Genomic DNA, 47,800 nt, shown 5'->3' on the forward strand with positions numbered 1-47,800 from the left:
CCGGTGTAGCTCAGTTGGTAGAGCAACTGACTTGTAATCAGTAGGTCGAGGGTTCGACTCCTTTCGCCGGCACCATTGTTATTCCGAAGTAGCTCAGTTGGTAGTAGCATCTGACTGTTAATCAGAGGGTCGTAGGTTCGAGTCCTACCTTCGGAGCCATATGGAGAAGTACTCAAGTGGCTGAAGAGGCGCCCCTGCTAAGGGTGTAGATCGGGTAACCGGTGCGAGGGTTCAAATCCCTCCTTCTCCGCCATTATATTGGCCCCTTGGTCAAGTGGTTAAGACACCTCCCTTTCACGGAGGTAACATGGGTTCGAATCCCGTAGGGGTCATAAATATTTACTCGTAGAAAAAGTCAAGGAAGCAAATGCTTTCTTGGCTTTTTTTCATTATTCGGTCCTATACTAATGGGGGGAAAATCAATAATTTTCTTTATGGACAATTGCCTTACTACTTTAAAATGAAATACAAGAAATGTTTTATTGATTAAATTATCATTCCTCCTTCTTGAGGTCCTCCTGTTTTATCCTATATTAATTCATGCTAAGCAAAAGATGAAAATATAATAATATCAAGATAGATAGCGAGAATTGAATAGAAGGAGGGAAAATACTGAAGTACGATGTAATCATAATAGGTTCGGGTCTTGCAGGTTTAACAGCAGCTAGTGAATTAGTGGATGCTGGAAAGAAGGTGTTATTGGTTGATCAGGAAGGAGAACAATCACTAGGTGGTCAAGCTTTTTGGTCATTTGGGGGATTATTTTTTGTTGATACACCGGAGCAACGCCGATTAGGTGTGAAGGATAGTTTTGAACTTGCTTGGCAAGATTGGCAAGGTACAGCAGGATTTGATCGCTTAGAAGACGAAGATGCTTTTGCATATCGATGGGCAAAAGCATATGTCGAATTTGCAGCAGGTGAAAAGTATAGTTGGCTTAAAGAAAAAGGTATCAAGCTATTTCCAGTCGTTGGTTGGGCAGAAAGAGGAGGTTCCTTTGCAGATGGACATGGAAATTCAGTGCCAAGATTTCATATTACTTGGGGGACAGGTCCAGGATTATTAGAACCTTTTTTAAAGCGAGTACAAAGTGCAAGAGTTGCAGGATTACTCGATTTTAAACCGCGCCATCAAGTAACTGAACTCATTGCAAAGAATGGCACCGTTGTAGGAATAGCAGGTACAATACTAGCTGAAGATAATACCCCACGTGGTCAAGAAACGTCACGAGAGATAGTAGGGGAATTTTATCATTACGCTGATGCTGTGATTGTGGCAAGTGGAGGTATCGGAGCGAACCTAGAACTCGTACGTCAAAATTGGCCCTCACGTCTTAGCTCCCCACCTCAAAATATGATTGCTGGAGTTCCTGCGTTTGTGGATGGGAAAATGTTGGCCGTATCAGAGAAGGTAGGAGGGCGCATCGTTAATCGTGATCGCATGTGGCATTATACGGAAGGGTTGAAGAATTGGAATCCAATTTGGAAAAACCATGGTATACGTATATTGCCAGGACCGTCTTCTCTTTGGATTGATGCAAAAGGAAATCGCTTCCATGCTCCTAATTTCCCAGGATTTGATACGTTGAGTACACTAGAAGCAATTCAAAAGACAGGCTATGATTATTCCTGGTTTATCCTAACAGAAAAAATTATTGAAAAGGAATTTGCGTTATCTGGATCTGAACAGAATCCAGACTTAACAAATAAAAGTATTAAGCAGGTATTAAAACGAATATTACCAGGACCACCAGCACCAGTACAAGCGTTTAAAGAACGAGGAGAAGATTTTGTCGTTGCCAATAATGTTAAAGAACTAGTTGAAGGTATGAATAAACTAGTAGGTAATAATCTTCTAGATTTTATCAATATTAAAGAACAGATTATAGCACGTGATAGAGAACTAGATAATCCATTTACAAAAGATGCACAAATCAATGCCATCTTCTGTGCACGTAAATATATAGGAGACAAATTAATACGTGTTTCGAAACCGCACAAACTATTAGATCCTTCTTGTGGACCGTTAATAGCCGTACGACTGAATATTTTAACCCGTAAAACTCTAGGTGGATTGCAAACAGATTTAAATGGGGCAGTACTTAATCATGCAGGAGAACCCATTCCTGGACTATTTGCTGCAGGAGAAGTTGCTGGCTTTGGTGGTGGAGGGGTACATGGATATCGTTCGTTAGAGGGTACTTTCTTAGGTGGATGTCTTTTTACAGGATTGAGAGTAGGAAGGTATTTAGCAAAGTAGATATTTTATAAATAGCTTTGCTATAATAATAAATATATGAAAATAGGTAAGAAAATATAATAAAAGTTATTGGTAAAATACTAGAAAGTAGATGAATATTTTGGAAAATAAATTTCGTGTTAGCCAAATTCTTATTGCAAGAGATACTCAAAAAGTAGAAAAAATTTATGCAGTAAATGAAAAAGGAGAACCATTCGACTTGCTTGAAATTGGGGTTCTAGAGCATTTCCATATCCTTACGAAAGAGCAGCTACAAGAAAAATTAGATCAGTATAATATTGGAGCAACACTTAAGGTGGATGGGTATCGTACACTTTTAACCTTAAATTCAAAACAGGACGCAAATCTCTATATCGAACATATAGGACCTTATTTTAATGAAATATTATTATAACTTTCATATTTAAATCAAATCACTCTATTAAAATATATTGCTGCAAGGAGAGAAAATAGAATTAATGAACCAGCCTCAAGAAAAGCGAACAGATTATAAGATTCAGCCCTTTTTCTCAATTTGGCTTCATCCTAAAAAAACTGCCCAATTCATACTAGAACATAAAAATTGGACCTATACAATTGGATTTATTTTATTGGGTGGAATTGCTACGGGAATTTCAGAATTAGAAGATACAAAGCTCTATCCCTCTTTTCAAACATGGTTATTGCTTTTGGCATGTATTATTACAGGACCTTTTATAGGTGCAGTTAGTGTTGCCATTGGTACAGCTGTTACTTGGATCGTAGGTAAAATCTTCGGTGGTAAGGGTAGTTTTGAGGATATTTGGAAAGTAACAAGTGTTTCCTCTATTCCATCAATAGCGATAACTCCATTTCTGATTGTTTGGATGGCAAATTCGCCTCAAACCTTTTTTGATACAAACTATGAATCATCAACGATTATATTAAATATTGCCGCTTTTGCTTCACTTCTAATCAGCACAATTGTTTCAGTCTGGTCATTAGTGATTAATATAGCTGGTATTGCTGTTGCACATCGATTTTCGAATTGGAAAGCATTTTTTACAATTTTTATCCCGACTTTCTTGCTAATAGTAGTAATAGGTATTTTGGGTTTATTGTTGTATAGTGCATTTTCAGGAATATCTATTTAAAGGACCAAAAGAGATATCTCACTATTTATTGAGATATCTTTTTTATTAAAGTTATCAATAACAGTATAACTAGAAATAAATATGAAAATATGAATTTTCAAAAGACATAAAAAATTTACAAATTAACGTCTTTTCAGTATGATTAAATTTGTCTCTAGTAAATTTTTGATACGCTTTTTGTTAAGATGGAGGTATTTTTTTATACATGGAACATATTGAAAAGGGCAATAAATGGGCGTTACTTCCTTTTGTTGTATTTGTACTTTTATTTATAGGAACAGGTATAGTAACAAAAGATTTTACGGCTATGCCATTAAATGTTGCCGTAGGAGTTAGTTGTATACTATCATTTATGATGAATCGTCAAGAGAAGATGACGAAAAAAATTGAAATTTTCACAAAAGGAGCAGGCAATGCAAATGTAATGCTAATGGTCGTTATATTTGTATTAGCAGGAGCCTTTTCAAGCGTAGCTAAAGAAATGGGAGCAGTAGAGTCAACTGTAAATTTAGGGTTGTCATATTTGCCAGAGAACTTCTTATTAGTTGGCTTATTTATCATTGGATGTTTTATCTCACTTTCAATGGGGACATCAATGGGAACAGTAGTTGCATTAGCGCCAATTGGTGTTGGAATTGCTGATGCTACTGGTATATCAATGGGACTAGCTATGGCAACTGTTGTTGGAGGAGCGATGTTTGGCGATAATTTATCCATTATTTCAGACACCACCATTGCTGCAGTTCGTACACAGGGAACAGATATGAAGGATAAATTTAAAGTGAATTTACGTATCGTCCTACCGGCAGCCATGGTTACTGCAATCATAATAGCTTTAATGACTATGGGAAAGAGTCAATCCTTACAAGGAAATTATGATTATTCCATTATTTCTGTCATACCTTACCTGTTTGTATTGATCGTTGCATTAATCGGTGTTGATGTATTAAAAGTTTTAATCGGAGGTATTATCGCTTCAGCTATTGTTGGTTTTATCAATGGTAAGTTAACGTTCCTTTCATTCATCAAAGCAGTAAGTGAGGGAATGATAGGAATGGAGGATATTGCAATTATTGCTATTCTAATTAGTGGTTTAGTTGCATTAATACAACATAATGGTGGTATTCAATATTTACTTTATACGATTTCAACACGTATTCGTTCGAAAAAGGGAGCAGAGTTTGGAATTGCCTCACTGGTTAGTGTGACAGATATTTCAACAGTAAATAATACAATTTCAATCTTAATGACTGGTCCAATTGCCAAAAATATTGCTGATCAATATCAAGTTGATCATCGAAAATCAGCCAGCTTATTAGATATTTTTGCGAGTGTTTGGCAAGGATTTTTACCTTATTCGCCACAATTATTAGCAGCTGCAAGTGTAGCAGGGATTTCAACTATTGATATGTTGCAATATTCATATTATCCAATTTTAATGGGGATTTGCGCAATTGTAGCGATACTAATTGGTTATCCTAAATTCAAAAAATAGTAAAAAGGTCAAGTTACTACTGTATAGTCGTAGTACTTGACCTTTTACTTCCATCATCGGTGTTAATGAAGATATTATGCTCCGAAAATATTGTCTTCAGTGACAACTTCTCTTGAGATAGCTATGGCACCTTTTTTTCTTAAATGCAAGATGCACTCTTCGTTTGATTTTAGAATTTTTTCAAGGTAATATTCCTGCTTTTCAGGAGGAATGTGCATACCATTAAATTCATCTCGAAGTGCAAATTCATATACTGCTAATTCATCTTCAGTTAATTTTCCTGGATTTTTTGCTTCCATATATACAAACTTCCTTTACTTTAAAAACTAATAAGAACTTCTTTTAATTATACACTACAATTTAGTGTATTGAAGATATCAAACTCCTCTTGATAAATCCTACACTTATTTTAAAAGCATTTGAAGCTCAGGCACCACATTTTGCATTTTTCCGTTAATTAAGACCTCTATCGTATTTTCTATAGCTAGTTTTGTCATGGCGTTTCTAGTTTCTTGCGTAGCGGAACCTATATGTGGGGTTGCTGTAAAGTTATCTAATTCAAGCAATGGGTTATCATTGTTTATAGGTTCATGAACAAATACGTCCGAAGCAGCTGCGTAAATATCATGATTTTTTAACGCATTATACAGTGCTTTTTCGTCTACCGTCGCACCTCTTGACATATTAATGAATATCGCTGTTTTTTTCATCTTTTCAAACTTAGAAGCATTCATTAAATTCCTTGTTTCTTCAGTAAGTGGTGTTAGTAGAACAACAAAATCAGATTCTTCTAGAAGTTGATCTAGTGGTTTCCATAAAATATTTTCATTCTCTAATTCACTCTTTTTACGACGATTATAATAACTAACATCCATTGAAAACCCAAGTTTAGCACGTCTAGCTAGTTCTTCACCAATACGTCCCAGTCCAATAATGCCTAATTTTTTGTGGTGTACATCAAGTCCATAATAATTTACATCATCTTTTATAGTCCACTTTTTCCTTTTAATAGTAGAGGCAAGTTCACTGATTCTTCTAGAGGTATTTAACATAAGACCAAATGTTAAATCTACCACACAGTCATTTAATACATTAGGTGTATGTGTACCAATTATTCCAGCTTTCTTCATTGCAGCAATATCAAAATTATCATATCCAACACTTATGTTACTAACTAGTTTTAATCGAGGAGCATGTTGAATGAGTTCTTCATCAATTTTAATACCATAATTTAAGATAGCTTGTGCACTTTCTAGTGAAGTTAGAAATTGTTCTCTAGAAAAAGATGGTTGGTAGTCTGTTTCAAAATAATTAGATAAATAATCTAGAAAATGATGGTCTATCTCTTTCATAACTAAAAGTCTTGGTTTCACTCTAAACACTCCTTCAACGCATAATATAAATACATAATTAATAATATATGAAAAATGAGTGAAAAATCCAAAGATTCTTATTCCTTATAGTAGTTTATATACAAGGTAAAACTAAATACAAGTAAGATACATTGGATAACTATTATACTTACATATCACGTTGTTGAAAATAATGGCCACAGTTTATAAAATATTGTTAAGTAATCATCGTAAATATTTGAGATTTTTAACAAATAACAAGGCGAATATCGTAAAGGAAAGAATAAAATTGATAGCTCAATCGTAAACTGTTTTAGAGTAAGAAAGTATAAATATGTTCCAAAAAACAATAGATTTTCCTTTTCATTTCTGTTGAAAAGAGTAGAATAGTACAAGATAGGATTTTAGAAAGTGGGAGAATAAATGGAAGCAGCATTCCTAGCAAAAATAGCTTCAATTATTTTGTTAGATATCGTTTTGAGTGGGGATAATGCAGTCGTAATTGCACTCGCTTGCCGAAATTTAGCAAAAGAACAACGTAAAAAGGCAATTTTACTTGGTACAGGTGGCGCCATTGGTTTACGGATTGTCTTAACATTTGTAGCCGTTTGGCTTTTACAAATACCGTTAGTAAAAGTAGTCGGTGGCTTATTGCTACTTTACATTGCATTTGACTTATTAAGATCTGGAGATGAAGATCCAGATGTTAAAAGTGGTAATAACTTATTTGCAGCAGTTCGAACAATTATTGTTGCGGACTTTGTGATGAGTTTAGATAATGTACTTGCCATCGCTGGAGTTGCGAATGGTCACATTGGCCTTGTCGCATTAGGATTACTTGTTAGTATTCCTTTAATCGTCTTTGGTAGCCAAATTATTATTAAGTTAATGGAGAAATTTCCAATTCTTATTTGGATTGGTGCATTATTAATTGCTTACACTGCAGGCACAATGGTTGTAGATGATAAGTATGGTCATCAACTTGTTGAAGCTACTTTCCCTATGATGGAACATCTTATACCAATTATTAGTATGGTATTATTAATCATCATCGGTGTATGGACAAAAAATCGTCAAGTTAGAAATATAAGAAGATAAATGTTTGAAAATAGAAAGAGATGGCACCAGTAATTTGGTAGCCATCTCTTTCTGTTTTAATAATTTATAGTAGTGAGTATAATCCTTATTTAGCTTGATGGATTTCCTCTGTCAACGCTTCTAATTGATCAATTAATGAGCCGATAAAGGCAATTGTATCTTGTAGAGGTTTATCGGTTGTAATGTCCACACCAGCCATTTGTGCTAATTCAACAGGTGACTTAGTACCACCAGCTTGTAAGACTTTCAACCAATCATCTACCGCTGGTTGACCTTCATGTAAAATACGTTGTGATACTTGTGTAGAAATTGTTAACCCTGCGCTGTAAGTGTAAGGATATAACCCCATATAATAATGTGGTTGGCGCATCCAAGTTAGTTCAGCCCCCTTATTAAGTTCTACATCGTCTCCCCAGAACTCTTCTAAAACGGAGCGTTTTAAATCGTTTAAAATGGTTGCATTAACACTTTCACCAGCATCCACTAATTCATAAACTTTTCGTTGATATGCAGCTTCTAAAAGGTGAGTAACAAAGTTATGATAGTAAGTACGAGCGACTATGGTTGAAATTACCCAACGTTTAAAACGTGGATCATTCGAATTTTTAAGTAAATAATTGGCCATTAACATTTCATTCATAGTTGATGGTGATTCTACGAAATAAGTAGAAGATTCACTGTTGAAATAAGATTGATGTTTATGCGCATTTTTAAAATGTCCAGCATGGCCTAGTTCATGGGCTAATACAAAAACCTCATTCATACGTTGAGTCCAAGAAATTAAAATATATGAGTGGGATCCATATGGACTAGAACAAAATGCACCAGTAGATTTTCCTTCGTTGTTCGCAAAATCTATCCAGCGATCCTCAAATGCACTATCAATCATTTTTACATAATCTTCTCCCATAACTCCAAGTGCTTTTTTCATATAATCACGTGACTCTGGGATAGTGATAGATGGCTCATAATCAGGATCTAGGGAGATTTTTAAATCAGCAAAAGTCATCTTATCTAAGCCATGTTCTTTTTGTAGAAGTTTTGCATAACGGCGCATATGTGGTGCTAATTCCTTCATAATTACATCAATTTGACGATTGTATAAATCACGATCTACCTCTTGGTCAAATAGGAGATAATCGATTACCGATTCGTAGCCACGTAAATTAGCAATTGTTTTTTCAGTTTGTACATGTGTGTTGTATGCTTTAGCTGTTGTATGTTGATAGTCAGCTAGTTTTTCAGAAAATGCTTTGAATGCTTCACGACGGATATTCTTATCAGACTCTAGTTCCCAATCTCCTTCGAAAAGGTTATAGCTCAGTGGATAACTTTTATCACCAACAGTGAAGTTTTTGAATTTCATATCAACTAGTTTAGTAGTATTGTATATACCATATGCAGCATCAAAAGTAGAACCAAGTGCAGCTAAAGCTTTTTCCGCTTCAGGATGTAATTGATGTTCTTTTTTTGCAATAAGGCGTTTAATATAGTGTGTATAATTTGGTGCTAGTTGAATAGCTTCTTCTAGTAATTCCGTCGGTAAGGCAAGTATTTCACTATCTACAAATGATACTAAACTAGCAATTTGAGATGAAATATTTCCAAAGTTGTTAGCACGCATTTGAGCAAAGTCATTTGTTTGATCTGTTTCAAGATCTAATGACATAAATGCACCATAAGGAATTATAGCTTCTACTAAAGCTTCATAATCGGTAATAACATTAGCTACTTGCTTTGCATCCGTAATATGCCCTTGATATTGAAGATTGAATTTTTTTGCATCTTCAAATACTTTTTTTACACCTTCATTGTATGCTTCTTCATTTGTTACAAGATCCGTTAAATCCCAAGTTTCAGAAACGGGAACATCCTTGCGTTTAAGAATATTATCAATCATTTATAGCACTCCCTTTTATTACGTAATACGAATTATTTTCATTATAAAACGTATATTTAGTAAAGTAAAATATTTCAGAAAAAACAAGAAATTAAAAAACCTAACACAAAGGTTAGGCTACATGTATTATTTGTTTAATAATATCTTGTCTAGTAACAGCGGGTTAATATATTTGGCATCCTGGTAAGCGATGATATTCTGACCAGAAATTTCATCGATTAAAAGCAAATCACCATTTTGAGTATCACGGCCAAACTTTAACTTTATCTCATGAAGTTTTAGACCTTTTTTGGCCAATTCAGTTCTTACAAAATTCGAAATATCAATAGAAAGTAATTCTAATGATCGTTCTTCATCTTTGGATAAAATTCCTTTTTCAAATAAAATCGATTTAGCAATAGAATCATTTTGATGTTCATCTTCAAAATATGAAATAGATACAACATCTTCAAGTTCATGACCATTTTGGTCATAATGCCAAAGCGTATTAGCACTTGGAAACTGACATAATACTATAAGGCCATTGCCTATAAGAGTAGTTGGCTTTACAGTAATTGTTGCCTCTTCCATATTTGAAGATAGATAATATGTCGGAATATCGATTGCTTTTAATCTTTTATAAAAGTATGTTGTTAAACTATGACTTGCGTTCATGATTTCAGTAGTTGTTCCAACATTATTGTGACTTGTCACCCCTTGGTCACTTAAAACATGTTTAAATTGTAAAACAAAATGATTTTCATCAATTTTATAAACATCTTTGGTTGTACCTTTATAAATCAGTTCCATTTTCCATACCCCCTTTCATGTTATTGTAAGTTATTGTAATTCATAATAGTAAAAAATAGCCTAAAGAGAGGAGAAAAGTGTTGAAATGGACAAATATGGCGAAAAAAGCAGTAAACCCATTAGGATTTACCGCTTTACTATACTAAAGAGAAAAACATTATTAATGATTAGATAACACCTTGTGCAATCATTGCATCTGCAACTTTTAAGAATCCTGCGATGTTGGCACCGATTAATAAGTTACCTTCATGACCAAATTCTTTTGCAGCTTGGACACTATTTTTGTATATAGATGTCATGATGTCATGCAATTTTTGATCTACTTCTTCAAATGTCCAGAATAGACGCATACTGTTTTGTGCCATTTCAAGAGCAGAAACAGCTACACCACCAGCGTTTGCAGCTTTAGCAGGTGCGAACAATACATTATTTTCAAAGTAAACATCGATGGCTTTAAGAGTAGAAGGCATATTCGCACCTTCACCAACAGCTTTTACGCCATTTTTAACAAGTGTCTTAGCAGATTCCTCATCTATTTCATTTTGTGTTGCACATGGAAGGGCAATATCACATGGAATAGACCAAATACCATGACAATCTTCTGTATAAGTTGCATTTGGGTGAGTTTCAACATATTCTTTAATACGACCATGTCGCACTTCTTTAATTTCTTTAACTGTATCTAAATCGATGCCATTTGAATCAAATATATAACCGTTTGAATCAGAACATGCAACAACTTTTGCACCTAATTGTTGTGCTTTTTCAATCGCATATGTTGAAACATTTCCTGAACCTGAAACGACAACAGTTGCACCATCAAATGTCATGTTTATTTCTTTTAGCATTTCTTGTACGAAGTAAACACATCCATAACCAGTTGCTTCTTTTCGAGCTAAAGAACCTCCAAAACGTGGTAACTTACCAGTAATAACACCTGGTTCATATGCTCCACGGATACGGTTATACTGACCAAATAAGAAACCAATTTCACGAGCTCCTACACCAATATCACCAGCTGGCACGTCAACGTCAGGTCCAATATATTTATGTAATTCGGTCATAAATGCTTGACAAAAACGCATGATTTCAGCATCTGATTTACCTTTTGGATCGAAGTCTGAACCGCCTTTTGCACCACCAATTGGTTGACCTGTTAATGAGTTTTTGAAAATTTGCTCAAAACCTAAGAATTTGATAATACTTTCGTTAACAGATGGATGGAAGCGTAGGCCACCTTTGTAAGGTCCGATTGCTGAGCTATATTGAACTCGATAGCCACGGTTAACTTGAATTTTACCATGATCATCTTCCCAAGATACACGGAATTTTACTACACGTTCTGGTTCAACGATTCTTTCTAAAAGACTTGCTTTCATATACTCAGGACGTTGTGCAAATACGGGTGTTAAAGAATATAGAATTTCTTTAACTGCTTGTAAAAATTCTGGTTCATGCCCGTGTTTTTCTTTAAGGTTGTTATACACTGAATCAATATATTCAGTTGCTACTTTTTGTGAATCTGACATTGTTGTGACCATTTTGAAAACCCCCATGAAGTATTAGTAAAGTATATTTGTATTTTAGACTTAATCATATGAATTTTCAATCACTTAATATTATAAAAATACGAAATTAACTGAATTTTTAACCAGAAAGCGCTAACAATTGTGGCAATTAAGCATTATTATGTACGATTAAATAAGGTAAACTATATATAGGAGGTACGACAAATGTCAAAAATATGTATAGATGCCGATGGGTGTCCTGTCGTTAAAGAGGCCATTCAAATTGCAAAAGAGTTCCAATTAGAAGTAATTATTTTTTGTGATACCTCACATCGATTTGAAATAGAAGGTATTAAAACGGTAATAGTTTCTAAAGGTGCAGATGCAGTTGACTTTGCACTAGTTAATCAACTACAAAAAGGGGATATTTCAATAACACAGGATTATGGTCTTGCCGCTATGGTGTTAGCAAAAGGTGGCTATGTTATGAATCAAAATGGTCTACAATATACGTCTGAAAATATAGATCAACTTCTATATTCGCGTCATATCAACCAAAAAATTCGTCAGGCTGGTGGAAGAACAAAAGGGCCGAAAAAAAGGTCAAAAGAGTCAAATGAAAGATTTATCACTAACTTCCGTAAATTATGTGATTATGTAGTAACCAATATCAAATAGTAAATTTAAAAGACAAAAGAAAACAGACCGGTTAGAGTCAGTTTTCTTTTGTCTTAAAATCTAAGTTATTCAGCGGTTAGTTCCTCAACAGTTTGTTCGACTTCCTTACGCGTCATTTTTTTATTTCCTTTTCGCATTGTGTCGAGTGTTTTATGTGCTAATGCAAGAGGAATTTTACAAAACATTAAAATACTGCGTTTTGAAATACTTTTATTGTATTCATCCGCTTTAGCTAAATTTTCTTCTGCATAATTGAACAAATCTTCTCTTGTCCATCCTTCTGGGACAAAGCTTACTCCACGTTCTTGATCTTCAGATTGATTGCGTAAAATATTGACAGCTTGTAATCCTCGGCCATAGCCTATCGCAAGTTCTCGATTTGTTTCGATACCAGCACCCCAGCACCAAATATCTGATAGCATAACACCAACAAGACCAGCAACATAATAGGTGTATTCATCTAAATCTTCTTTCGTTTTGACAATCCATTCTTTAGACGCCCATTTCGCCATTCCTTCTGCCATTTCACTAGTTGAAGCTGCAACAGTTTCACGAATTTCCTCAGGGCATAGAGTTAACCAATCACTCAGCCGTAATGTTACTTCCGGTAATTGATCTTTGTAAGGTTCTAATAATTTCATGTAAGCATCATTGTCAAAAGGCTTTAACAATAATTTACTTGTTTCGTTTAATAGCTCTGTTTTAATATGGTTAGGCAATTCCTCATGATCTTCTATTTCATCGATGGCTCTCATGCATAAATAAGCTGTTCCTACAGTAGTTTTTAGGTCTTTTTCTAAAAATGTAATGGGGATGAAGAAAGTTCGACTAGTCTTTTTTAAAACTGCCATTGCTTCTTTATAAAGTTCTTTTTGTTGTGTCACTTGCAATTTCCTCCGTTTAATAAATAAAACATTATCTATATCGTATATCAAAATTTCTAAAATAGAAAATCAAATCATTATAAAAACTAATTTCTTTTGATAAAAAGACTCAAATGCTCGAATATTTTATGTAATAAAATATGAATTGTTGTCAACAAGTCAGTACAATTTTACATTAATAAAAGCCCGCTCTTATAATGAGGGGCTTTTAATAGGAATAAGAGTGGAAATCAACTATATCATAGGAAATTCGATTAAAATTTCTATTCCTAAATGTTTAATGGTCTTTTCTTGTCCATTTTCTATAATAGTAGATGTTTGAAAATCAGTACCATCTCTACCGAGAATACTTAAGATAATAGCATTGTAACTACGTCTTTCTGACATTAATTGATTAATTTCTTTTGCTGCATTTTCTGGAATGCTGCCGACAATATGAAAACCAGATTTCACTTCAATTTCATCGTGGTGTTTGTTTAACTCTAACTTAGCACCTCTTTGCAGTGTACGAATAATACGTTCATACTTAAAAGTATGTTCTAAGTTAAGACAAAAAACAGTGGATAAATTTTTATTTGCTTTAGAAAGAATTAGTTCCCTTTCTTGAGCAATCCTTTTATACTTTTCTTCGTTTTTTAAGCTATTCTGTAGTTGCATTGAAAAAGTTCACCCCAAAAAGAAAATAATTACACATATCTTATTATTCTGCAAAAATAATTAGATGTCTATTATTTTATCATTTACATCTATGAAAGCATTTTCAAAACAAAGCCAATGTGCTATAATAGGTAAATAATTTTGTCTAAAATGTGAATTTTTTATTTGAGAAATAAATTAAACGATAACAGTTTAATGGATGTGTAATGATAGATTTGTTCATTGTTTATAGTTTGATTAGAACAAGAATATTAATTAGAATTTAGAAATTCAAACTATTATTTATAAATGTGTAGATAGAAACTTCTCTTTTAAATAGTAAAAACTATAAATGTAAAATTGACTCAATTAGCATTTTCAATATATAGAATGGTGCATTGCTTAAAAAGTAATAACCGAGTAAAGTATTAATGGGCGATTAAGAAGGGGCAGATTTTGATGACAAATACAATAGGCATTGACGCTGGGGGAACACTTACTAAACTAGCATATATGAACGATCAGCACGAGATTCAATTGCAACATTTCCCATCGAATGATTTACCAAATGTATTAGATTGGATTAACCAACATGATATTGATGAAATTGGTTTAACAGGTGGACGTACAGAACAAGTTAAAGTTCTACTTGATAAGGTCAATTCTATCCATTATATAGTGGAGTTTGAGGCAACATTAAAAGGAGTTCGATATCAATTAGAAAAAGAAGGCTATTCTTTTGATAAAAGTATTATTACGAATATCGGTACAGGAACCTCAATCCATTATATGGATGCTGAAAAACATATGCGAATTGGTGGTACTGGCGTTGGTGGTGGGACACTAATTGGACTTGCATCGCTAACAACAGGCGTTCACAATTATGAGGAAGTTTTGCATCTTGCTAAAAAAGGCAATCGACAAGGGATTGATTTATTAGTTCAAGATATTTACCAGGGGATGGATTCACCAACTGAGCTTCAACCTACTTTAACTGCAAGTAATTTTGGAAAAGTCGGCATTAATGATGAAACAAATTACGAAACAGAAGATGTGTTAGCAACAGTTCAAGGTTTAGTAGGCGAAGTTATTACGACATTAAGTATTCAATTAGCAGAACAAATGGATACAGAACATATAATATATATTGGTACTACACTAGATAACAATGAAAAACTTCGAGATATCATTGCAAATTATACTATTCTAAAAAAGAAAACACCTATTTTCTTACAGGATCATGGATTTAGCGGAGCGATAGGTGCATTAATGAATATTATTGAATAAGTAAAAGGCTTAATAGCTAATGGGCGCTATTAAGTCTTTTTATATCTTATTGCTTTTTCGTTTTTTGAATGCCTTGTCGAGCAAGGGCATCTGCTGCTTTGTTTTGGGAATCAGGTATCCATTTTATAAAGAATAACTCGAATCGCTCTATAAGTGTTAATGCTTGTTGTAAATAGGGCTTATATTCGTCATTCTTTACAAATTCTTTTTCGATTGATGATACAACAATTTTGGAGTCAGAACGCACTGAAATAATGCCTTTAGATAATTTAGCTGCTTCTTGCAATCCTCGGATAAGAGCCATAAATTCAGCTATGTGGTTATTCGTAATACCAACAGACTCACTAATTTTCACTTGGTGACCTTCGCCTTTTATATAAATGCCAATAGCACTAGGTCCGGGATTTCCTGCACTAGCTGCGTCGATATATACTTCTAACATTTTATCACCACTTCCAAGTTCTATACTTGAATATTAACACATAGAAAGTAAAATTGATGTAAATTTGAAAACGGTGCATAGTAATGGCTTACTTGCTTATATTATTTACTATATCACTTGACTTTCAAAATTTCGGTAGTAGAATAGAAAAATACTGCAAAATGAGGTGATTCCATTTGATCGAGCAGAGCACCATAGTAAAAGAAATCGATGAATTATTAGAAAACTATTGCGAAGGCTGTTTGGCAAAAAAACAAATGCGAAAAGAGCGGGGAAAATCCGGTGCTCATAAATTTTGTATTGAATCATGTACTGTTGGCGAACAGTTACAATTTTTAGGTGAAGAATTACTAAAAGTATATACTAAAGCATAATTAATATAAAAATATATGTTGATAAAGACACCATAAGAATGTTAATCTTATGGTGTTTTTATTAAATGGAAAATTGCGTCATTTTAGAATATACAGAACTTTATGTTTTTTATTTAATCAGTTTAATAAGAATTTTTGAAAAAGTATTGACTATTATTAGGATAATTTGTACACTGTGAAAAAACAAATGTTTTTTATAGAAATACAAAAACGAAATTTTCAAATAAATTGTAAGGATCTGATGAGATGAAAGTATGTAAATTTGGTGGGACTTCAGTCGCTAGTGCAGAACAAGTTAAGAAAGTTGCAGCCATCGTGAAATCGGATGCTACACGAAGAATAATAGTTGTTTCTGCTCCCGGCAAACGTTTTAGTAATGATATAAAAGTGACAGATTTACTTATCCAGTTAGCAAATGCAGTAATTGAGGGAAAAGAATATCAAGCTGAATTACAACAGGTAGTTTCTAGATATAAAGAGAATGCAGAAGGTTTGAATCTTGACGACAAAATAACTGAAGCCATTGCTACAGATTTACATGCTCGTATAGAAGAAGCTTCTAAAATTAGTGATGATTTTTTATTGGATACATTAAAAGCAAGTGGTGAAGATAATAACGCGAAGATGATTGCTGCTTACTTTAAAAGCATTGGTATGAATGCAAAATATGTTAATCCAAAAGAAGCAGGTTTAATCGTGAATGATGGTCCAGAACGAGCTATGGCGGTGGCAGAAGCCTATGCGAAATTAAATAGCTTAAAAAATTCAAAAGAAATTATTGTTTTTCCCGGCTTTTTTGGATTTACAAAGGCAGGAGTACTAAGAACTTTTGACCGTGGTGGTTCTGATATTACAGGTTCTATTTTAGCTGCTGCTGTTCAAGCTGATTTGTATGAAAACTTCACAGATGTAGATTGTGTATTTAGTGCAAATCCAAAAGTGGTCAATAACCCAGCAGAAATTCAAGAAATTACATACAGAGAAATGCGAGAGTTATCCTATGCAGGTTTTTCTGTATTTCATGATGAAGCATTAATGCCTGTTGTAAAATTGGGCATTCCAGTGAATATCAAAAATACAAATAATCCGAAGGTGGAGGGTACGAAAATAGTTTCTAAACGTAAGGAGAATCATCGCCCAGTGACAGGGATTTCTGCTGATTCAGGATTTTCAATTTTATATGTAAGTAAATATCTAATGAATAGAGAAATTGGATTTGGACGTAAATTGTTGCAAATTTTAGAAGAAGAGCATATCTCTTATGAACATACACCGTCAGGCTTAGATGATATTTCAGTCATTATTCGCAGTCATCAACTATCGCCAGAAAAGGAAGAGCGTATTATAAAACGTGTTTATGACGAATTACATGCAGATGATGCATATTTCCGTCACGGTTTCTCAATGATTGTTATTGTCGGAGAAGGTATGAATAATAATACTGGTTTGGCAGCTCGAGCAACGAATGCTATAGCAACAACTGGTGCTAATATCGAAATGATTAACCAAGGTTCATCAGAAGTAAGTTTATCCTTCGGCGTACAAGAAAAATTTGAAAATGTAATTTTACAAGCGTTATACCAAGAATTTTTTGCAGTTGCCGCAGTTAGATAAAGGGATGAATACGATAAAGTGAAACAAGCTCTTTTTTGCAGCTTTGCAGTTTAATACAAAATTAATCATAAAACAGCTGGTTTAGAAAACATTTTCCTACCAGTTGTTTTTTTATTTTTACTCTTTTATTCTTTTAATCTTTAAATGTGAAATTATTTATAATTTTCAGTTTAAATTAATAAATTAATAATAGCTTTAATTTGCTTTTTTTATAGGATTTCCTATAAATTTAGAATAGTAAGATAACAGGAGGTGAATTCTCTGCGTTGATCAATATTCAGCGTAGAGAGACCATATTTGGACATTGAGATAGCCAGTAATTTAGTTCTGTTTGTAATTTTAATTGCAATGACTGGATTTTTTGTTGCAACTGAATTTGCTATTGTGAAAGTAAGATCTACACGAGTGGATCAGTTGCTGGCAGAAGGAAATAAAAAGGCGAAGAGGGCCAAAAAGGTAATTACTCATCTAGATGAATATTTATCTGCTTGCCAGCTTGGTATAACAATAACAGCTTTGGGATTAGGGTGGATTGGTGAGCCAACTGCAGAAAAATTATTACATCCAATTTTTGAAGCATTTAATATTGAAGGCAATACAGCTTCTATATTATCGTTTATTGTTGCATTCTCTGTTGTTACCTTTTTACATGTTGTAGTTGGTGAGTTAGCGCCTAAGACGTTAGCTATCCAACAAGCGGAAATGATTACCTTGAATTTTTCAGGTGCCATCATTCTTTTCCATAACATCATGTATCCAGCTATAAAATTATTAAACGGATCAGCAAGAATATTAACAAGTATTTTTGGCTTAAAAATGCAATCTGAAGGAGAAGAAGTTCATAGCGAGGAAGAATTACGAATGATTTTATCTGATAGCTATGAGAATGGTGAAATTAATCCTTCTGAGTATAAATTAGTGAATCGAATCTTTGAATTTGACGAACGGATTGCAAAAGAAATTATGGTGCCTCGTACGGAAATTGTAAGTTTTGATAAGGAAACAACTTTAAGTGAAGTTTTTGAGCTGATGAATGTAGAGCAATATACTCGATATCCAGTTATAGATGGTGATAAAGACCATGTAATTGGAATTGTTAATATGAAACAACTTTTATCAGCATTGATAATAGATGAAAACAGTAAAACAAAAAAAGTTCAAGATTTTATGCAACCCGTAATTCGTATTATTGAAACAGTTCCCATCAGTAGCCTACTCATTAAATTTCAAAAAGAAAGAATTCATATGGCTGTTTTACTCGATGAGTATGGCGGAACATCTGGAATTGTGACAATTGAAGATATTATTGAAGAAATTGTAGGAGAAATACGTGACGAATTTGATGAAGATGAATTACCGGAGATTCAAAAAGTAAGCGAAGGTCATTTTAGTTTTGATGGTAAAGTGTTACTTGATCAAGTAAACAATATGTTAGGCGTACAAATTGTTGAGGAAGATATTGATACAATTGGTGGATGGTTTATGTCACATCAAGATAATGCAAAAGAGGGAGATTGTTTCGAAAGAGACGGATTTAAGTTTATCGTAAACCAAGTCAATAAACATCAAATTGTCAGGATAGAAGCGATAAGAATAAGTGCATAATATAAAAAAGCTACTCACAGTAAGAGTGAGTAGCTTTACTATTTAAATTTATAATTTAATCACATTGGCAGCCTGAGGTCCGCGATTTCCTTCAATAATATCAAAACTTACATTTTGTCCTTCTTCTAATGTACGAAAACCTTCTTGTTGAATTCCTGTGAAATGGACAAAAACGTCATCACCATTATTGTACTCAATAAAACCATAGCCTTTTTCGTTATCGAACCATTTTACTTTTCCTTGGGGCATTCGCGTTCCTCCCAACAACAAATTAAGTTTTCAGATTTATAAAAAAATAAAGGATGGATAAACTATACATGAATGTATAAAATATGTCAATTGATTGTCGAGGTTTGAATCATATTGATGAAAATTCTATTCTATAGTATGGTTATTGTATCAAAAGAGTGAGTATAGCTTTTACGCTCCTTTTAAATTTTTTAATGAAAGAAGGCTTTACTGTGTCAAAAACTACTCAACCATTATCAGATTTAGAAATTGCTCGAAATGCGACATTGCAACCAATTACAGAAATCGCGGAAGCTGCAGGGATTCCTGAAGAAGCATTGGAACTCTATGGGAAATTTAAAGCTAAAATTGATGTAAATCAATTATCTCACTTAACACCAGATGCAAAAGTGGTCTTAGTTACAGCTATCAATCCAACACCAGCAGGGGAAGGTAAATCTACTGTAACAGTAGGATTATCTGATGCGCTTCATCAATTACATAAAAAAGTGGTTGTAGCTCTTCGTGAACCGTCATTAGGACCTGTAATGGGTATAAAGGGAGGAGCAACTGGTGGTGGATATGCACAAGTATTGCCAATGGATGAAATAAATTTTCACTTTACTGGAGATTTACATGCAATTACAACAGCTAATAATGCTCTTGCTGCTCTAATTGATAATCATATACACCAGGGGAATAAGCTAGGAATCGATCCTCGTCGTATTATCTGGAAAAGAGTTCTAGATATGAATGATCGAGCATTACGTAATATTGTAATCGGTCTAGGCGGCCCAGGACAAGGAACACCTCGTGAAGATGGATTTGATATTACAGTAGCATCAGAAATTATGGCAATTTTCTGTTTAGCTACTGACTTACAAGACCTGAAAAAAAGACTTTCAGATATAGTAATAGGCTATACTTTTGAGAAAGAACCAGTATTTGTTCGTGATTTGGGTGTTGAAGGGGCATTGACATTATTATTGAAGGATGCTTTCAAACCTAATCTTGTTCAAACTATGGAAGGAACTCCAGCAATTATTCATGGAGGACCTTTTGCAAATATTGCACACGGCTGTAACTCTATTCAAGCAACACAAACTGCGCGTAAGTTAGCTGATATTGTCGTTACAGAAGCAGGTTTTGGTGCAGATTTAGGTGCTGAAAAATTCATGGATATTAAAGCAGTACAAGGTGAGTTTAAGCCAAGTGCTGTAGTAATTGTAGCAACTGCAAGAGCATTAAAAATGCATGGTGGAGTAGATAAATCAAGTTTACAACTTGAAAATGTACCTGCTATTAAAAAAGGGATAAAAAATCTCGAAAAACATATAGATACAATCCGTCAATATGGCGTAGAACCTATTGTAGCATTAAACCGATTTATTACAGATACTGAAAAAGAAATCGCAGAGATTATTAGTTGGTGTGACTCTCATCAGGTTAAAATTGCTCGTACAAATGTATGGGAAGATGGTGGAGCAGGTGGTATCGAGCTTGCAAATAAAGTTTTAGAAGTAATCGACAAAGAAAATCATTTTAAACCTATATATGATGTAACTGATTCAATTGAACAAAAAGTACGTTCAATTGTTCAAAAAGTGTATGGTGGACTAGATGTAGAATTTACAGATAAAGCACGTAAACAAATGATTGAAATTGAAAAGTTTGGTTGGGACTCAATGCCGGTTTGTATGGCAAAAACACAATACTCATTGTCAGATCAACCAAAACTATTAGGACGACCAGAAGATTTTACAATTACAGTACGAGAAATCATTCCAAAGTTAGGTGCTAAATTTTTGGTGTGCTTAACAGGTAATATTATGACAATGCCTGGACTCCCTAAAGAACCAGCAGCATTGAAAATGGATGTAGACGAAAATGGTAAAGCAGTAGGATTGTTTTAAGGGAGACATTAAATAGAGTATCGTTTTATCTATAGGATAAAAATAATTTATTTTTAACAAAAAAGAACAAAAAGAGGCTTTCAAAAGTGAGATTGAATTTCCCATTTTGATAGCCTCTTTTTGTATGAATGCATTATTTTTAAAAAACTATAATATTAAAACAGGAATTTTAAAAAATAAATTGAATATATAATAAAATGATTTTTTATAGAATATAAATGTTGTAATGTAGAATATATACGAATAAATGATTTGCTCAAAAATGAATAAGTCAAGAAAAATATTTTTGTGCAAGCGCTTGCATTTATAATTACAAAATATTAAAATTATTCCATAAAGTTCATGTTAGGAGGTGCGTTAATGGTTCCTTTGAGCGAACCTTGGTGGAAAAAAAGTGTTGTTTACCAGATTTATCCGAGAAGTTTTATGGATTCAAATGGGGATGGAATTGGTGATTTACAAGGAATTATTTCCAAGATTCCTTATTTGCAAAAGTTAGGAATAGATGTAATTTGGCTAAGTCCAATTTATGATTCTCCAAATGATGATAATGGTTATGATATTCGAAATTATAGTTCAATTATGAGTGAGTTTGGTACAATGGAAGACTTTGATCAATTGTTAGAAGAGGCCAAAAAAGTAGGGATTCGAATTGTAATGGACCTTGTTGTTAATCATACGTCAGATGAACATCATTGGTTCATAGAATCTCGTTCCTCTAAGGACTCACAATATAGAGATTATTATATTTGGCGTGAAGGAAATGGTGAATTACCACCAAATAATTGGGGATCTGTATTTTCAGGTAGCGCTTGGGAGAAGGAAAAAAACACAAATTCGTATTATCTACACCTTTTTTCAAAAAAACAACCTGATTTAAATTGGGAACATCAACCTCTAAGAGATGACATTTATAAAATGATGTCCTATTGGCTTGATAAAGGAATTGGCGGTTTTCGAATGGATGTGATCAATTTTATCTCAAAGGATAGTAAATTACTAGATGGGAAAGTTTATGCTGGTCAGTTGTATGGAGATGGAAGTCCATATTATATTAATGGGCCTAATATTCATACATATTTACAAGAAATGAATGCTAAGGTATTAAGCCATTATGACGTGATGACAGTAGGTGAAATGCCTGGTACTTCTACAGATGAAGCGAAAATTTATACGGATCCTTCAAATCAAGAAGTTAACATGATCTTTACTTTTGAACATATGAATATCGATCATGGACCTTTTGAAAAATGGGATATTCAACCTTTCAATTTAGTAAAGCTAAAAAAAGTTTTAGAAAAATGGCAAACAGCACTTTATAACAAAGGTTGGAATAGTCTTTATTGGAATAATCATGATCAACCTCGAGTTGTTTCACGTTTTGGATGTGATGACGAAAAGTATCGAGAAAAATCTGCTAAAATGCTAGCAATCTGTCTTCATATGTTACAAGGAACGCCATATATTTATCAGGGCGAAGAATTTGGTATGACGAATGTAAAATTTAAATCGATAGAAGATTATCGTGATATTGAAACTTTGAATATGTATAAGGAAAAAAGCAATCAAGGAATTCCACATAAAGAAATACTAGACAGTATTTACGCAGCAGGTCGTGATAATGCAAGAACTCCGATGCAATGGAGTACAGATGGAGGATTTTCAACAGGAACTCCGTGGATTAACATGAATCCCAACACACCGAAAATCAATGCTGAACTTGCGCTTGAAGACACATCATCTATTTTTTATACGTATCAAAAGCTTATTCAGCTAAGAAAAGAACACGATATTATCACATATGGACGATTTCAATTATTGTTAGCTAATCATGTCAATCTATTTGTCTATAAACGTATTTTTGAAAAGCAAGAGTGGTTAGTCATCAGTAACTTTTCTAAAGAAACTGAATTATTAGACCTATCATGTTGCAAAATTCAAGATTATAAATTTAAAGTAATTATTGCTAATTATGAGGATATAAAAATTGAAGGAAATACGCTTAAAGTTCGGCCGTATGAAGCGTTTGTTCTTTCTTTTGGGAGGGGATAACTAGAATGAGCCTAGTACTAGGTGTTGATATTGGTGGAACTAAAATACGTATAGGTGTTGTAAGTGAGACTGGTGAAGTTATAGCTGATACGACGATTCCAACAAAATTACCTTTATACCCTTATTTAGAAGAGAAAATTCTCGAGGTACAAAAACAATTTCCTAATTTAATAGGGATTGGTATAGGAACGAGAGGGATGGTAGATAGTGAAGAAGGAATAGTCACTTTTGAAACCGAATTACCCGGCTGGAAAGGGACTCATGTAAAGAAACAATTACAAGCTGCTACAGGAATTCGTGTAGAAATAAATAACGATGCAAATTGTGCAGCACTAGCTGAGTCATATCTTGGCTCTGCAAAGGATTATCGTCGAGTGGTTTGTTTAACAGTAGGAACTAAATTGGGTGGCGGAATAATTATTGATGGAAATGTTATGAATGGTGCGCACGGTGGTGGTGGAGAAATTGGTCATATGATTTTGTATCCTAATGGTATTCTTTGTGGCTGTGGACGATATGGTTGCAGTGAAGAATATGTTTCTGGGACTGCTTTAAGAAGGTTAATATTAAATAATAATGTTATAGATCCCAAAACTGAGGAATTGGTAACTCCACATGAATTATTTAAGATGGCAGCAAATGGCCACAAAGGTGCAATAGCTGTTCGCAATGCTTTCCTTACCGATTTCGCTATTGTCATATCTAATTTACAGGCAATTTTAGATATGGATTGTGTTGTTATAGGTGGAGGAGTTTCTGAATCATCTGATGATTGGTGGAGTTTTCTTCTTACTGAAGTAGAACCATTAAAATTAAAACCTTTAGAAATTAAAAAAGCAGTCTTTGGAAATGAGGCAGGAATGCTTGGTGCTGCATTATTAGTCATTGATCGCTCAAAACTCTTGCAATACAGAAAAGGGAGTGTAAAGACATGGCAACTTTAAAATTAAAAGGAATTTCGAAAATATATGATAATAAGACAAAGCTAAAGGCCGTATCAGATTTTAATCTAGATGTAGAAGATGAAGAATTCATCGTTTTTGTTGGACCATCTGGCTGTGGAAAAAGTACAACTTTAAGAATGATCGCTGGTTTAGAAGAAATCTCAGAAGGAGAGTTTTTAATCGATGGGAAGCGTATGAATGAAGTTCCACCAAAAGATCGTGATATTGCAATGGTATTTCAAAATTATGCTTTATATCCACATTTGACAGTGTTTGATAACATGGCTTTTGGATTGAAAATGCGTAAAGTCCCAAAAAAGGAAATTGAAAAAAGAGTGAAAGAAGTTGCAGCAATTTTAGATTTAGAACCATATTTAAACAGAAAACCAAAAGCATTATCAGGTGGTCAACGTCAGCGTGTTGCATTAGGTCGTGCAATAGCTCGTGATGCTAAAATATTTTTAATGGATGAACCATTATCCAATTTAGATTCAAAATTACGTGTACAAATGCGCACAGAAATTATTAAGCTACATAACCGATTAAAGCCGACAACCATTTATGTTACACATGACCAAACAGAAGCAATGACAATGGCAACAAGAATTGTCATCATGAAGGATGGGGTTATCCAACAAATTGGTACGCCAAAGGAAGTGTATGATGCACCTGCAAATGTTTTTGTCGGAGGATTTATTGGTTCACCTGCTATGAACTTTTTTACAGGAGTTTATCAATCAGGTTCTATTCAAATTGGTGAAAAAACTATACCATTGCCAACAGAATTTCAGTCAATATTACAAAATTACAATGGTGAAGAAGTTTTCATGGGGATTCGTTCAGAACATATAAGCAATGAGAAAAACAACTCTGTAAGTAATGATGATTATATTGTTGAAACACAAATTGAAGTAGCTGAACTAACAGGAGCGGAACAAATGATATATGCAAACTTGGAAGGACAGAATTTTGTAGGAAAAATTGACTCTGCTAAAACAGTTCATCCTGGGGATTATATTAATCTAGTATTCCAACTAAAATATGCACATTTCTTTGATAAAAAAACAGAATTGCGCATAAATTAGATATTGTTATATAAATAGCAATATGTTAGGATTTAAATAATTCATTATGTGCAAACGTTTTCGCATTTTGAATTATTTTTTTATATTAATTATGCAAACGCTTGCAAATGAAAATTTATCACAAAGGGGTAGAGAAAAAGTGAAAAACAAATGGCGTGCAGGGCTCTTAGCTATGTCACTAGGGATTACGGGGATTTTAACGGGGTGTGGTTCTAACGAAGATTCATCAAATGAGGGGACATCAGGATCAAAAAATAAGCAAGTCACGATTGACGTGTTCCAGTTTAAAGTGGAGTTTAAAGATCAATTTGAAAAAGTAGCGAAAGATTATGAAAACGAACATAAAGATGTAAAAATTAACATTACAACTGTTGGTGGAGGAGAGGATTACGGCGCAGCTCTTCGCTCAAAATTTGCTTCGGGTAAGGAACCATCCATTTATAATATCGGTGGACCACAAGATGTGGCAGATTGGCAGGATAAGCTAGCGGATCTATCGGATTCAGGAGCTGCAGGTGCTGCATTAGAAGGAACACTTGATGGAGTAACATTAGATGGGAAAGTGCTAGGTGTTCCATACAATCAAGAAGGTTACGGATTTATATACAATAAAAATATCTTCAAAAAAGCAGGAATTGATCCGACGACAATTACGGATTACGCTTCGTTAGAAAAAGCTGTAAAAGAATTAGATAGCAAGAAAAAAGAATTAGGAATTCAATCTGTATTTGCATTACCTGGTAAAGAAACATGGGTAACGGGTCTACATTTATCAAATACATTTCTTGCTCCGGAGTTCGATAATAATGTTTTAACTGCTTATGATGCTAAAAAGGTTGATTTTAAGTATGGTGATGCATTCAAGAAAATATTAGATTTGCAAAATCAATACTCCGTTCAACCTACTGTAAGCTTGGACTATTCAAAACAAGTTGAAGAATTATTCTCTCTTCAAAAAGTAGCAATTATTCAACAAGGAAACTGGATATATGGATCAATCGCTGGAATCGATGAAGAATTTGCAAACAATGGTATTGGAATTTTACCAATTCCTGTAGAAGGGTATAAAGAAGACAGTATTCCAGTAGGGATTCCAATGTACTGGGGTGTTAACAATAATGCTGAAAAAGAAGTAATCGAGGCATCTAAAGAATTCTTAGATTGGTTATATACTTCTGAAAAAGGTAAAGAAACAGTTATCAATGATTTTAAGTTTATTCCAGCCTATAGTGGATACGATGCTTCTAAAATCTCAGATCCACTATCTAAAGCCGTTTATGAATATGCAAATGAAGGTAAAACAATTGGTTGGACGTTTATGGGTTATCCAACAGGTTGGGGACAAGACGAGTTGGGTGTGCAAATTCAAAAATACTTAAGCAAAAAAGCATCATGGGATGAAGTTGTAAACACAACTAAAAAATCATGGGAAGATAATCGTAAATAAAAAATTATTCAACATTAATAGGTAGTAAAGTCCATTATAGAAATTATCTTTTTGGAAAAGGATGACCTTTCATCAATATTCATTTAGGATGAAAGGTCATTCATTGATATATCGGAGGTGAAAAGATGCGTAAAAAGGACTTAACTTATTGGTTCTTCTTATTCCCAGCGTTACTCGCATTAGCAGTAGTTGTTGTAGCACCGTTAGTCGTAGGCGTTTATTATTCTTTTACAGATTGGAATGGAATACAAGTAAAAGAATATGTAGGATTTAAGCATTACATAGAGCTTTTTCATGATAAAGAATTTATAAATTCTCTTTGGTTTACAACCAAGTTTTCAATTGTTTCAATCATATTAATTAATACGTTTGGTTTATCTTTAGCTCTTATTGTTACAACAAAGTTAAAGACAAATAAAATACTAAGAACTATATTTTTTATGCCAAATCTGATAGGGGGATTAATCCTCGGGTTTATCTGGCAGTTTATTTTCACGAAAGCCTTTGCTAGCTTCGGGTCAATAATCGGCAGTGAAAAATTACAAGGTTGGCTATCAACTCCTGAGACAGGTTTCTGGGGTTTAGTGATTTTAATGAGTTGGCAAATGTCTGGATATATAATGGTTATTTATGTGTCGTATCTAGAGGGTGTGTCAAAAGAATTAGTAGAAGCAGCTGAAATAGATGGAGCTAACGTTTTCCAAAGATTTTGGTATGTTGTTTTCCCATTAGTAGCACCGGCATTCACAGTTAGTTTGTTTTTGACACTATCAAATACGTTTAAACTTTACGATCAAAATCTATCACTCACTGGTGGCGGACCTTACAATTCTACTCAAATGGTCGCTATGGAAATCTTCAATACCGCATTTTCACAATACAATATGGCATATGCTCAAGCTAAAGCAGTTATATTCTTTATCATTGTAGCAGCAATTGCGTTATTGCAAGTATATTTAAACAAGAAACGTGAGGTGGAGATGTGATGAAAAAGGCTTATTTAATACCAATTGAAATATTAGGGATTCTACTGGCGCTAATTTGGTTATCGCCTTTCTATTTGATGATTGTCAACTCATTTAAAACTAAGAAAGAAATATTTTCAGACACATTAAAACCACCAAGCACTTTTTCTTTTGATAATTACATTCAGGCATTTAAGGAATTAGACTTTTTAAGAACATTTGGAAACTCACTGCTAATTACAATTTGTAGTTTAGTAGTAATTATTGTCTTTTCTGCAATGGCTGCCTATGCATTGTCGCGTATGAAAAGTAAGGTTGCTACAGTAATTTTCTTTATTTTTGTAGCAGCTATGTTAATTCCTTTCCAATCTGTTATGATACCACTTGTAACGATTTTCGGAAAATTCGAAATGCTGAATCGTTTCGGAATCATCATTATGTATTTAGGTTTTGGTACAAGTTTATCAATCTTTTTATATCATGGAGCGTTAAATTCTATTCCAAAATCATTAGATGAGGCAGCAACTATTGATGGAGCAAATAGGTTTCAAATTTTTTGGCACATTATTTTCCCAATGCTAAAGCCAATAACAGTTACAGTAGCCATTTTAAATACGATTTGGATTTGGAATGATTATTTATTACCATCATTAGTGATAAACCAACAAGGAATGGAGACGATACCATTGAAGATGTTCTTCTTCTTTGGGGAATATACAAAACAATGGCATTTAGCATTAGCAGGTCTCACTTTAGCCATAATACCGGTAATAGTCGGTTATTTCATAGCACAAAGAGAAATTATTAAAGGAGTTTCAGAAGGTGCAGTTAAGTAATATTGAAAGGAAGATGTTCCATTGGCAGTAACAATTATTGATGTAGCGAAAGAAGCAAATGTCTCGCCTTCTACGGTTTCTCGTGTCATTGCGGATAGTCCAAGGATTAGCGTACAAACAAAACGCAGGGTAAGGGAAGTGATGGAACGCTTAAAGTATTATCCCAACTTTCAAGCAAGAAATTTAGCTGCGAAAAGGACAAATACAATAGGTGTAATTATGTCCCATTCGACATCTCTTGCTTTTCAGAATCCATTCTTCCCAGAAGTAATAAGAGGTATTTGCTCAAGCGCTCATTCAAACCAATATGGAATTTATTTGTCTACTGGTGGTACAGAAGAAGAGATATATAAGGAAGTAGTGTCGATGGTACAAGGGAAAAAAGTAGATGGAATCATCTTGCTCTATTCTCGAGTCAATGATCGTACGATGGCATATTTAAAAGAAGTAAAATTTCCATTCACAATGGTAGGGCGTCCATATGAAAACGAAAAGGAAATTTCATATATAGATAATGATAATAAAATAATCTCCAAGAATATGGTGAATTATCTTGAAAAATTAGGGCACCAACATATTGCATTTGTTGGTGGGGATATCGATTTTGTTGTTTCTTTAGATCGTTTAGAGGGATATAAACAGGGTTTAAAGGAAAAGAATCTATACTTTATTGATGAGTATTTTATTAGAGATGAAGACTTTAAAACAAAAGGCATTAAAAGTATCCAAGAATTAATGAAGCTAGATATGCCACCAACAGCCATTATCGCTCATGATGATTTAGTTGCATATGAAATTATTCGCTATTTAGAGGATTTATCTATAAATGTTCCAGAAGACATTTCAATTGTAAGTTTTAATAACCATGCTCTCTCTGAGTATGTAAAGCCTCCATTAACGACAGTGGATATCTCGATATTTGAATTGGGTTTTGAGGCAGCAATTTATTTATATGAACAAGTTGGATCTGATCAAATAACGATAAAACATCATTTTGTGCCAACAACCCTAATTGAACGTAATTCATGTAAAAGTATTAAGTTTGAAAAATAGACATTAAATGAGGTGACCTATGAAAAGAGCTTGGTGGAAAGAAGCGGTCGCTTATCAAGTATATCCGCGGAGTTTCCAAGATTCGAATAATGATGGCATAGGAGATTTAAGAGGGTTACTTTCAAGACTAGATTACTTACAAGATTTAGGTATAGATGTAATATGGATTTGTCCCGTTTATCAATCTCCAAATGATGATAATGGGTATGATATTAGTAGTTATGTAGATATTATGGAAGAGTACGGAACAATGGAAGACTTTAATAGGTTATTAGATGAAATCCATAAACGTAAGATGAAACTCATTATTGACCTTGTCATTAATCATACAAGCGATGAACATCCCTGGTTTATAGAGTCAAGATCTTCCAAACAAAATGACAAAAGAAATTGGTATATTTGGCGAGATTCAGTTAATGGAAAGGAGCCAAATAACTGGGAGAGTATTTTTGGTGGTTCTGCATGGGAATTCGATCAAAAGACAGAACAATATTATTTACACTTATTTTCTAAAAAACAACCTGACTTAAATTGGGAAAATGAAGATGTCCGACAATCATTGTATACAATGATTAAGTGGTGGCTAGATAGAGGAATCGATGGATTTAGAGTTGATGCGATTAGTCATATCAAAAAGGACACGACTTTCTCTAATATGCCAAATCCAACAAATCTACCTTATGTACCTGCATGGGAAAAATATATGAATGTCGAAGGGATTTTAACATTTCTAAATGAATTAAAGAAAGAAACATTTGCAAAATATGACATTATGACAGTAGCTGAAGCAAATGGAGTAGGTATTGATGAAATCCGTGAATGGGTAGATGAAAATGAAGGGAAATTCAATATGATTTTCCAATTTGAGCATCTCTCACTTTGGGATGCGAATGCTGAAATTCAATTAGATATTCCAGGATTAAAAAGAGTACTGACTAACTGGCAAAAGGCATTAGAAGGTAGTGGCTGGAATGCCTTATTTATAGAAAATCATGATATTGCTAGAAGTGTGTCCACTTGGGGGAATGATCAGGAATATTGGAAGGAAAGTGCTACTTCTATAGCCATTATGTATTTCTTTATGCAGGGAACACCGTTTATATACCAAGGTCAAGAGCTTGGTATGACCAATGTGAAATTTTCATCTATTGAAGAGTATGATGACGTGAAAGATAAAAACTTTTATGCTGAACGTATAGCGATGGGTGATACGCATGAGCAAGTGATGAATATCATTTGGTCATCCAGTCGCGATAACGCTCGTACTCCAATGCAATGGTCAGACAAAGCGAATGCAGGATTTACAGATGGAAAACCATGGATAGGTGTAAATCCAAACTATACCGAAATCAATGTCGAAAAACAGAAGGTAGATCCGAATTCAATCCTCAACTTTTACAAAGAAATGATTCGTTTGCGCAAGGAAAATGAGGTTTTTATATATGGTGAATACAATTTAGTATTGGGTGAACACAAACGTATTTTTGCATATACACGTACGCTCAATAATGAAAAAGTAATGATTGTAAGCAATTTATCACCACAAACAGTTAATACAGATGAAATCGACGGTATTATTTTTGAAAGAAAGAATCTATTGCTATCAAATAAAGAAGTAGAGAATCATGATCCATTAAAAGCCCTAAAATTAAAGCCTTATGAAGCTAGAATTTATCGAATATAAAATAAAACTCATTCATGACGTATTATTTTCATCAATGAGAAATAAAAAAGACGTATTGTCTAAGGACAATACGCCTTTTTATATGTTTTGTAATCCGTTGCCTTTCAGTTAACGCGGATACTAGAATATTAAAAGATCAGCAGACTTAATACACTGGCTTTTTTAACATTTTAAATATATTGGTTTTATATGCTTCTACACCAGGTTGGTCGAAAGGATTAATTTCAAGTAGATAAGCACTATATGCACAAGCCATCATATAAAAATATAACAGATGACCAATATGCATTTCATCAATTTGGTCGATAGTGATTGTTATATGAGGAACACCGCCATCTAAATGTGCATTGGCTGTAGCTTCATGGCATACTTTATTAAATGCATGCAATGATAGCCCACTCAAATAGTTTAACTCATCACCGTTATTGTTAGATTCTAGAATTGTCAAATCTTCATCTATATTCTTCACCATCAAAAATGTTTCAAATAAGTTTCTTTGCCCATCTTGAATATATTGACCTAAAGAGTGTAAGTCTGTTGAGTATTGAACAGATGAAGGAAATATTCCTTTTTTATTTTTCCCTTCACTTTCGCCAAATAATTGTTTCCACCATTCTTGTAAATATTTCAATCTTTCTTCAAACGACGCCATAATTTCAATTATATAGCCATTATCATGCAAGCGTTTGCGCAAAACCGCATACTGAATAGCAGGATTATTATGCATATCAAAGTGACCGAATTGTTCTTCTGCTTTTTTGGCACCTGCAATAAGCTCAATGATATTGAATCCAGCTGCTGCTATTGGCAATAATCCAACGGCGGTAAAAACAGAATAACGACCGCCTATATCATTAGGTACAACAAACCTTTTATAACCTTGTTCAATGGCAAGTGAACGGAGTGCCCCTTTTTCCTGATCTGTTGTTACAATAATTCGTGATGCTGCTGATGATCCATAACGATTTTCCATATACTGACGTAAAAAACGGAATGCAATAGCAGGTTCAGTTGTCGTTCCGGATTTTGAAATAACATTAACTGTTACTTCTTTGCCATCAATGTACTTCAATAATTTTTTTAAGTAACTACCATTGACAGAATGACCGGCAAATATGACTTCTAAGCTATCATTCTTTTCAAATGGAATAGATAGAGCTTCAATGACTGCTTTGGAACCGAGATAGGAGCCTCCAATACCAATTACGATTAAGACATCAGAAGTGGAACGGATATGATTAGCAGTAGTTTTAATTTCTTCTAATAATTCTTGACTTATAGAACTTGGCCAATTTAGCCAACCTAAATAATCTGAACCAAAAGCTGTCTTGGATTTCATGTCGTTATAAATTGTTTCTAATCTTTTTTCAAGTTCTGGTGAAAGAAGTTGTGTATAATCATCTGAAAAACCGATTGTAATATCCATTGAATCCCCCTTTTTAGAAAAATCCTTCTAATGTTATTTTACCATTATTGGCAAAAAAGTCACTATCTATTATTTAGAAAAAAACATCAATATGTAGAAAAAAAACAATTTTAAAAGAATAATATGCATTTTATACATTTTAAATTTCAACGAGGAGTTTAAGCTGAAACGACAGAAAATGGGAATGATAAACCGAATTCTTATAATTGGTCGTTAAAGAATTCTATCCCTTATAAGGTTTCTCTTAAAATGATTGGATAAAATGATTCGTAAAATAACTATGATACGTGAAATACCGTTATAATAATATCATTGGGCAAAAAAGGAGTTTTTTAGATGAACAAAGTGAAACAATGTGAACAACTTGTAAAATCTATTTATGATCAATTTGACGCAAGTCATGATTATCAACATATTGAACGAGTAATGATGAATGCAAAAACAATTTTAGAAACAGAGCCAACAGCAAATGGAGAATTAGTTCAATTAGCTGTGCTTTTACATGATGTAAGTGATCCTAAGTATACAACTGGTAAAGAAAACGAATCGACCATTCTAAACCAACTTGATTTAAAACATGATGAAATTCAAAAAATACAAGAAATCATTGCCTCTGTATCTTTTAGAGGAGGAAACGAACTGGAAGCTAAATCTATTGAAGCGAAAATTGTTCGCGATGCAGATCGACTAGATGCTATCGGTGCGGTAGGGATTGCGAGAACATTTGCTTATGGTGGTGCCAAAGGAAGAAAGTTGTATGATGAAAAGGAAGAAGTTCGAGTTCAAATGACGGAGGCAGAATACCGTAAAAAAGAAACAGCTTCTGTAACTCATTTTTATGAAAAGCTATTATTACTAAAAGATTTAATGACCACAACAAGGGGTAAGCAAATGGCTGAAGCTCGCCATCAATTTATGGTAGACTTTTTACAACAATTGAAGTTAGAAAGAGAAGGGAAACTATGAGTCATTTAATCGTTTCGAATTGCACAAAAACTGTTGGCGATAAAACGCTATTTGAAAATATCGAATTTACAATTGTAGAAGGGGAGAGAGCAGGGTTAATCGGGATTAATGGTACAGGAAAATCTACATTAATGTCCATTTTAGCAGGAGAGTTGGAAGCAGATTCACTTGATTTAGACCATCCAAACAAATACCGAATAGCATATCTTCCACAAAATCCGGTTTTCGAACCTGGTGAAACAGTACTACAGGCCGTATTCGCAGGAGACTCACCAATATTACGTTTAAATCGCCAGTATGAAGAAACTGTAGCATTGCTAAGTAGTCAACCAGAGTCTGTAACTTTGCAAGATCAGCTTTTTCGATTACAACAACAAATGGATCAACTACATGCTTGGGATGTCAATGCTCTGGCCAAAACGGCTTTAACAAAGCTAGGTATTGAAACATTTGAAGAACAAGTTGTTAATCTCTCAGGTGGACAGCAAAAACGTGTTGCATTAGCAAAGGTTTTAATTGAGCCAGCAGATTTATATTTATTAGATGAACCTACCAACCATTTAGATGTACAATCGACAGAATGGCTTCAAGAAATGGTATTACGATTAAAAGGAGCAGTTATTTTTATCACACATGATCGCTACTTCCTTGATGCAGTTTCTACCCATATCTATGAACTAGCAAATCAAACATTGTACAAGCATAATGGTAACTATGCAGCATATCTGGAAGCTAAAGCGATTCGAGAAGAAATGGCAGTAGCAACAATGGCGAAAATGAGAAATCGATATCGTTCTGAACTTAAATGGATTCGTCGTGGTGCACAAGCAAGATCAACAAAACAAAAAGCGCGTATTCAACGTTTTGAAGACCTTGAAGAAAATCTAGAACATAAAACAGATGATACAAATTTAGAACTAGGCTTAGCCACTTCTCGATTAGGCAAAAAAGTTATTGAAGCAAAGGATATTTCCAAGGGATATCAAGATAAGCACCTTATCAAGAACTTCTCTTTTCTATTACAGCAAGGTGATCGAATTGGTATTATTGGTGCAAATGGAGCAGGGAAAAGTACATTATTAAATATACTAGCTGGAGATATCCAACCTGATGAAGGAATAATTGATGTAGGTTCGACTGTTCGTATAGCACATTTCACGCAACATCTTCCGGATATGAATACAAACCAGAGAATGATTGAGTATATACGTGAAACAGCAAATGATATTGAAGATGCTACAGGTGAACATCACTCAGCCGCGAATATGTTAGAACGATTTTTATTTCCACTACATACTCATGGAACACCTATTGGTAAATTATCTGGTGGAGAAAGAAAACGTTTATATCTTTTGAAATTATTAATGGAACAACCAAATGTTTTATTATTAGACGAACCGACAAATGACTTAGATATTGAAACACTTTCTGTATTGGAAGATTTCATCGAACAATTCCAAGGTGTTGTTGTCACTATTTCTCATGATCGTTTCTTTCTCGACCGAATTGCTAAAAAGTTATGGGTGTTAAATGGACATGGTGGTGTTGAAGAAAGCCTGGACATTTATAGTGATTATCTTGCGAATCATGAACAAACTCAACCTGTATCTACTGTTAAACAAGAAAAAGTAGAAAAAACTATTGAAAAAAAGATGAAACCACAAAAGAAAAAATTATCATTTAAAGAGAAAAAAGAATGGGAAACAATTGAAGATGATATTGCGAAAGTAGAGGAAGCAATTATGACTGCTGAAGAAGGTATTGCTGGAGCAGGATCTGATTTCACTTTACTACAAAATTTGACTTCCGAATTAGAAGAACTCAATGCAAAATATGAACATCTTATCGAACGTTGGGAATATTTACAAGATATTGTAAATGGGTAAAGCTTTTCTTCTACAATCTCATTTCACAAATTTAGCGATAAATATTAAAAGGGGAAAATTAGATGAAAATTGTTGCAATTGAACCGACTCCAAGTCCAAATACGATGAAGGTAATCCTTGACCAAGAATTACCTTTTGGTACTGCCAATAATTATAATGATAAAAACAAACAAGATGCTCCAAAAGAAATTCAAGAAATTCTTTCCATTGAGGGTGTGAAAGGTGTATATCATGTTGCGGATTTTTTAGCAGTTGAACGCATTTCAAAATATGATTGGGAAAATATTTTAGCAGCTGTTCGTAATGCTTTCGGTGAACAACATGAAGCCTCAGTTGGTGAACAAATAGATGAGCATTACGGTGAAGTTTATGTGCATGTTCAAATGTTCAAAGGTATTCCGCTCCAAGTGAAAATTTTCGATAGCATATCTGAACAACGTTTTGGATTAGAAAAGCGTTTTATAGATGCATTTAACAAAGCTATGCAAGGTGATGAAAACTATATATTACAACGTAAATGGGTAGATTATGGTGTTCGATATGGAGATAAAGAAGAAATTGGAAAGAGTATCGTGGATGAGTTAGAAGCTGCGTATCCAGAAAGTCGATTAGCAGAATTAATAACAGCTAACAACGAGAAAAAGATAGTAGTTGAACAACGTAAACGAAAAGTGAATATAGAAGAATTCGAAAAAGAGGATTGGGAAAAACGTTTCCAATTACTCGATCAAATGGCTGACCCGGAAGTTAGTGATTTACCATTGTTAGAAAAGGCATTAGAAGATGAGAAAATGTCAATTCGTCGTCTTGCAACAGTATATCTTGGAATGATTGAAGATAAAAAAGTTGTACCAAGTTTAGTTCGAGCATTACAAGATAGAAGCGCATCCGTTCGTCGTACTGCTGGTGATTGCATAAGTGACTTAGGATTTGAAGAGTTTGAACCAGCGATGATGGAAGCTCTCAAAGATCGTAACAAACTAGTTCGTTGGAGAGCGGCTATGTTCTTGTATGAAACAGGTACTAAGGCATCTTTGAAAGCTTTAGAGGAAGCAAGTAGTGATTCAGAGTTTGAAGTTAAATTACAAGTGAAGATGGCAATTGCCCGTATTTCTCAAGGTAAAGAAGCAATGGGATCTGTTTGGAAGCAAATGACAGAAGCACGTGCTAAAGAAAAAGAGTAATTTATAGAAATCCATATATTATGAACGGGCAACTGATAGTTATTATGATTTTAGTTGCTCGTTCATTATTTTAATAGTTATTGCTTTAAAATTTAGAAACGGACGTTGTAATTTTTTGACGTTTATTTTTTGTTGTAATCATAGTATAGCTTGTGTAAAAAGAAGATACGCTTAATATTCCTAATAACCATCGAATGCCGAGACTATAAATTGGTGCGAAAATTCCAGAAACTAATAATATTAATCCTAAAACAGAAAGAAAAACTCCAGTATTTATGTCCTTCATATAAGTCATCTCCTTATGCTTTGGTAAAACTATTATTTCTATACTTATAACTCAAACTCTCTTTTTATCTGAATTTTCTTAAAATAATATAATTTTATAGTGATTTAAATTCTATGTTTATGATGCCCGTAAAGAATATTCATATGATTTTATAGAAATAATTTGAAAATGTGTCTATTTTATGTCTATAATTATAGCAATCTTATTTAATATGGTTGCAATATTCGAACAACGTAGGATCGAAATACAAGCAACCTTGGAGGAAGTAGTACTTCAGGGAGGTTTTTAAATGGTATGTATTCGTTTAGTTCCACATGATGTAAGCTATGCTGAAGAAATTTCTAAATTGACGAGTGTCTCGGAAGTGCGAAATGCTCTTGGTATGACAAATGCACAATGTTCTGTTCCTGGTACAAGAGATTTTATAAGATTGATGCAATTAGAGGAAAAGTTAGGACATCATATTTCCCGTGTGATTCTTGACGAGGGTAATAATATCATTGGTGTTATTTCATTAAAAAACATAGACGAAATGCAAAAGTCATGTCACGTTGGTACGTGGCTGGGGCGCGAATATTGGGGGAAAGGATACAATGAAATTGCTAAAATAGAAATACTTAAAATAGCATTTGAGAAATTGCACTTAAATTATGTTTTTGCTGGGGCTCGACTTGAAAATATTCGTTCACAAAAAGCTCAAGCAAAATTACCGTACATGACGCTTAATGTTGAACAACAATTCCACTATGAATGGAAAAAACTCGAATGGTTAGAACAAACCCCATGTGTACTAAACATGGTTAGGAAGGAAGATTTTTTAAATTGGTATTATCAAGATATAGCTGTTAGTTAAGCCGATTCGAACAAGTGGAATCGGCTTTTTAAATTAATTTATTTCGGAAATGATTTTTAAAATTATTCAAAATTTTTCCTGGATTATGGTAATATAGAAACATATTTGGAATATTAAGAGATGAAGGTATTTACTTTCATTAAATTATACAAAATGTGTAGAATGGTTGGAGGAATCATGAAATACAAAAAACAGATTATGTTAGTTTCATTTATTATATTTATAATTATTGGAACTTTCGCGTTTGAAGGCTTAAAAAAAACATCAAAAACAAATGGAGTAGAGCTATCATTTTCAGAGTTGACACAACCAAATTTTTTGAATCAGCAACTAGCGGTTCTATATGCATCATCTACTACAGATGTGTTACAAAAAGGAAAAGGAAATAGCAAAGCGATATTTATCAATCAAAAAGGAGAATTGCATGCATTAAAACTGTCCGGTTTAGAAAGTGGAAGTACATATTTTAATAAAAAAGTTCTTTTCATTGAGGATTCTAAAAAGGTGATAATGCTAGGAAATTCAGTGGAAAATTATGATATGCCTACAGAAGAATTAAGAGGAATTAGAACCGGATATCTATCTAAAACGAGACAGTTTTATAGTTTATATAATACTGGGTTCAGTAAAAAGGATGATTATATAACGACTATTCGTTACGGCGGAGAGGAAAAAATTCAATCAGCACATATTCCTTTTTTTATATCAACTGTCGGGCAATTATCCGATCGCCTCATTATTGTCACTCAAGATTTAATAACAGGGGAGTTCGCTTTGCGACAAGTACAATTGAAGTCTAAAGTATTGAATAAAAAGCTAATTGATTTGCACTTGGAAAATGCGGGAGAATTAGATGCTATTACACCAGTAGTAGCAGATAATCATAACTTATATTTTGTTATGACACATTATCAATCTGAAAAAAGTGAGGATTTATATTTAGTTATCGTTAATCGTAGTACGAAAAAAGTAAAGACAATCCCATTCATACAATATCGTTCCGAGGATGAAGTTGAGAACGGTCTACCATTTAACTTTAACAATTCAGCTTACATAAAAAATGGCCATTTCTTTTATGTAAACGGTTTAGGTGAAGTTTACGATTATCAAGTTACTTCAGGAGATATTAAGAAAATTGTACAACTTAGCCGTGAAGAGAAAGGAAATAGTCGGCTAGAACAAATAACTTTTAAAAACAATAAAATTTATCACATATATTCAGATGAAGACCAACAATTTTTCCTCGAAACATTTGATTTGTTTTCAAGGGTAAAGGAAAAGACTATAGAAATTAAACATTTAAAATCTATTTTACCGATGGATGATCAGAATTACTATTTATCGAGTTTAGAAATACTACAATAGGTGTGATCCCCCCTAACTATTTTAAAGATAGGGGGGATTTTTCCTTTTAGACATATATTAACAGTATTTTAGTAAAGGTTTTCTAAATCATATGTCGAATTATAATTACGTATGATACTTTGATGGAGGGATGATGAGATGACGAAGAAGATTTTGATATTAACAGGAGATGCAGTTGAGGCATTAGAAGTGTATTACCCATATTATCGTTGTTTAGAAGAAGGATTTGATGTAACAATTGCTGCTCCAAGCGTTAAAAAAATTCAAACGGTTGTCCATGATTTTATCGATGGTGTTGATACTTATACTGAAAAGCCTGGTTATGGCTTACAAGCAAACGCTAGTTTTGAAGAGATAAAACCGGAGAAATATGATGGTTTGATCATTCCTGGTGGGCGTGCTCCAGAATATATTCGGTTAAATGAGCATATTCCAGGTATTGTAGCCCATTTCTTTGAAGCAAATAAACCAATCGCTGCAGTTTGTCATGCGGCTCAAATTTTTGCAGTTATACCTGAGGTGATTAAAGGAAGAGAGCTTACCGCATATATAGCTTGCAAACCTGAAGTACAAGTTGCTGGTGGCACATACATCGATGAAACGCTTCATAAAGATGGCAATTTAATAAGTGGTCACGCTTGGCCAGATTTGCCAGGATTGATGAAAGAATTTTTGGTGAAACTACAAGAAGAATCTGTAAAGCTTTCTTAATTTTAAATAGTGAAAGTAAAAACAAGGATGCCATATCAATCGGCATTCTTGTTTTTATTTGCTGAATGATAGGATTTTAACCATTTAATAGAGAAATAGATAATAAAGTATCAATTTATGGGTTCTACTACACATAATAAATTTATGTATTTTTATACATAGTTGAATTTTTTTAATGATAATTTTTAGAAAATTATAAATATGGGGTGTTCCTTCATGGAAAAAATCGACCAATCATTAGATAAAATACCGATTTCAATATTCGATAATACTGTTCAGCAAGTACATTTAAGGAAAACAATGCGTGATATAGTGTCACTTTCAGGGGTTTTAAATGACTTGCATTCACAACAAATCTATCAAACTCCGATTGAAATTCTTCGTTTCTTAAAAATCCTTAAATTATTAAATGAAGAAGCTTTAGGGTTAACTCGAACAATTGAAACAGAGGAAGAATTATTTTATCGCTATATTCACTATTTTCATGACGGAGAACCTCCATCTTTGGAAAAGGTAATTCAAATTTGCAATACTTTAGCAAAGCATAACTGGATATCTAAGCAGAAGAAAAAGTTAAAGCTGCTTGATAGAGGTAAGCGAATGATTGACATGCTCATGAGAATGGCAAATGATTCTCTGGCCTATCATATGCAAGATGATCTTTTTCGACCATTATTCCAAGCAATCCGTGATGCAGAGTTAAGTGAAGCCTATGATGATTGTGGCATTTCAGGTGAACACAAAATTGCTTCTATGATTAGAAATGTCGAAGTAGCGATCGAACAAATTGAATTACATCAATTAGAGTTATTAGCGGAAAAAAATGCATTACCGAGGATTGAAAAATTGTATTCTTTAATGCGAGAAATAGATGACAAGATGAATGCGCGTTTAAAACAATGTAAGTCAGTTGATGAAGCTATGCATTCTTTAATGAAAAGAGGAGCAGCTGCTTTTACAAAAGGAACAGATTTGAGTTTAGGACTTTTAAACAAATACAATCGTTTTGTTAGGATGAAAAATTCACCTATAACGACCAGTATTTCTCCAGAAAAGGTACGGCAATTCATCGTCAATATGTATGAGCCTCCTGTAGATTCAAATATTCCAAATGGACATGAAATTTTTAGCTTTATGGAACAACAAGAATATGATGATGAAGGAATTGATGGACTGTGGATACCTATCAAATTTACATCTCCAATTAGTAGACTAGATATTGAAGAGGGAATTGATTATTTAGAAAACTATGAACCCCAAGCAAATGTGGAAGATATTGAAAAAGTGCCAATCCAGTATGTAGAAGAAATAATTGAAAAAGCCAATGCTCACGATATATTTTCTGAAGTTTCTTGGCAAATGACCAAATCAGATATTAAAACGGAAGAAGTAGAAGAATTTCTGGAAGGAAAAAAGGATGTTGAATTGGAACAGCTAATTGTTCAATCAGGTTCCAATAATTGGGGAGACAGTATTCGAACATTACTAGCGGTATCAGCTTTAATAGGAAATCAGAATGTAGAGGAAAATCGTAAGGAAGATGTACAAACCATCGAAAAAGAGTGGGAGTGGAGCAATGATGATGATAGAAAATATAGTATACGACAACGAACAGCAAAACCTAAATCCTTTGATGGTGATGCAGAATCTTAAAGCTTTTTTATCTACAGAAGAAGAATTAGTCTTCATGCAATTACTCTTCTCTTCTTCATCAGCAATCAAAGGACAGAATTATGGGCTAAAACGAAAAGAAGTAGAAAAACTGTTGAATATTAAAAATGATGAACAGGCATTTTATTCTTATATTAATCGATTGAATCAGGCAATCGCAAGATATTTTAAAGTAATCTACGATGAAAAACGGGATCAACTAATTGTGATGATGAGAGTCCCAGCAAAACAAGCAAAATCGACATTAAACAAAGAAGCATTAGCGATATTATTATACATGTTCTATCAGCAAGAAGTATTGAATCATGAATATACATTGTTACAGCAATTGCTAATGGATTTTGGACATGAAATGCAGCATGCAAGTAGAAAATTACAAAATAATATTGAGATATTAAAGAAAATCGGTGCCGTAGAAGATATTAAACTTTCCCAATCGGAGCAAGCATACAAGATAACTGCGATTGGCGCACATATGTTTTCAAATTCTTTTCTAAGAAGAATGACTGAATTTGCTCAATCGGCACAGTTAAGTAAGGAAGAAGTTGTGAAATTTTTTAAACGCCATAATTTGTATAGGCAGGAGGAAGAACTATGATTCCATATAGCTTACAATTTAGTGGTATTCGAGACTATAAACCAGTGAAACTAACATTTGGAGAAGATGGTGAACATATTTTAATATCAGGGCCAAACGGAGCAGGAAAATCAACAATCACCTTTGCTATTGGAGCAGTTTTGTATTCCGCAAAAGTTGATATTGAAGGTTTACGCTCAGCCAATTTACGCTCTGGTCAAACATGGAATGCCGAAGTGTTCTTAACTTTTCATAATACAGGCGTTTCCAAAATTGATGGCGCTCCTTTTATCGCTTTTCAGCTATTGATTAAGCAAGAACCAAATGAGGTTATTCAACGACAATTTAAGATTTATACAGGAGATTCACCAGATGCTTTAAAACAAATTGCAACATATCGTTCAGGTGACCATTTTTCGAATCTTTCGATGTATCGAGATGATTTAATATACAAATATAAAATTCATCCGGATATGTTCTACTTAATTTGGTATCAAAAAGAGGTCAATCAATTCGCTACTATGACACCAGAAGAACGCTTCCGACGTTTTAGTGAAATGTATCATATTGAAGAAATTCAAAAGGAATGGGAAATTAGTGTTGAACATTTAAAAGATTTAGAAGCAGAATTACAAGTTACAAAAAGTAATATCAAGCTGATTGAAACGCAGATGAAAATTGCCTACGAAGCATACAATCGTTTCAAAAATAATGAAAGAAGTCTACGTATACATGGGAAAAATCATGTTTGGTTGACTTTAAGCATAAAAGCAAAATTGGAACAAGAACTTAAAAATTTGGAGCTCGAATTCCAAAAGACACAACAACAATTACAAGGATTACAAAATAAGAGTACAGTCATTCTTAATCAAATATCCGAATTAAAAGAACGGAAAAAACAAAAGGAACAACAAAGTCATCAATTAGATAAAGCTATTCGCCAACTAAAACATAAAGAACTAACATTGCACAACCAACACGTTCGATTAAAAGCAGAAATTGAGCATCTCAATAAAAAGCTTGAAAATACCCAAGAACTTCGAAAAAAGATCCAATATAGTGAGGAAGATGCAAGAAAACTTGTAGTTGAAAATACAGTAAAAATGGAAGAATTAAAAAAAGAACTTGAACTATACAAATATAAGATTATAGAAAATTCTAGAAGAATAGAAGAATGGCAATATAAAAAGATAAAAGAAGAATTTGCACTAAATAAGATCATTGCTCAAGAAGATGACTTCAAAAAGCTGTTGTCTATATATACGAGCAGTTATCATGTTGAAAAAAGCTTACAACAAAATAAGCAGGCGTATAATCACCTTGCAAAAAAAATTCCTTTAGCAGAAGAAAAATGCGGACAATTAAAATTAGAAATTACCATGTTACAACAAAACAAGATTATGTCCATCCGCCAAAAAGAGGCAATCCAACATCTAAAAAAGCAAGGAATTCAAGCATATACACTACGCGATTTTGTGGAACTAGAAGCAAGTGCAACGTTCAAGGATGAAAAACGAATAGATCCGATTAAGTATACAATTTTTTATAAAGCCCGTTCATGCGAACCAGCCAATGACCTTTATCATGTGGCATTGTCAGGCATTGTACCAACAAAATTTTTGAATCATTTACCCCAGCTAAAATTAAAAATTAGAGAACAACTATCCGAAGAACAAATAATTTTAGCAACCAAAGTATTGTTTTGGATTGAGCAATTCTTTGAAAAGCAACCAAGACTTGAACAAGGGGTATTAATGGATGAACGAGGAATACGAGGACCACAAGAAAAAGATAGTTTTATATTAAGTAGTCAGGCAGTAGAAAAACGTTTAATACAATTGCAAACAGACCTTTCTGATACTGAAAAACAACTTCAAGAAGATATCCAATCTAATGCTGAATATGAACAGCAAATAAATAGTTTACAAAGTGTGATAAAAGATGTAAAAAAGGCGGAAGCATTTTTATTAGAAATGGATAAAAAGAGCGAGCATACAAAGCTTATCCAACAATTACAAGAAAAAATCTCAGATGTACAACAAGAAAATTTAAATCTTCAAGAACAGTTAATAGAGATCCAAGCACAACAGGCAATGGAACAACTGCAAAAGCAAGTACTGCAAGAACAACTTGAAGTTTATAAAAAATTGGGAGAATTAAAAGCAGAACAACAAAAATTATTGCAATATGAGAAAGAAGAAAAACAACTCATTCACAATATAAGAGACAATGAAAAGACAAAAAGAGAGAAACAACTTCGATTTGACGATATCCAGGATTTACTGAATACTTTATCGCGTAATATTGGGCGATTGGTAAATGACAAAGAAAATAATGAACATGCTATCCAACATATTGATAAAAAACAAATGGAAATTAATGATCAAATACTAACAATCAAAGCAGAAATAACAAGAAATGAAATAATCCTAAAGGATTTAGAAATAGTCATTCCCGAATTATTTGAAGAGGCACTTCAGGAACAAGTTGTTCAAGATGAATCAATGTCGAGCTTACTATCGCAAAATGAACAATCAAAAATTGCCTTTGAAACAGCTAGAAATGCAGGAGTAGATCCACATGCTGAAGAAAATTATAAAATACGTAAATCAGAATATGATAAAAAACAACTCGATATTTGGAAGATTGAAGAACGTTTAGATAAAGTTAAAGATCTTGTTTTAGAAAATGATGATAAATTAGAAACAACGATTAATACGCACGTATTAAAACTTAATAAGCGATTTCAACAATATATGGGGCAATTTAACTTTGAAAGTGAAATTTCATGGGAACGCTTTGAAAATCACCGTGGACAAGTAATCTTCAAGTTATATGTAAAAGTACACAAAGATGGAAATGGTAGCAAATTAGAAGATGTAAGTATAAAAGCAAGAAACGGTAAACATGGGCGAGGAGTATCTGGAGGAGAAGAGTCACTAAGCTCTCTCTTATTTGCACTTGCTTTACTACAGCATTTAGAAACGACACCCGGTTACATTATTTTAGATGAATTCGATAGTGCATTAGATGAAATTCGCAAAGAAAAAGTATTTGAATTATATGCAACCGAACTGAATCGTAAGCTAATTATCTTATCCCCGAAAGCCCATGATGATCAGTACTATGCAAAGTATAGTAAAGTCTTTATCGTCCAACACGATCCAACAAAAGTAGAAAGCACGATTAAAGGTATTCAGATGAAGAATAAGAAAGAGACCTTAGAGATATAATTCAATTAATCTCTCACTAGTTTTTTATTTTACAAAGATTAAATTGTCCTGTATGATAAATGTAAATCAAATAGTTAAACGTAACACATGGTGGAGTCAGTCAATCTGGCACCACCATGTGTTTTTTTATTTCAAAAAAGGGGGAAATGATTTGTTTATTCTTCAAATTGTAATTATTTTATTGGCCACAAAATTAGCTGGTCACTTAAGTGTTAGGCTTGGTCAGCCATCCGTATTAGGGAAGATTATGATTGGTATCATTTTAGGCCCTGCTTTATTGAATTGGGTACATGATACCGATATAATGCATACTTTTAGTGAAATAGGTGTCCTGTTATTAATGTTTTTAGCAGGACTTGAAACAAATTTGAATGATTTAAATCGTAATAAAAAGGCAGCATTACTTGTTGCTATTGGCGGAATCATTGCTCCAGTTGGGCTGGGTTACTTAGGAGCACACTATTATGGCCTTTCTACAGCTGAAGCAATCTTCATCGGGTTGCTACTAGCTGCTACTTCTGTTAGTATATCAGTTCAAACTTTACGTGAATTAGGTTGGTTGAATAGTAAAGAAGGAGCAACATTACTCGGTGCAGCTGTATTAGATGATATTATTGTTGTAGTTTTATTAGCAATCGCGATGAGTTTCTTTGCCGGTTCAGATGTTAGTATTGCTTTACTAATCGGAAAGAAAATATTATTCTTTGTGGTTCTAATACTGGCTTCAAAATGGTTGGTTCCATATTTTTTAAGACTATTTTCTAAAGTGAAAGTAACAGAGCCGTTATTAAGTGGTGCTTTAATCATTTGCTTTGGATTTGCATATTTTGGGGAGATTCTTGGTATTGCAGGAATTATAGGATCATTTTTTGCTGGAATTGCGATAGCACAAACAACATTTAAGAAAGAAATCGAAGAAAAGGTTGAACCAATTGCTAATGGTATTTTTGTTCCATTTTTCTTTGTAAGTATTGGTTTGGCCGTGACCTTTGAAGGTATAAGCAACCAAATTGGCCTGATTGTAGTGTTCTCTTTAATCGCACTACTTTCAAAATTTATCGGTTCTGGTTTGGGGGCAAAATTATCAGGATTCAACTTGCGCTCGTCAATGGGGGTTGGTGCAGGGATGATTTCCCGTGGAGAAGTTGCTCTAATTATTGCTGCTATGGGACTAGATAGCAAACTATTACCAATAGAATATTATACCCCGATGATTATAGTTGTTGTGATTACAACATTAGCAACACCACCTCTATTGAAGTTGATATTTGGAAAAAGAGTAACAGAATAAATGGATTAAGTGGATGGACATAGTTATTGATATGATCTATCCACTTTTTTGATTTTAAAAGCAATGAAACAGTTTTTGACTATAATTTGCTATGTAAATAACTGAATAATTTTTATGCGAATCCCATATATCATTATAAGTAGAATTTGGGGTGAGCAAATGTTGTCGATAGGAATTGTTGGCTTTTTAGCTACAGCAATAGGGATTGGTCTGGGAGGTATTATTGCATTATTTTTGAAGGGTATACAGCAAAAAACACCAACCATTAATGCTTTATGTACAGGCTTAATATTGGGACTAGTTTGTTTGGAGATTGCTCCTGAAAGTATTGAGCTTGGTGGGCTGCTGATTTTTACAATAGGCTCTATAATCGGCATTTTAAGTTTTGTGAAAATACATGAACTTTCACATAGACTGATACCTTCTACAGTAAATCCTCAAAAGGGAAAGTTAATACAAACAGGATTGTTATTAGCCATCAGCATTACCATTCATAATCTTCCACTAGGAATTGCTTTTGGTTCAAGTCAACATTCTGAAATAAGTAAACCGTTATTGCAAATGCTTATTTTACATAACATACCTGAAGGGATAGCAATGTTTGTTCCGTTATTTCTTGCAGGTCTTAGATTTAAAACTTTCCTCTTCATCATCTGTTTTGTATCTTTACCTGTAGCAATAGGTGCAATAATAGGGAATTTCATTGGTATGCAATATCCCTTACTATGGTCATTTATTATTAGTATTGCGTTAGGCATCATTGTTGTCGTTACCATGAAAGAAATCTTTATGGAAGCGGTCAAGCATTCATCTTTTAGCTATGCTATCTCATTGTTTATCATCGGTATTTTGGCTATTTGGATGTATATTAAATTTATCTCTCATTAACCATTTGCTTAAAATCTTCGAAAATAGTTGTACAGTCGTACTTAAAACTAAAAATACAATTTGTAAAAGATGATATCAAATGAATGACTTATTAATAGAATAAAAGTAAAATATAGTTAAATATAAAATAGCTTTCTATTAATCCTAAAAGCCCAGGGGTGAAATGTCAATCATAAAAATTATTGAAATTGGAAATTGTTAAGCCTTTCAACACCCGAAACTC

General features: G+C 33.5%; 41 protein-coding genes and 3 tRNA genes. 33 read left to right on the plus strand and 11 right to left on the minus strand.

The genetic code is table 11. From position 1 onward, the window contains the following. Window positions 1–82 precede the first annotated feature (82 nt). From Q0977_RS13580 to Q0977_RS13610, 7 genes are all read left to right on the plus strand, one after another. A tRNA-Asn gene (locus Q0977_RS13580) sits at window positions 83–159 on the plus strand. Window positions 160–162: 3 nt separating this feature from the next. Then, window positions 163–253, plus strand: a tRNA-Ser gene (locus Q0977_RS13585). 7 nt (window positions 254–260) lie between these two features. Next, window positions 261–332 (plus strand) — tRNA-Glu (locus Q0977_RS13590). 280 nt (window positions 333–612) lie between these two features. Further along, complete coding sequence (locus tag Q0977_RS13595) at window positions 613–2,259, plus strand: FAD-binding dehydrogenase (RefSeq protein WP_299515058.1); 1,647 nt, start codon at window positions 613–615, stop codon at window positions 2,257–2,259. A 100-nt stretch (window positions 2,260–2,359) separates the two neighbouring features. Beyond that, window positions 2,360–2,653 (plus strand): hypothetical protein, encoded by a 294-nt coding sequence (locus tag Q0977_RS13600; RefSeq protein ID WP_119416096.1) that lies wholly within the window; start codon window positions 2,360–2,362, stop codon window positions 2,651–2,653. Window positions 2,654–2,717: 64 nt separating this feature from the next. Next, window positions 2,718–3,371 (plus strand): Yip1 family protein, encoded by a 654-nt coding sequence (locus Q0977_RS13605; RefSeq protein ID WP_119416095.1) that lies wholly within the window; start codon window positions 2,718–2,720, stop codon window positions 3,369–3,371. Window positions 3,372–3,576: 205 nt separating this feature from the next. Then, the gene (locus tag Q0977_RS13610; RefSeq protein WP_119416094.1) at window positions 3,577–4,866 is read left to right on the plus strand and encodes a Na+/H+ antiporter NhaC family protein; all 1,290 of its coding nucleotides are present in this window, start codon (window positions 3,577–3,579) and stop codon (window positions 4,864–4,866) included. Window positions 4,867–4,940: 74 nt separating this feature from the next. On the opposite strand, the gene Q0977_RS13615 is transcribed toward Q0977_RS13610, so the two are convergent. Together Q0977_RS13615 and Q0977_RS13620 are read right to left on the minus strand one after the other, a co-directional pair. After that, the gene (locus Q0977_RS13615; RefSeq protein ID WP_119416093.1) at window positions 4,941–5,165 is read right to left on the minus strand and encodes a hypothetical protein; all 225 of its coding nucleotides are present in this window, start codon (window positions 5,163–5,165) and stop codon (window positions 4,941–4,943) included. A 105-nt stretch (window positions 5,166–5,270) separates the two neighbouring features. Beyond that, on the minus strand, window positions 5,271–6,239 hold the full coding sequence (locus Q0977_RS13620; protein ID WP_299514984.1) for a D-glycerate dehydrogenase: 969 nt from the start codon (window positions 6,237–6,239) through the stop codon (window positions 5,271–5,273). A 402-nt stretch (window positions 6,240–6,641) separates the two neighbouring features. Between Q0977_RS13620 and Q0977_RS13625 the strand changes: the two genes are divergently transcribed. Beyond that, a complete protein-coding gene (locus Q0977_RS13625) occupies window positions 6,642–7,316 on the plus strand; it encodes a TerC family protein (protein WP_119416091.1) in 675 nt (224 codons plus the stop codon). A gap of 85 nt (window positions 7,317–7,401) precedes the next feature. Here Q0977_RS13625 and pepF read toward each other — a convergent pair whose 3' ends face one another. The 3 genes from pepF to gdhA form a co-directional block, all read right to left on the minus strand. Then, a complete protein-coding gene (gene pepF / locus Q0977_RS13630; RefSeq protein WP_119416090.1) occupies window positions 7,402–9,216 on the minus strand; it encodes an oligoendopeptidase F in 1,815 nt (604 codons plus the stop codon). A gap of 126 nt (window positions 9,217–9,342) precedes the next feature. Then, on the minus strand, window positions 9,343–10,005 hold the full coding sequence (locus Q0977_RS13635) for a phosphoribosylaminoimidazolesuccinocarboxamide synthase (RefSeq protein ID WP_299514990.1): 663 nt from the start codon (window positions 10,003–10,005) through the stop codon (window positions 9,343–9,345). Between the two features lie 167 nt (window positions 10,006–10,172). Beyond that, window positions 10,173–11,546 (minus strand): NADP-specific glutamate dehydrogenase, encoded by a 1,374-nt coding sequence (gene gdhA / locus Q0977_RS13640; RefSeq protein ID WP_199670739.1) that lies wholly within the window; start codon window positions 11,544–11,546, stop codon window positions 10,173–10,175. Between the two features lie 192 nt (window positions 11,547–11,738). Here gdhA and Q0977_RS13645 point away from each other — a divergent pair, with 192 nt between their 5' ends. Further along, the gene (locus Q0977_RS13645; RefSeq protein ID WP_119416088.1) at window positions 11,739–12,191 is read left to right on the plus strand and encodes a YaiI/YqxD family protein; all 453 of its coding nucleotides are present in this window, start codon (window positions 11,739–11,741) and stop codon (window positions 12,189–12,191) included. 65 nt (window positions 12,192–12,256) lie between these two features. Here Q0977_RS13645 and Q0977_RS13650 read toward each other — a convergent pair whose 3' ends face one another. After that, on the minus strand, window positions 12,257–13,075 hold the full coding sequence (locus Q0977_RS13650) for a squalene/phytoene synthase family protein (protein WP_199670738.1): 819 nt from the start codon (window positions 13,073–13,075) through the stop codon (window positions 12,257–12,259). A gap of 234 nt (window positions 13,076–13,309) precedes the next feature. Next, entirely contained in the window at window positions 13,310–13,732 is a 423-nt protein-coding gene (locus Q0977_RS13655; protein ID WP_124218345.1) for a hypothetical protein, read from the minus strand. 438 nt (window positions 13,733–14,170) lie between these two features. Between Q0977_RS13655 and coaW the strand changes: the two genes are divergently transcribed. Continuing rightward, a complete protein-coding gene (gene coaW, locus Q0977_RS13660) occupies window positions 14,171–14,998 on the plus strand; it encodes a type II pantothenate kinase (protein ID WP_119416086.1) in 828 nt (275 codons plus the stop codon). Window positions 14,999–15,044: 46 nt separating this feature from the next. Here the strand turns inward: coaW and Q0977_RS13665 are convergent, their stop codons facing one another. Then, window positions 15,045–15,440 carry a ribonuclease HI family protein gene (locus tag Q0977_RS13665; protein ID WP_119416085.1) on the minus strand — a complete coding sequence of 132 codons (396 nt, stop codon included), beginning with the start codon at window positions 15,438–15,440 and terminating at the stop codon, window positions 15,045–15,047. A gap of 179 nt (window positions 15,441–15,619) precedes the next feature. On the opposite strand from Q0977_RS13665, the gene Q0977_RS13670 reads away from it, so the two are divergent. The 3 genes from Q0977_RS13670 to Q0977_RS13680 all read left to right on the plus strand — a co-directional run bounded on the left by Q0977_RS13670 (window position 15,620) and on the right by Q0977_RS13680 (window position 19,033). Further along, a complete protein-coding gene (locus tag Q0977_RS13670) occupies window positions 15,620–15,814 on the plus strand; it encodes a zinc-finger domain-containing protein (protein ID WP_119416101.1) in 195 nt (64 codons plus the stop codon). A gap of 246 nt (window positions 15,815–16,060) precedes the next feature. Continuing rightward, window positions 16,061–17,428 carry an aspartate kinase gene (locus tag Q0977_RS13675; protein WP_119416084.1) on the plus strand — a complete coding sequence of 456 codons (1,368 nt, stop codon included), beginning with the start codon at window positions 16,061–16,063 and terminating at the stop codon, window positions 17,426–17,428. 297 nt (window positions 17,429–17,725) lie between these two features. Beyond that, on the plus strand, window positions 17,726–19,033 hold the full coding sequence (locus tag Q0977_RS13680) for a hemolysin family protein (RefSeq protein WP_299515003.1): 1,308 nt from the start codon (window positions 17,726–17,728) through the stop codon (window positions 19,031–19,033). Between the two features lie 48 nt (window positions 19,034–19,081). Here Q0977_RS13680 and Q0977_RS13685 read toward each other — a convergent pair whose 3' ends face one another. Further along, on the minus strand, window positions 19,082–19,282 hold the full coding sequence (locus Q0977_RS13685) for a cold-shock protein (protein ID WP_119416082.1): 201 nt from the start codon (window positions 19,280–19,282) through the stop codon (window positions 19,082–19,084). Between the two features lie 194 nt (window positions 19,283–19,476). Between Q0977_RS13685 and Q0977_RS13690 the strand changes: the two genes are divergently transcribed. The 9 genes from Q0977_RS13690 (at window position 19,477) to Q0977_RS13730 (ending at window position 31,240) form a co-directional block, all read left to right on the plus strand. Next, the gene (locus Q0977_RS13690) at window positions 19,477–21,174 is read left to right on the plus strand and encodes a formate--tetrahydrofolate ligase (protein ID WP_299515007.1); all 1,698 of its coding nucleotides are present in this window, start codon (window positions 19,477–19,479) and stop codon (window positions 21,172–21,174) included. Between the two features lie 360 nt (window positions 21,175–21,534). Next, on the plus strand, window positions 21,535–23,226 hold the full coding sequence (locus tag Q0977_RS13695; RefSeq protein WP_299515010.1) for an alpha-glucosidase: 1,692 nt from the start codon (window positions 21,535–21,537) through the stop codon (window positions 23,224–23,226). A 5-nt stretch (window positions 23,227–23,231) separates the two neighbouring features. Continuing rightward, window positions 23,232–24,170, plus strand: a complete 939-nt coding sequence (locus tag Q0977_RS13700) for an ROK family protein (RefSeq protein WP_119416080.1) — start codon at window positions 23,232–23,234, stop codon at window positions 24,168–24,170. Next, window positions 24,158–25,255, plus strand: coding sequence for an ABC transporter ATP-binding protein (locus Q0977_RS13705; RefSeq protein ID WP_119416079.1), 1,098 nt, complete (start codon window positions 24,158–24,160; stop codon window positions 25,253–25,255). The genes Q0977_RS13700 and Q0977_RS13705 overlap by 13 nt, the downstream gene beginning before the upstream one ends. A 139-nt stretch (window positions 25,256–25,394) precedes the next feature. Then, on the plus strand, window positions 25,395–26,702 hold the full coding sequence (locus Q0977_RS13710; RefSeq protein ID WP_233548082.1) for an ABC transporter substrate-binding protein: 1,308 nt from the start codon (window positions 25,395–25,397) through the stop codon (window positions 26,700–26,702). 125 nt (window positions 26,703–26,827) lie between these two features. Continuing rightward, window positions 26,828–27,688, plus strand: coding sequence for a carbohydrate ABC transporter permease (locus tag Q0977_RS13715; protein ID WP_119416078.1), 861 nt, complete (start codon window positions 26,828–26,830; stop codon window positions 27,686–27,688). Then, complete coding sequence (locus Q0977_RS13720; RefSeq protein WP_119416077.1) at window positions 27,688–28,503, plus strand: carbohydrate ABC transporter permease; 816 nt, start codon at window positions 27,688–27,690, stop codon at window positions 28,501–28,503. The genes Q0977_RS13715 and Q0977_RS13720 overlap by 1 nt, the downstream gene beginning before the upstream one ends. Before the next feature lie 21 nt (window positions 28,504–28,524). Next, on the plus strand, window positions 28,525–29,556 hold the full coding sequence (locus Q0977_RS13725; protein WP_299515021.1) for a LacI family DNA-binding transcriptional regulator: 1,032 nt from the start codon (window positions 28,525–28,527) through the stop codon (window positions 29,554–29,556). Window positions 29,557–29,575: 19 nt separating this feature from the next. Continuing rightward, entirely contained in the window at window positions 29,576–31,240 is a 1,665-nt protein-coding gene (locus Q0977_RS13730; RefSeq protein WP_119416075.1) for an alpha-glucosidase, read from the plus strand. A gap of 145 nt (window positions 31,241–31,385) precedes the next feature. Here the strand turns inward: Q0977_RS13730 and Q0977_RS13735 are convergent, their stop codons facing one another. Then, window positions 31,386–32,666 carry a glucose-6-phosphate isomerase gene (locus Q0977_RS13735; protein WP_299515029.1) on the minus strand — a complete coding sequence of 427 codons (1,281 nt, stop codon included), beginning with the start codon at window positions 32,664–32,666 and terminating at the stop codon, window positions 31,386–31,388. Window positions 32,667–33,002: 336 nt separating this feature from the next. Here Q0977_RS13735 and Q0977_RS13740 point away from each other — a divergent pair, with 336 nt between their 5' ends. From Q0977_RS13740 to Q0977_RS13750, 3 genes are all read left to right on the plus strand, one after another. Then, window positions 33,003–33,632, plus strand: coding sequence for an HD domain-containing protein (locus tag Q0977_RS13740; protein WP_299515032.1), 630 nt, complete (start codon window positions 33,003–33,005; stop codon window positions 33,630–33,632). Further along, window positions 33,629–35,518: an ABC-F family ATP-binding cassette domain-containing protein gene (locus tag Q0977_RS13745; RefSeq protein WP_299515035.1), complete on the plus strand. Its 1,890-nt coding sequence runs from the start codon at window positions 33,629–33,631 to the stop codon at window positions 35,516–35,518. The genes Q0977_RS13740 and Q0977_RS13745 overlap by 4 nt, the downstream gene beginning before the upstream one ends. 62 nt (window positions 35,519–35,580) lie before the next feature. Beyond that, on the plus strand, window positions 35,581–36,702 hold the full coding sequence (locus Q0977_RS13750; RefSeq protein ID WP_299515038.1) for a conserved virulence factor C family protein: 1,122 nt from the start codon (window positions 35,581–35,583) through the stop codon (window positions 36,700–36,702). Window positions 36,703–36,787: 85 nt separating this feature from the next. Here the strand turns inward: Q0977_RS13750 and Q0977_RS13755 are convergent, their stop codons facing one another. Next, a complete protein-coding gene (locus Q0977_RS13755; RefSeq protein ID WP_124218338.1) occupies window positions 36,788–36,988 on the minus strand; it encodes a hypothetical protein in 201 nt (66 codons plus the stop codon). 289 nt (window positions 36,989–37,277) lie between these two features. On the opposite strand from Q0977_RS13755, the gene Q0977_RS13760 reads away from it, so the two are divergent. From Q0977_RS13760 to Q0977_RS13795, 8 genes are all read left to right on the plus strand, one after another. Next, window positions 37,278–37,841: a GNAT family N-acetyltransferase gene (locus Q0977_RS13760; protein WP_124218337.1), complete on the plus strand. Its 564-nt coding sequence runs from the start codon at window positions 37,278–37,280 to the stop codon at window positions 37,839–37,841. Window positions 37,842–38,018: 177 nt separating this feature from the next. After that, complete coding sequence (locus Q0977_RS13765; protein WP_299515043.1) at window positions 38,019–39,206, plus strand: hypothetical protein; 1,188 nt, start codon at window positions 38,019–38,021, stop codon at window positions 39,204–39,206. 138 nt (window positions 39,207–39,344) lie between these two features. Further along, a complete protein-coding gene (locus Q0977_RS13770; RefSeq protein ID WP_119416067.1) occupies window positions 39,345–39,917 on the plus strand; it encodes a DJ-1/PfpI family protein in 573 nt (190 codons plus the stop codon). 216 nt (window positions 39,918–40,133) lie between these two features. Continuing rightward, window positions 40,134–41,570, plus strand: coding sequence for a hypothetical protein (locus Q0977_RS13775; RefSeq protein ID WP_299515046.1), 1,437 nt, complete (start codon window positions 40,134–40,136; stop codon window positions 41,568–41,570). Continuing rightward, entirely contained in the window at window positions 41,500–42,186 is a 687-nt protein-coding gene (locus Q0977_RS13780) for a hypothetical protein (protein WP_119416097.1), read from the plus strand. Before Q0977_RS13775 ends, Q0977_RS13780 begins: the two co-directional genes overlap by 71 nt. Continuing rightward, the gene (locus Q0977_RS13785) at window positions 42,183–45,398 is read left to right on the plus strand and encodes an AAA family ATPase (RefSeq protein WP_299515049.1); all 3,216 of its coding nucleotides are present in this window, start codon (window positions 42,183–42,185) and stop codon (window positions 45,396–45,398) included. Before Q0977_RS13780 ends, Q0977_RS13785 begins: the two co-directional genes overlap by 4 nt. A 151-nt stretch (window positions 45,399–45,549) precedes the next feature. Further along, window positions 45,550–46,689, plus strand: coding sequence for a cation:proton antiporter (locus Q0977_RS13790; RefSeq protein WP_299515052.1), 1,140 nt, complete (start codon window positions 45,550–45,552; stop codon window positions 46,687–46,689). Between the two features lie 162 nt (window positions 46,690–46,851). Next, window positions 46,852–47,577, plus strand: coding sequence for a ZIP family metal transporter (locus Q0977_RS13795; RefSeq protein ID WP_299515055.1), 726 nt, complete (start codon window positions 46,852–46,854; stop codon window positions 47,575–47,577). Window positions 47,578–47,800: the final 223 nt, after the last annotated feature.

It is taken from the genome of uncultured Rummeliibacillus sp., assembly GCF_934216135.1.
In the GTDB taxonomy this organism is placed as follows: Bacteria; Bacillota; Bacilli; order Bacillales_A; family Planococcaceae; genus Rummeliibacillus.

Bases quoted from the DNA above. Each gene is read 5' to 3' on its own strand.
- Q0977_RS13605 (WP_119416095.1), top strand. From the start codon at position 2,718: ATGAACCAGCCTCAAGAAAAGCGAACAGATTATAAGATTCAGCCCTTT.
- Q0977_RS13610 (WP_119416094.1), top strand. From the start codon at position 3,577: ATGGAACATATTGAAAAGGGCAATAAATGGGCGTTACTTCCTTTTGTT.
- Q0977_RS13615 (WP_119416093.1), bottom strand. From the start codon at position 5,165: ATGGAAGCAAAAAATCCAGGAAAATTAACTGAAGATGAATTAGCAGTA.
- Q0977_RS13625 (WP_119416091.1), top strand. From the start codon at position 6,642: ATGGAAGCAGCATTCCTAGCAAAAATAGCTTCAATTATTTTGTTAGAT.
- pepF (WP_119416090.1), bottom strand. From the start codon at position 9,216: ATGATTGATAATATTCTTAAACGCAAGGATGTTCCCGTTTCTGAAACT.
- Q0977_RS13635 (WP_299514990.1), bottom strand. From the start codon at position 10,005: ATGGAACTGATTTATAAAGGTACAACCAAAGATGTTTATAAAATTGAT.
- gdhA (WP_199670739.1), bottom strand. From the start codon at position 11,546: ATGGTCACAACAATGTCAGATTCACAAAAAGTAGCAACTGAATATATT.
- Q0977_RS13645 (WP_119416088.1), top strand. From the start codon at position 11,739: ATGTCAAAAATATGTATAGATGCCGATGGGTGTCCTGTCGTTAAAGAG.
- Q0977_RS13655 (WP_124218345.1), bottom strand. From the start codon at position 13,732: ATGCAACTACAGAATAGCTTAAAAAACGAAGAAAAGTATAAAAGGATT.
- coaW (WP_119416086.1), top strand. From the start codon at position 14,171: ATGACAAATACAATAGGCATTGACGCTGGGGGAACACTTACTAAACTA.
- Q0977_RS13665 (WP_119416085.1), bottom strand. From the start codon at position 15,440: ATGTTAGAAGTATATATCGACGCAGCTAGTGCAGGAAATCCCGGACCT.
- Q0977_RS13675 (WP_119416084.1), top strand. From the start codon at position 16,061: ATGAAAGTATGTAAATTTGGTGGGACTTCAGTCGCTAGTGCAGAACAA.
- Q0977_RS13685 (WP_119416082.1), bottom strand. From the start codon at position 19,282: ATGCCCCAAGGAAAAGTAAAATGGTTCGATAACGAAAAAGGCTATGGT.
- Q0977_RS13690 (WP_299515007.1), top strand. From the start codon at position 19,477: ATGAAAGAAGGCTTTACTGTGTCAAAAACTACTCAACCATTATCAGAT.
- Q0977_RS13695 (WP_299515010.1), top strand. From the start codon at position 21,535: ATGGTTCCTTTGAGCGAACCTTGGTGGAAAAAAAGTGTTGTTTACCAG.
- Q0977_RS13700 (WP_119416080.1), top strand. From the start codon at position 23,232: ATGAGCCTAGTACTAGGTGTTGATATTGGTGGAACTAAAATACGTATA.
- Q0977_RS13705 (WP_119416079.1), top strand. From the start codon at position 24,158: ATGGCAACTTTAAAATTAAAAGGAATTTCGAAAATATATGATAATAAG.
- Q0977_RS13715 (WP_119416078.1), top strand. From the start codon at position 26,828: ATGCGTAAAAAGGACTTAACTTATTGGTTCTTCTTATTCCCAGCGTTA.
- Q0977_RS13720 (WP_119416077.1), top strand. From the start codon at position 27,688: ATGAAAAAGGCTTATTTAATACCAATTGAAATATTAGGGATTCTACTG.
- Q0977_RS13730 (WP_119416075.1), top strand. From the start codon at position 29,576: ATGAAAAGAGCTTGGTGGAAAGAAGCGGTCGCTTATCAAGTATATCCG.
- Q0977_RS13735 (WP_299515029.1), bottom strand. From the start codon at position 32,666: ATGGATATTACAATCGGTTTTTCAGATGATTATACACAACTTCTTTCA.
- Q0977_RS13740 (WP_299515032.1), top strand. From the start codon at position 33,003: ATGAACAAAGTGAAACAATGTGAACAACTTGTAAAATCTATTTATGAT.
- Q0977_RS13745 (WP_299515035.1), top strand. From the start codon at position 33,629: ATGAGTCATTTAATCGTTTCGAATTGCACAAAAACTGTTGGCGATAAA.
- Q0977_RS13750 (WP_299515038.1), top strand. From the start codon at position 35,581: ATGAAAATTGTTGCAATTGAACCGACTCCAAGTCCAAATACGATGAAG.
- Q0977_RS13755 (WP_124218338.1), bottom strand. From the start codon at position 36,988: ATGAAGGACATAAATACTGGAGTTTTTCTTTCTGTTTTAGGATTAATA.
- Q0977_RS13760 (WP_124218337.1), top strand. From the start codon at position 37,278: ATGGTATGTATTCGTTTAGTTCCACATGATGTAAGCTATGCTGAAGAA.
- Q0977_RS13765 (WP_299515043.1), top strand. From the start codon at position 38,019: ATGAAATACAAAAAACAGATTATGTTAGTTTCATTTATTATATTTATA.
- Q0977_RS13770 (WP_119416067.1), top strand. From the start codon at position 39,345: ATGACGAAGAAGATTTTGATATTAACAGGAGATGCAGTTGAGGCATTA.
- Q0977_RS13775 (WP_299515046.1), top strand. From the start codon at position 40,134: ATGGAAAAAATCGACCAATCATTAGATAAAATACCGATTTCAATATTC.
- Q0977_RS13780 (WP_119416097.1), top strand. From the start codon at position 41,500: ATGATAGAAAATATAGTATACGACAACGAACAGCAAAACCTAAATCCT.
- Q0977_RS13785 (WP_299515049.1), top strand. From the start codon at position 42,183: ATGATTCCATATAGCTTACAATTTAGTGGTATTCGAGACTATAAACCA.